Origin of the sequence: Actinoplanes sp. CA-252034 (assembly GCF_050956125.1) — a bacterium.
Taxonomy (GTDB): Bacteria; Actinomycetota; Actinomycetes; order Mycobacteriales; family Micromonosporaceae; genus Actinoplanes.
The window spans coordinates 2,755,700-2,812,537 of record NZ_CP191846.1; the positions used below are offsets into that span (position 1 = coordinate 2,755,700).

The window sequence follows — 56,838 nt, forward strand, 5'->3', positions numbered from 1 at the left end:
CGTCCGACGTGGACGCGGCGGTACGCGCCGCCCGCACCGCGTTCGACGAGGGCACGTGGCCGCGTACCCGGGCGAAGGAGAGGATCAGGGTCCTGCGCCGCATCGCCGACGCCATCCGGGAGAACGCTGAGGAGTTGCAGACGCTGGTCGCCCTCGACAACGGGGTGCCGGTGAGTTTCGGCGAGACGTATGCGATGTCCGTCGAGTGTGTCGCCGACATCTTCGACCACCATGCCGGCTGGGTGGACAAGCTGGCCGGTGAGACGCTGCCCGGCTATCAGGGCGGCGACCATCTGGTCCTCACGCTGCGCGAACCGGTCGGCGTGGTCGCCGCGATCATCCCGTGGAACGGCCCTCTGCTGCTGGCCGCCCAGAAGATCGCGCCCGCCCTGGCCGCCGGCTGCACCGTGGTCCTGAAGCCGTCCGAGTACGCGACGTTCTCCGCGCTGCGCCTGGCCCGGATCATCGAGGAGGCCGGCCTGCCGGCGGGCGTCCTCAACGTGGTCACCGGACCCGGCGAGACCACCGGCGACGCGCTGATCAACCACCCTCAGGTTGACAAGATCAGCTTCACCGGGAGCCGCGGCGTCGGCCGTAAGGTCCTGGCCGCCGCCGCGAACGGCATCAAGCGAACCAGTCTGGAGCTGGGCGGCAAGAGCCCGTCACTGGTCTTCCCGGACGCCGATGTGTACGCCGCGGCCGCCACCACCATGGGAACGGTGACGATGGGCCTCTCCGGCCAGGCCTGCGTCGCCCACACCCGGGCGCTGGTGCACCGCGACGTCTACGACGAGTTCCTGGCGATCGCCGAGGCGATGGCCGCCCTGGTCACCTACGGGGACCCGTTCCACCCGGAGACCACCGCGTCCCCGCTGATCAACGAGCGCCAGCTGAACCGGGTCCTCGGCTACATCGAGTCCGGCCGGGCCGAGGGCGCCCGCCTGGTGACCGGTGGGGGTCGCCCCGACGGCGAGCTGGCCGCCGGCAACTTCGTCCAGCCGACCCTGTTCGCCGATGTCGCCAACGACGCCACGATCGCCCGTGAGGAGATCTTCGGCCCGGTGCTGGCGGTCGTCCCGTTCACCGAGGAGTACGAGGCGCTGCGCCTGGCCAACGACACCACGTACGGCCTGGCCGCCACGGTCTGGACCTCGGACGTGAAGCGGGCCTTCCGCCTGACGAAGTCCCTGCGGGCCGGCACCGTGGGCATCAACGGCTACCAGTTGGAGCCGCACGTCGCGTTCGGCGGTTACGGCCAGTCCGGCCTGAACCGGGAGGGCGGGCGCACGTCGATCGAGGCCTACACCGAGCTGAAGACCGTCCTGATCCCCACCACCGAGGAGATGATGTAGCACGGTCCACCTCCGCCTCCACGGGTATGCCGCCGGAGTCTTGTCCTCCGGCTCCCGGGCGACTTCGCGAATCATTGGTGAACGGGTCGCGTTCCCGATATTGTCTTGTTCCTAGACGATATTCGTCTAGGAAAGGGGCTCGGGGATGAACGTGCAGCAGGCTTCCTGGCGTGCCAAGACGTTGCCGCCGGTGGAGAGGCTGGCCGGTGGGCTGGTGTCGGTTCCGGTGCCGATCCCGGACAACCCCCTGCGATACACCTTGAGCTATCTGGTTCCGGGGGACGACGGGCTCGTCGTCGTCGACCCGGGGTGGGCGAGTGACGCCGGCTGGGCGGCGCTGACCGCCGGGCTGGCCGAGGCCGGGGCGACCGCCGCTGACGTGACGGGTGTCGTGCTCACCCACGTGCACCCGGACCACCACGGGCTGACCGCCCGGCTCCGGGACGCCTCCGGGGCGTGGGTGGCGATGCACCCCGCCGAACACGCGACGATGCTGCGCGACCGGGAGACCGCGCCGAGCGCGGCGCTGGCGGCATGGATGCGTGACCTGCACGTTCCGGCCGAGGAGATCGACGGGCTGATCGGGAGGTTCGGGGCCGCGGTGGACCTGCACTTCGCGCCACTCGCCGACGCCGACGTGATGCTGAACGACGGCGACCTGGTCCCGCTGGCCGGCCGCCGGTTGCGGGCCGTCTGGACTCCCGGCCACACGCCGGGCCACCTGTGCCTGCTGGAGCCGGATGCGCAGGTGCTGCTCACCGGCGACCACGTGCTGCCACGGATCAGTCCCAACATCGGCCTGCAGCTCAGCGGCGAGGATCCGCTCGGGCTCTACCTGGAGTCGCTGGGGAAGGTCGCCGCCTACGACGAGTGCGAGGCGCTGCCCGGCCACGAGTACCGCTTCCGGGGTATCGCCGCCCGAGCCGCCGAACTGGACTCCCACCACCGCGACCGCTGCCGCGAGATCCTGACGACCGTCGAACGGCTGGGCGCGGCCACCATCTGGCAGCTGGCGTCCCGGCTGACCTGGTCCCGCCCGTGGGACGAGATCGGCCCGATGCTGGTCGGCGCGGTCGCTGAGACCGCCGCCCACGTGGAGCTGCTGATCCGCTCCGGCGACCTGACCCGCGACGGCGACCGCCTCCGCGCGACGGCGCTAGCCGGTAGTGGTCACTGAGGCCAGGACGAAGTCGACGAGCTCTTCGGCGTAGCGGTCGGCTCCGGCGGCCACCTTCGCCCGGGAGCGGGACGGTGTCGTCAGGGCGTGGTTGAGGGCGCCGCCGCTGATCGTGTTGAGCAGCAGGGTGACGCTGATGTCGCGGCGTAGCTGGCCGCGGTCGATGCCGCGGTGGACGATGGCCCTCGCCGCGGTCGCCTGGGACTGCAGGAAGCGGTCCAGATGCTCCTGGCCCGCGGGGATGCTCTCCGCCTCCAGCATCAGCCGCAGCACCGCGCCGCCGGACTCGTCGAGGAACGCGTGCAGCACCTGGCGGGCCAGCGCCACCAGATCGTCGCGGAGGCTGCCGGTGTCGATGTCGCGGACGCCGGACAGGCGCGAGGCGAACACCGCGACGAGCAGCGCCTCCTTGTTGGGCCAGCGCAGATAGATGGACGCCTTGCCGACGCCGGCGCGCCGGGCCACGGCGTCGACCGAGAACCGGGCCCAGCCCTCGGTGCCGAACACCTCGGCCGCGGCCCGGGTGATGCGGTCGTCCACCTCGGGATCGCGGGGCCGGCCCACCGTCGCACCGACTGACATGCGCCCTCCCACCCCGATCCGGCCGGCGGTCAGTCTATGCGCAGGCCGGGCCGGACGGTCAGGTCAGCAGCCGGCGATGGTCCCAGCTGGTGATCCGGACCGGTTCGACGACGTAGGCGGTGCGTTTGCGGGCGGCGTGGGTGACGTACGCGTCGAGGGCGTCGGCCGGGATGTCGGGCATCCGGGCCGCGATCGACCGGCCCACCTCGGTCACGCCCGGCAGGTCGGCGATCACCGTCACCGTGCCGTTGACCTGGACGCCGCGCAGCTCGAAGTAGTCCTCACCGTCCTCGACGAGGCACGTCAGGCGCGGGTCACGGGCCAGGTTGCGGGCCTTCTGCGAGGTCCGGTAGGTCCAGAACGCGATCCGGCCTCCGGCCACCGCGAAGAACATGGTCACCAGATGCGGCGTGCCGTCCGGGTTGATCGTCGCTATCTGGACCTTCCTGCGGTACGCCAGGAGCGCCCCCACCTCGTCATCGGTCATCGTGACCGCGTCCCGTTGCTTCACGGCGCCTGCCCGAACGTCGACTCGGCCAGTGGCAGCGTCTCCTCGCAGACGTAGCCGGGGTGCGGCGGGTCGGCGGCGAACTCGGTGCTCAGGGCGGCGTCCAGCTCGGCGGCCGTCCACTGCCCGGTGGCGGCGTGGAAGACGGCCCGCACCGTCGGCGGCCCGAGAAGCGCCACGACGTCGCCGTGCACCACGAACACCTCGCCGGTGATCCGCTCGCCGGACGGCCCGGCCAGATGCACGACCAGCGGCGCGACCCGCTCGGGGGCCATCGGGTCGGGCCCGTCCGGAGCGGCTCCCATCAACTGGCCGGTCATGGAGGTTCTTGCGCGCGGACAGATCGCGTTCGCTCGTACCCCATGCTTGAGACAACCTCGCGCCGTGGCCAGGGTGAGCGAGACGATCCCGCCCTTGGCCGCCGCGTAGTTGGGCTGGCCGGCCGAGCCGAGCAGATACGCCTCGGAGGCGGTGTTGACGATCCGGGCGTAGCCCGGCCGGCCGGTCGTCCTGGCCCGGCCCCGCCAGTACGCGGTGGCGAACCGCGTGGTGACGAAATGGCCGCGCAGGTGGACCCGGATGACGGTGTCCCACTCCTGTTCGGACATCGTGAAGACCATCCGGTCGCGCAGCACACCCGCGTTGTTGACCAGCACGTCCAGTCCACCGAACGTGTCCACGGCCGTCTTGACCAGGGCCTCGCCGGTCGCCCATTCGGCCACGTCGCCGGAGCACGCGACCGCCTGGCCGCCGTCGGCCCGGATCTGCTCCACGACGTCGTCGAGGGCCGCGCCGGGCAGGTCGTTGAGGACCATCCGGGCGCCGGCCGCGGCGAGCGCCCGCGCCTCGGCCGCGCCGAGCCCCTGCCCGGCCCCGGTGACGATCGCGACCCGCCCGTCGAGGGTCGCCATCTCAGTACCCCGGTCCGCTGAGCAGGCCGCCGTCGGCGAGGAACTCGGCGCCGGTGGTGTACGACGCCTCGTCGGAGGCGAGGAACGCGACCAGGCGGGAGATCTCCACCGGCTCGGCGAAGCGGGCGATCGGCAGGCCCTTGAGGAACCCGCCGCCGTCCACGTCCGTCATCGTCTGCGCGGCGGCCAGCGCCATCGACGTCATCACGCCGCCCGGGTGCACCGAGTTGACCCGGATGCCGAGCGGCCCGAGCTCCTGCGCGGCCGACCGGGTCAGGCCGCGGACGCCGAACTTGCTGGCGCTGTACGCCGACAGGCCGGACGCCCCGGCGAACCCCTCGATCGACGAGATGTTCACGATCGACCCGCCGCCCGCGTCGATCATCGCCGGGACGACCTGCCGGATGCCCAGCCACGTGCCGATCAGGTTGACCTCGATGACCTGCCGGAACTCGGCCGGGTCCATCTCGGCGACCGGCGCGTGCCGCAGGATGCCCGCGTTGTTGACCAGCACGTCGACCCGCCCGAACGCGTCGATCGTGGTGCCGACCGCGGCGGCCCAGTCGTCGGGGCTGGTCACGTCGTGATGCACGTACCGGCAGCGGTCGCCGCCGAGGCCGTCGGCGACGCGCTGCCCCTTCTCGTCGAGCACGTCGCCGATCACGACGCGTGCCCCCTCGGCGGCGAAGTGCCGGGCGTGGGCCTTGCCCATGCCGCGCGCGCCGCCGGTGATCAGTGCAACCTTGCCGTCCAGTCGCCCCATCCAAACCTCCCAAGCGCTTGCTTGGGAGGCTACGCCCGGATGCCGTCGAACAGAAGGCGGAGAAGTCCGTCGATGATCTGCCCGGTGTCCCACGTCGCCGACGAGCGCCACGAGGTGGGCAGCCAGAGGATGTCGCGCAGCAGCCGGTACGTGAGGCGGGTGTCCAGGTCGGCCCGGAACTGCCCGGTCTGCTTCCCCCGCTCGAGCTGCTCGATCCAGGTCTGCTCGATCTCCTTCATGGCGGTACGCAGATACGCGAACCGGGGCTGCCCGCTGAAGTAGTTCCAGTCGTTCTGCAGCATGGTGAGCGCGGCCCGGTGCCGGCTGAGGTTGGCGGTGCTCGACCGTACGATCTGCTCGATCGCCGTCCGCGGGTCGGCCGTGTCCCGGACCGCCTCGCGGTAACCGGCCAGGACGTCCTCGAGGAAGGCGCTGAGGATCTCGTCGCCGATCGACTCCTTGGAGTCGAAGTGGTGGTAGAGGCTGCCGGAGAGGATCCCGGCGGCGTCGGCGATCTCGCGCACCGTCGTCGCCCGGAAGCCCTTCTCGGCGAAGAGGTCACCGGCCAGCCGGACGAGATGCGCGCGCCGCTCGGACGGGCTCTTGGATTGCGTCACCGGCCGATTATCGCCCTTGACCGAACGCTTGCTTGGTACCAGGCTCGTCGATAGCGTAGAACGCGTTCTACTTTTCGAGGGGGTGCCGGGATGCGCGCGGCCGTGCTGCACACGATCGGGGACGACAAACTCGACTTCCGTGACGACGTGACGGTCCTCGGGCCCGGGCCGGGCGAGGTGCGCCTGCGGGTCCGGGCCGCCGGCGTCTGTCACTCCGACCTGTCCGCCCTGCGGGGCGGCCTGCCCCAGCCGGTGCCCGCGGTCCTCGGCCACGAGGCGGCCGGTGACGTCATCGAGGTCGGTGACGGCGTCGACGACCTGGCCCCCGGCGACCGGGTCGCGGTCAACTGGCTGCCCGCCTGCGGTGTCTGCACCCACTGCCGCCGCGGCGAGACCCACCTGTGCATGACGCACGTGATGGCCGGCTACGTCATCCCCCGGTTCGCCGCCGGTGACCTGGAGATCTTCGGGATGGCCGGGTGCGGTTCGTTCGCCGAGGAGATGGTGGTGCCCCGGGCCGGCGCCGTGAAGATCGACGACGACGTGCCGTACGAGGTGGCCGCCCTGGTCGGCTGCGGCGTCACCACCGGCGTCGGCGCGGTGATCAACACGGCGAGGGTGCGTCCCGGCGACACCGTCGTCGTGATCGGCTGCGGCGGCGTCGGCATCGCCGCCATCCAGGGCGCCCGCCTCGCCGGGGCCGCGCAGATCATGGCCGTCGACACGGTGCCCGCGCGGCACGAGGCGGCCCGCCGGTTCGGCGCCACCCACACCGCCACCCCCGACGAGCTGGGCGACCTGCAGGCCGAGGTGGCGCCGGAGGGCTACGACCACGCCTTCGACGTGGTCGCCGTGCCACAGACGCTGCGGACCGCGTGGACCGCCACCCGGCGCGGTGGCCAGGTCGTCGTCGTGGGCGCCGGCCGGGCCGAGGACACCGTCGGGTTCAGTCCGTTCGAGCTGCTCTTCGAGGGCAAGACGATCGTCCCGTCCCTGTACGGCTCGGCCGACCCGCACCGCGACTTCCCCCGCCTGCTGGCCCTGTGGCGCGCCGGGCGCCTCGACATCGAGGGCATGATCAGCCGCCGCCTGCGCCTCGACCAGGTCGGCGACGCGCTCGCCGCCTTGGGCAGCGGCGACGTGATCCGCCAAGTGATCGTCAACGACTGATGCGGCTCGGGATCCAGCTCGGCTACAGCGGCGAGGGCTTCGCCGACGCGGTCGACGAGGTGGTCGAGTTCGAGGAGGCCGGCGCGGACCTGGTGGTGGTCCCTGAGGCGTACAGCTTCGACGCCGTCAGCCAACTGGGCTACCTCGCCGCTCGCACCCGTGCGATGGATCTGGCGTCCGGTGTGATGCAGCTCTACACTCGCACTCCTACGCTGACCGCGATGACCGCCGCCGGACTCGACTACGTGTCCGGCGGCCGGTTCAACCTCGGCCTCGGCGCGTCCGGACCCCAGGTCATCGAGGGTTTCCACGGGGTCCGCTACGACGCCCCGGTCGCCCGCACCCGCGAGATCGTCGAGATCTGCCGCCGCGTCTGGCGCCGCGAGACCCTCACCTTCGACGGCGACCACTACACGATCCCGCTCACCGGCGACTACGCGAAACCCCTCAAACTGATCAATCATCCGGTACGGCCACGCGTCCCGATCCTGCTGGCCGCCATGGGGCCCCGCAACGTGGCGCTGGCCGCCGAGATCGCCGAGGGCTGGCAGGCACTCTGGCTCGACCCCGGATCCGCCGAGCGGGTCTTCGGCGAGTCCCTGGCCGACGGACGCTCCCGCCGCGACCCTTCACTGCCACCGCTGGACGTGAGCGTGCCGGTGCCGTTCGCCGTCGGCGACCCCCACCCGGACCTGCTCGCCCGGCACCGTGCCCAGCTCGCGCTCTACCTCGGCGGCATGGGCGCCCGCGGCCGCAACTTCTCCAACGACCTGGTCCGCCGCTACGGCTACGCCGACGAGGCCGCCCGCATCCAGGACCTCTACCTGTCCGGCCGCCGCGCCGAAGCCGTCGCCGCCGTCCCGGACGACCTGGTCACCGCCACGTCCCTGGTGGGCCGACCCGACGACCTCCGCCGCGGCCTCGACGCCCTCGCCGCGGCCGGTGTCACCACCCTGCTGGCGTCTCCACTGGCCACCACGCGCGCGGAGCGGGTCAAACAGATAGCCGAGCTCCGCAGCCTGCTGCCGTGAGCCGGTCTCGTCCCGCCGTGGGCCGGACCTCGCGCGGTCATGGGCCGGACCTCGTCTGGCCGTGAGCCGGTCTTCGCCCAGCGGGAATCCGGGCTTCGCCGACGGTGAACCCGGTCAAGACCATCGGCGTAGACCCCGGTAGGAGAGGGGGTCGATTCCGTTGCTCGACGTCGATGTACCAGGCCTGCAGAGCGCAGCCGCCGAGGTCCGTACCACGTCCGCCGGCCTTCGCGACGCCACCGCGACGGCCGAGGGCCGGATGGCGCCGCCCGGCCTTCCCGGCTCGGACGCGGCCACCGCCGCCCGCGCCGCCGCCACCATCTGGCAGGCCGAGCTTCGCCGCCTGACCACCGAGCTCGACTCCTTCGGCGCGGCCCTCGGCACGGCGGTGCAGGAGATCGTCGCGGCCGACCGGGTCTCCGGAGACGACCTACGGCAGCCGGTGCCGCGATGAGCGCGCTCACCCTGCGGCAGTTGCTCGCCACCGACGTCACCCCCTGGCATACCGCAGCCGAGACCTGGCAGAAGCTGGCCCAGGGCCTCGACGACGCCGCCGAACGGCTCATCCGCGGCACCCGCGACCTGGCGCACGTGTGGCCGTCCGGCGCCGGGGCCACGGCCGGTCACGAACGGGCCGCCCGCCTGCGCACCGAGCTGAGCAACGTCTACAACCCGGCGAGGCGCATCTTCGACGCGATGGACCAGCATGCGTACGGCATGAGCACCCTCCGCCGCCAGGCCGAGGAGATCCTCGCCGCCGCCCGGCAGTCCGGCTTCACCGTCGACACCGCCACCCTCGACATCACCGCCCCCGCCGGGCTCTACCAGGGCGGCATGCTCGATCAGACCGCCCGCGCGATCGGCGGTCTCGCCGGCGACCTGCGGTCCGTCGTCGAACAGGCCCGCGCCCTCGACGACTCCACCGCCAACACCGTCACCGTCAACGTCCCCACCGCGGGCACGGCGTTCGGCCTGTCCCGGATGGACCCGATCACCGCCGACGACCTGCGGGCGCAGGCCGGCCGTACCCCCGAGCAGGTGAATGGCTGGTGGCGGGTGCTCACGCCCGAACAGCAGGAACAGGCGATCCGCGACCACCCCGACCTGGTCGGCTGGCTCGACGGCATACCCGCCGGCGACCGCGACCTCGCCAACCGCGCGATCCTGGACCGCGAGACGGCGGCCCTGACCGGCCGTCTGGGCCAGGTGGACGCCCGGATCGCCTACCTGCAGAGCATGCTCGACCAGGGCCGCCTCTACGAGGTCTACCCCCACGAGATCGACCCGCGCAGCGCCGCCGACCGCGAACTGCTGAACCTCGGCGCCGAACGCGAACCCCTGTCCGGCAAGGTCGACGGCCTGACCGCGATCCGTGACCGCCTGGCGAACCCGCAGCCCCCGGCGTTCCTGCTGGGCCTCTCCACCGCCGACGACGGCCGGGCCATCGTCTCGGTCAACAACCCGGACACCGCGAACAACGTCCTCACCTACGTCCCCGGCACCACGGCCGACCTGGCCGGATCACGCGGCGACATCGACCGGGCCGACAAGATGGCCGCGGACGCGGGCCACACCGACCCGGCCGCCACCACCGCGTCGATCTACTGGCTCGGCTACGACGCTCCGGACCTGATTCCGAACGCAGCCTCGGACTCGTATGCCGAGAAGGGCGCGACAGAGCTCAGCGGCTTCCAGAGCGGCCTCCGAGCGACCCACGAGGGGGATGTGCCCTCGCGCAACACCGTGCTCGGGCACAGCTACGGGAGTACGGTGATGGGCCACTCGGCGATGCAATCCGGGTTCGAGGCCGACGCGGCGATCTTCGTCGGATCGCCCGGCGTGGACGTCAACCATGTGTCGGAGTTGCCGGGTCTGCCGTCGAACGAGATCTACGCAACGCGGGCCGAGCACGACATGATCAAGTGGATCCCGGACCTGGATGCCGCGCACGGCAACGATCCGGTCCGATCCGATTTCGGCGCCTGGGTCTTTCCCAGCGATCCCGGCGACGCTGTCCGCCAGGACCTCACCCACTCCGCTTACTGGGAGAACGGAAACATCGCACGGAAGAACATCGCAAGAATCGTCACCGGCGGCTTGTAGCGAGGATTCGACTTGAGATCACGACGGATCACCAGTGTTCTGGCAACGGCGACGATCATTCTCACGATCGCCGCTTGCACGGGAAGGAGCGAGGAGATGCAGCCGACCGAGACCAAAGACCAGGCCGCCGAGCGTGTCGAGGCCCTGGTCAGGGAAGCCTTCACGCAGGTGCCTACCGGTGCGACGCTGAAATTCAGCGACGGCAGCGACATCGGCTCGTGCGACGATGCCGAGAGCGGCGCTCCGCGTGGTCGTATCTTCGCCGAGAGACGCTACAACCTCATTCCGGATGCCGCCGGCTCCTGGCCCGCAGAGCAGACGATCCCCGCCCTGGTCGCCTTCTGGGAACAGCAGGGCTACCGCGTCCACGACGACCGCCGTAGCGAACGACCGCCCCGATTCGTGGTGCGAACCCCGGACGACTACTCGGTTGTCGTCGATGCCTGGGACCGCGACGGCTACTACGACTACACGCTCAGCGCCAGCTCGCCGTGCATCTGGGAGAACGGCACGCCCGATCCGAAGTAGCGACCGTCCATATAGTGGGGACCGTGTCCCGAGGTCTGACCTACACCGACGCCGTCAAGCTGCTCGGCGGCTCCGGGCCGCTGATGAAGGCCGCCGACAACCTGCTCGGCGGTGCGCTCGCCGTCGCCACGGCGGGCGGCAGCGAGGCCGCCATCAGCCTTTTCGACGCCAAGACGGAGGCGATCCGGCTCGGGCATCTGGTGGCCGAGAAGATCACCGATGTGGTACGCGACCAGACCCGCTACAACCGCGGCCAACGCCTGCACGCCGCGCACGGTGTCCTGGTCGTCCAGTCATTCTTCGTATCGCTGGACGACTGCCTGGAGACCGCCGGACTCGCGAACCCGGACTTCACCCGCGACGACCAGCTCCGTTTCGTGGCCGCCGCCCGCTCCGACGGCTCCTGGCAGTCCCGTCTGCTCGACGCCGACATCCCCGCCCCCGGGCCGGACCGCACCGGTGACCGTCTGCTGGCGGAGCTCACCGACTGGTTCGCGACCCGTGCGCGGCAGATGACCGATCACCTCACCGGCCTCGCCGCCTGGGACGCCGCAGACGACCGGGCGCGCCGCGCGGCAGGCGCCCTACTGGCCGAGCGCCTGCCGGGACTGGCCGCCGAAGGCTACGAGACGACCGTTCGTCGCCTGGTCCAGGACGTGCCCGAATTCGGGATCTGGCTGGCCCGGCTTGAGTCGCGAGCGGTGTCCCGCGGTCTGGAGGGCTTGGAGGCCGCCCTGCTCCGGGTGACCTCACACCGCGATCCGGCTCGCCATCGTCTTGCCCTGGCACGCATCCACCGCGCCGATCTGGACGAGCCGATCCTCGGTGGCGACGCCGGTGACCTGAGCATGCCGAGCCTGGCCGCCGCCTACCTGGATCCGCGGTTCCGGGTGAGACCGGGCAGCCCCGGCCTGCGCCCCGCCGACGAGGACTGGTGGAACGAGGCCGACGCCCGCACCGACTTCGACACGTTCCTCGCCACCTATCTGACCACCCCGCAGGCGGCCACCGTCCCGCTGGTGCTGCTGGGCCAGCCCGGTGGCGGCAAGTCGTCGCTGACCAGGATCCTCGCCGCACGTCTGCCCGCCGCCGACTACCTGGTCGTCCGGGTGGCGCTGCGCGAGGTCCGGGCCGAGGCGTCCATCCAGGACCAGATCGAGCAGGCGCTGCGCGGCGCCATCGGTGAGACCGTCGCCTGGGCCGAACTGGCCGAGTCGGCGGACGCCGCGATGCCGGTGATCCTGCTCGACGGCCTGGACGAGCTGTTGCAGGCGACCGGCGTGCACCAGTCCGACTATCTGGAGCGGGTGGCCGCGTTCCAGCAGCGCGAGAGTCGGCTGGACCGTCCCGCCGCGGTGATCGTGACGAGCCGCGTCGCGGTCGCCGACCGGGCCCGCATCCCGGCCGGCGGCCTGGTCGTGCGCCTGGAGCCGTTCGACGAGCCGCAGGTCGACCGCTGGCTGGACTTCTGGAACACGGCCAACGCCCGCTACTGGTCCGGAACCGGGCGGCGGCCGCTCACCCGCGAGGTGGTGCTGCGCTTCCCCGACCTGGCCGCACAGCCGCTTCTGCTGCTCATGCTGGCCCTCTACGACGCCGGCGCGAACGCCCTCCAGGACGCCGACGACATCGACACCGGCGAGCTCTACGAGCGCCTGCTGATCGATTTCGCCGAGCGCGAGGTCCGCCGAGTCCACGGCACCCACCTGCCGGAACCCGAGCGGCTGGAGCTGATCCGCGACGAGCTGGAGCGCCTGTCGGTGGTGGCGTTCGCGATGTTCCATCGGCTGCGCCTGTGGGCGACCACCGACGAGCTCGACGCCGACCTGACCGGCCTCGGCCTGCGCCCGTCCGGCGCCCCGAGGACCGAGGGCTTCCAGCGCGCCTTCAGCGCGGGCGAGGAGATGGTGGGGCGGTTCTTCTTCATCCAGCGCAGCCAGGCGGTCCAGGAGGATCAGACCAGGCAGACGTACGAGTTCCTGCACGCCACTTTCGGCGAGTACCTGGTGGCCCGTCTCGTGGCCCAGGCGGTCCGCGACGGTGTGGCCCTGTCCCGGGCCCGAACCGTCCGTCTCGGCCAGACCGAGGATGACACTCTGCTGCAGTCGCTGCTCGGCTTCACCCCGCTGTGCGCCCGCAGCACGGTCGTCCCGTTCCTCCGCAAGCTGCTGACACCCGACTCCCGCGACTGGCTCCTGGAGAAGCTACGGGTGGCCGTGACGAGGCCGTCCTACACGCCGAGCACCTACCGGCCGGTCGACAAACGCATCGACCATTGGATGGCCACCTACTCCTTCAACCTGATGCTGTTGACGCTCGCGTGCGGCGGCCACGTCCGGGCGTCAGATCTCTATCTGCATGCCCAGGACCCGGCGGGCTGGCTGCGGGACACTGGTCTGCAATGGCGGGCGGCGGTGCCCGGCGGCATGCTTCTCGACGGCTTGGCCCTGGTCCAGGTGACCCGCACATGGGCCGAGGACGAGCGCAGGGACCTCGTCCTGGAGTTCGCCGAGGACGTGACGGCTGGAGCAGTCGATCCGCTGTGGTCGAATCGATTCGCTCCGGGACCGAAGGTCTCCGGTTCCGGAGTCGTCAGCGGCTTCAGCGTGGACTTCCCACTCGTTCCGGCTCTGGCCACGTTGAATCTCTCCGGAGCGTTCAGCGACGACGTGTTACGCCACGTCGCCGAGCCGATCTTGAGCGAGTTGCTGTGGCCGTCGATGGCCACCTTCATCGAGCACGACTCCGGAGACGTCGAGTCGGTTGCGTTCAGCTTGGTGCGGCTTCTGCTGACGGATCGATCGGAAGACGCCGACCTGCAGGCTCTGATGGCAGCTCATCGACGTGCGGCGCACGCGTTGACACGCTGGATGCAGAACGAGAGGCCGTCGCCCTCGCTGCATCGCTGCCTCAACCTCTTCCAGCAGACCCTGGAGTCCGACGCGCCGCGCCTGCCTCTCGTCGAGGTCATGGACCTTCTCACGGTCCGGGGGGCGAGCGTCGTCGTGCCGTTGCGAGTCGGCGGGGTGGCGCCCTCCCCGGGGAACAGGGGTCGGGGGAGGACGCCGTGATGGGGGACGGGGCTACAGGCTGATGCGGCCGGCGCCCGCGTTCGCGGTGACGATCGACTTCACGTTGGCCGGGGCGTCGGGTGTGTACGAGTACGGGATCGACGCCACCGAACCGCCGGTCTGGCCGCTGCCCGAGTTGACCAGCAGGTTGTTGCGGGCCACCAGCGTTCCGGGACCGGACGAGGCTTCACCGAGGTGGAACGGGTCGCTGACGTTCTCGAACGAGTTGGCCTCGACGAGGACCCCGGCGCCTTCGGTGCTGGCTACGCCGTACCCCGAATTGCTGTTGTAGTAGTTGTTGTAGACGTGCACCGGGTTGCCGAACCGGACCCGCGGGTGCCGCTGCGTCGACGCGTCGAACCAGTTGTGGTGGTAGGTGACGCGCAGGTGGCCGACGTCCTGGCTCGCGTTGCTGTCGCTGTGCCCGAGCAGCATCGACTTGTCGTGGTTGAATACCCGGTTCCACGAGACGGTGATGAAATCGGAGCCGCGTTTGATGTCGACCGCGCCGTCGTATCCGTTGCTGAAACTGTTGTGGTCGACCCAGATGTTGGTGGCCGATTCCTGGACGTTGATCGCGTCGTCGTTCCAGTTCCGGAAGGAGAGATTGCGGATGATGACGTTGCGGTCGCCGTTGATGTTGAATCCGCAGCCGACGATTGCCGCGCCCGAGTTGCCGATGATCGTCTTGTTGGACCGGACCCGCAGCATGCCGGAGCAGGAGATGGTCCCGGAGACCCGGATGTTGGCCGCGGACGTCGACGCCAAGGCTGTGGTGAGGGCGGAGGCGCTGTTCACCGTGGTGGTGGCGGCGCTGCCGCCGCCGGTGGTGCCACCGTTCTGGGTGGCCCATCCGACGAGGTCGGTGATCGCCGCGGAGGCCGGAGTGGGCACGGCGAGGGTGGCGCCGATGAGGGCGAGGGGAATGGCGCCCTGCATGAGCCGATGGATTCGGCGCATTTCTGTGCTCCTTTTCAGGTAGCGAGAAATCCGCGATCGGGCGCGAACGTGGGGATCGTTCGTATCGTGGCGCCCGTCGCGAATCTTGGGGGATAGGGGAGCGCTCCCGAGCCCCAGAAAAGCACAGCCTCGGCGAGATGTGAAGACAAATCCGTTTGCAGGATTTCTGCAACAAGAAGGCGGCAAGGACGAGAACGCCCCGACTCGTCCGTATCGGGGACGAGCCGGGGCGTGCCCGGAAAACGCGGAGGACCGCCGGTCAGCGAGGCGTGAGCGTGACCGTGACCTGCCCGTGCCCGCGCTTGCGATCGGGCTTCGGCACGGCGTTGCGGATCGCCCCGGTGGCGGCCTTGAGCGTGTCCTGGATCGACTTGATCGTCCGGGTCGCCTGGGGCAGGTACTTCTCGTAGATGGTGTTCAGGCACGCGGTGGTATACACGACGACGGTCGGCCCCGCGGTACGCAGGGCGGCCAGCACGTCCTGGCTCGCGCCCGCCACGGTGTCGGTGCGCTGCAGCACGCACGAGCCGAACTGGAACAGGTCGGCGATGCTGCGGCCGGAGTCGGTCAGGCCGGCGGCGCGCAGCAGGCTCTGCACGGCGGGCGCGCCGACGTCACCGGCGGCGAGCGCGTCGCGGGCCGCGGGCCCGTGCTCGGGGTGGGCGAGCAGCAGCGCCTCGGCGGTCCGCGGGCGCAGCGCCCGGCTGTCGGGCAGCAGCAGGTCGAGCTGGCGGAGGCCGGCCTCCAGGGCGACCACCGACCAGTCGAGGCGGCCGGTGAGCTGGACTGGGCCGGGGGCGCCGGGCCGCAGCTCCAGCGTGACGGTCTGCCCGCCGCCGACCGCGACGGCACCGGTCAGGTAGGTGAGCAGGGTGTCCCGCATGCCGTCGAGCGCGTCCGGGCTGTCGGCGGTGACCTGGGTGTCGACGACCGGACGGACCCGGCCGTCCGCCGGCAGGTCGAGGAGCAGCGGGAACGGCAGCCGGTTGCGCACCCGGATCCGCTGCGAGCCGGTGCCGGTGAGCACGCACGCGTCGAACCGGCCGGCCGGCGTGGAGGCCACCTTGACCGTCGTGTCGGTGGCCTTGGGCTCGCACGACAGCTCCTCCGGCGGCCCGGCGAGGTGCTCGACGGCGTCGGTCAGGGAGGTGACCGCGGCGGCCCTCGCGTAGGCCCAGAAGGTCCGGTCGGTGCCGGCCTTGACCGGCAGCACCACACCCGCGTGCGTGGTGACGGAGTCGCCGGTCGCGTCGGTGGTGAGCCGCCAGGTGCCGATCACGAAGCTGTCGAACAGGATGGTGTCGCCGGCGACGGTGCGATCGACCGCGTCGGTGACCGAGCCGGTCAGCGGCACCCAGCCACCGAGGTCGGCGGACCAGCCGAAGAGGTTGAGCATCTCCGGGCGGACACCGGCCGGCAACTCGGCGTAGTCGACGGCGATGCGGCCCCTGGTGAGCTCGCCCTGCGCCTCCATGGTGACCATGTCGCCGACCGTGATGATGCCGGTTGGTGCCGGACGGTCGGCGGGCAGCGGCTCCACGCCGAAACGGACCCGGATGTCGCCCCGCCCGCCGTCGTCGGGCACGCTGAACCGGACGAGACCGTCCAAAGCGGACTTGGAGTCTCCTCCCGGCTCGACCAGCTTCGACTCGGGCACACCGATCGGCCCGCATGCCGCGAGCCCGGCACCGATGGTGATGCCCAGAATGCCCGCAAGCATCCCCCGTACGAGTTTCATGTGTCCTCCCCGGCGGAGGAGGATAACCGGCGAACATGAAATCCGGTCATCGGCCGCAACGTGTCAACCGTCGCAGTCCCGGGGACGGGCGGCGACGCCGTACCCGTATCGTAGCGTCGTTGTCGAGCCCGCACCGCCCCGTGCGGCCGGACCAGCCGATCGGTGTGGCCCCGGCGAGGCCCTCGACGAGCAGATGCGCAGTTCGGGTGATATGACTCATCGGTGCGATCACCCTGGCGGCATCCGGCCCGAATCGTGCCGCTCGCGTTTCTCGGCATGATCATCATCGGCACCGGCCTGATGATGCTGCCGGCCGCCCGCGCCGATCCCGGGAACGCGCCGTTCGTCACCGCGCTGTTCACCGCGGCGTCCGCGGTCTGCGTCACCGGCCTCGCCGTGGTCGACACCCCGACCTACTGGTCCACCTTCGGCCACGTGCTGCTGACCGTGCTGTCGCAGATCGGCGGCTTCGGCATCATGACCCTGGCCACCCTGCTCAGCCTGCTGGTCTCGCGCCGGCTCGGCCTCCGCGGCCGCCTGCTGGCGCAGGCCGAGAGCGCCGGCCTCACCGGCGGCAACATGGTCGGCGTCCTGGTCCGGGTGGCGGTGGTCATGGCGGTCGCGGAGAGCCTCATCGCCGTCGTGGTCACGATCCGCCTCTGGACGGGGTACGACTACACGTTCGGCCGGGCGGTGTGGGAAGCCGTGTTCCATGCCGTGCAGGCGTTCAACAACGCCGGGTTCGCCCTGCACTCCGACAGTCTGATCCGGTTCGTCACGGACCCGTGGATCTGCCTGCCCCTGGCGTTCGGTGTGCTGGCCGGGGCGATCGGCTTCCCGGTCCTGTTCGAGTTGGCGCGCGAGTGGCGTACCCCCGGAACCTGGTCGACCCACACGTTCCTGACGGTGTCCGGAAGCCTGTTGCTGTCGGTCGTCGGTTTCGTGGTCTTCCTGACCTTCGAATGGCGCAACCCGGGCACCCTCGGCGCGCTCAGCACCCCGGGAAAGGTGCTGGCCGCCTTCACGCAGGACGTGATGACCCGGTCCGGTGGCTTCAACAGCATCGACCTCGGGAAGATGAACAGCGAGACGATCGCCGTCACCAACGGGCTGATGTTCATCGGCGGCGGCAGCGCCAGCACCGCCGGCGGCATCAAACTGACCACGTTCATGCTGCTCGGCTACGTGATCTGGGCGGAGATGCGGGGCGAGCCGGACGTGGTGATCCGCAAACGCCGGATCGCCGAGGAGACCCAGCGGCAGGCCGTCACGGTGGCCCTGATGGGTGTCGCGCTGGTCGCCACCGGTACCGTGGCGCTGGACGCGCTGACCGAGGACGTCCCGTTCGACCGGGCGCTGTTCGAGGTCACCTCGGCCTTCGCGACGGTCGGCCTGAGCACCGGCATCACCCCGAGCCTGCCGCCGTCCGCGCAGGTCGTCCTGGTCGTGTTGATGTATGTCGGTCGCGTCGGCACCATCGCGGTCGGCACGGCGATCGCGCTGAACACCCGGCGCCGCCACTACCGCTACCCGGAGGAGAGACCCCTCGTTGGCTGACGAGAAACTGCCCGCAGGCTCCCACGTCGCGGTGATCGGCCTGGGCCGGTTCGGTGGGTCCGTCGCCGAGTCGCTGATCGAGCTCGGCTACGAGGTGCTCGGCATCGACTCCGACCCGCGGATCGTCCAGGACTGGTCGGACCGGCTCACCCAGGTCGCCGAGGCCGACTCCACCGACGAGGAGGCGCTGCGCCAGCTCGGGGTGCACGAGTTCGGCCGGGCCGTGGTCGGCATCGGCACCAACCTCGAGACCAGCGTCCTCACCGTGCTCACCCTCACCGAGATCGGCGTGCCGGAGATCTGGGCCAAGGCCACCAGCGTCAAGCACGGCAAGATCCTGGCGTCGGTCGGCGCCGACCACGTCGTCTTCCCCGAGACCGAGATGGGCGAGCGGGTCGGCCACCTGATCTCCGGCCGGATGCTCGACTACATCGAGTTCGACGACGGCTTCGCCATCGCCAAGGTCCGGGCGCCGCGCGGTGCCGCCGGGCGCACCCTCGCCGACCTCGGGCTGCGGACCAGGTGGGGCGTCACAGTGGTGGGCACCAAACGGCCGGGCGAGGATTTCGTGTACGCCCGACCCGAGACCGTCGTCCCGGAGAACGCCGTCCTGATCGTCGCCGGCGACACCGCCAAGGTCGAGGCCTACGCCGCCGAGAACTGACGTCACCCGACCTCGGCGAGCTTGTTCACCGACGCGTTCACGAACTCGAGGAACTCCGCCTGGTCGGACTCGTCGCCGTCGGACATCTCGAAGACCGCCAGCAGGTCGCCGTCGGCCACCGCGACGGCCGCCCCACGGCTCTGCCCGTCGCCCGTCCCGGTCGTCCAGAACCCGGCCGCGGCGTTCCCGAGAGACGGCAGGACCAACCGCGTGTTCGTCGTGGCGTCGTCGCCCTCCCCCTCGGTCGGGCAGCGGGTGATCGTGTTCTCCACCGCCCGGACGAACGCCAGGGCGTTGGAGGCGTCGGGCGCGGCGACGCCCACGGCGAAGCCGGTCCCGTCCTCCTCCGCGAAATAGGCCACCACCGCGGTGGTCTCGGACTCGTCCCCGGACGGCTGGTCGTCCTCGCACACGCTCCGGTTCCGGGGGATGGGCAGCTGCGCGTTCGACGGGTCGCCCAGCGAGTGGAAACCGGTGGGTGCCTCGGCCTCGGTCAACAGCGCGTTGCGCAGGTCGCCGAGGGTCGGTGGCCCCGCCCACGCGGGACCGGCGGGTACGGTGACGGCTGCGGTCGCGGCGACCGCCAGAATGATCTCTCGCATGCCGCCGAGCCTAGGAATCCGGGGCGCCCGGCCGATGCCCGATCGCCGGAGAACCGCCGTTCCGGGCGAGCTTGCCGGCACCTGCGGTCACGAAGTCGCCGTTCCGGCCCCGGCCCGGCCCGATCCCGTCATCCTGTCCACGGACGATGCCCGGGGATCCTGTCCGGCTCGCACCGCCGCCTCAGCACGACGGCGACACGGTGAGAGCCGTATCGAACGCCGAAGGCCGCCCGATTTGGGGTGGGTGGACGCGACGCGGCAGGATCGTGTCGTGAGTGGGGACTCAGATCGGCTGCGGGTCGGGCTGCTCGGCGCGCTGCGGGTCACCCGCGGTGGCGTCGACCTGCCGATTCCCGGGGCCAGGCTGCGCGGGCTGCTGGTCCGGCTCGCCGTGGCCGGCGGGCGGCCGGTCGCGCCGGGACGACTCGCCGAGGCACTCTGGCCAGGGGAGCAGCCCACCGACCCGGCCAACGCTCTGCAGTCGCTGATCTCGCGGCTCCGGCGGCTGCTCGGCGGCGGCGACACCGTCACGCAGGCCGAGGGCGGCTACCGGCTGTCCGTCCGGCCGGACGACGTCGACGTCCTCCGGTTCGAGCGGCTCGCCGCGGTCGGGCGCGAGCGCCTGCGGGCCGGGGATCCGGCGGGCGCGGCGGGGCCGCTCGGCGAGGCGGTCGCCCTGACCACGGGAGTGCCGCCGCCCGCGACGGCCGCCGGCATGCCCACCCCGAGTGGTGTCGTGGCGGGGACCGCTCCGGGCGGTGTCGCGGCGGGGACCGGTCCCGGCAGTGTCGTGGCGGGGACCGCTCAGGGCGGTGACGTGGCGGGGACCGCTACGGGCGGTGTGGCGGCCGGGGGTGTCGCGCCCGAGCTGAGCGAGGTCGCGCCGGCCCAGGCGGTGCGGCTCGGGCAGATCCTCGTCGAGGCGGTCGCTGATCTGGCCGAGGCGGAGACCGGCCTCGGGGCGGGCGAGCGGGCCGCGGCACGGCTGACCGGGCTGCTCGCCGAGCACCCGCTGAACGAGCGGATCGCGGCGCTGCTCATCGATGCTCTCACCGCGCTGGGGCGGCAGGCCGACGCGCTCGCCGTCTACGAGCGGGTGCGGGCGGCGCTCGGCGATCAGCTCGGCACCGACCCGGGAGCGGCGCTACGGGAACGTCACCTGCTGCTGTTGCGCGGGACACCGCCTCTTGCGCCGGTGCGGGGCGCGACGACCGTACCGGAAGGGGGATCCGACCCGCCGCCGACCAACCTGCCGGAACCGCTCACGAGTTTCGTGGGGCGGGCCGACGACCTGGCGCGGATCGACGCGCTGCTCGCCGGAGGGCGGCTGGTGACCGTGCTCGGGCCCGGCGGCGCCGGGAAGACGCGGCTCGCGGTGGAGGCCGCGCGCCGGCGTGCCGGAGGGTTCCGAGACGGCGTCTGGCTGGTGGATCTCGCGTCGGTGACCGAGCCGGCGAAGGTCGGCGCGGCCGTGGTCGCGGCGGCCGGGCTGCGTGGCTCGGCGCTGTTCGAGACGGCGAACCGGGTGTGGGCCGACGGGCGCGGTGACGTCGACGTGCTGGCCGATCGGCTGTACGGGCGGCGGATCCTGCTCGTCGTCGACAACTGCGAGCACCTGATCGACGCGGTCGCGCACCTGGTCAGTGCCCTGCTCGTGCGCTGCCCGCAGCTGCGCGTGCTGACCACCAGCCGGGAGCCGCTGGCCGTCGACGGTGAGTCGCTGGTGCCGCTGGGCCCGCTCGGCCTGCCCGCCGCGGGCGCCGACCCCGGCGATGCCGTCCGTGCTCCGGCGGTGCGACTGTTCACCGAGCGGGCCGCCGCGGTCCGGCCCGGCTTCGCCGTCGACGCCGGCACCGTCGGCGACGTGGTGCGGATCGTCCGTGGACTGGACGGCCTGCCGCTCGCGCTGGAGCTGGCCGCGGCCCGGCTGCGTACCCTCGGGCTGGCCGAGCTGGCCGACGGCCTCTCCGACCGGTTCCGTCTGCTGACCAGCGGCAGCCGCACCGCGCAGCCCCGGCATCGCACGCTGCGCGCGGTGATCGCCTGGAGCTGGAACCTGCTGGCCGACGACGAGCGGGCCCTCGCCGAGCGGGTCGCCGTGCTGCCCGGCGGCGTCACGGTCGCCTCCGCCGCCGTGCTCGCCGCCGGCTCGGCGACCGTCGCCGACCTGCTCGCCGCCCTCGTCGACCGGTCGTTGCTGCAGCTCGCGCCGGGTGGTCGCTACCGGATGCTGGAGACGATCCGGGAGTACGGCATCGAGCGTCTCGCCGAGCAGGGTGCCCTCGACGGCGTCCGGGGCCTCGCCGCCCGGCACCTGGCCGGCCTGGTCGCCGGGTATGACGCGATGCTGCGTACCGCCGCGCAGATGGAGGCGCTGCGGATGATGCGCGCGGAGTACGACAACACACTCGCCGCCCTGCGCCACTTCTGCGACGCGGGGGACGCCCCGGCGGCGGTGTCGCTGGCCCTCGACCTGTGCTGGTACTGGCAGATGTTCGGCCGGCACGCGGACGCCGCCTTCTGGCTGTCGGCGGCCCTGGCCGTGCCCGGCGACGTCGACCCCGTGGCCGCCGACTGCGCCGAAGCCGTCCTCGTCCTCAACCGCACCGGCACCGAGCCGGGCCTGTTGACCGAGACCGCCGCTCAGCGCCGTGACCGGGTCCGGGCGCTCGCCGACCGGCTCGCCGCCCATCCGGAGCTGCCCGGTCCGGCCGGGGCGATCGCCGCTTTCATCCTCTACTTCGCCGGCGACAACGACCTCGCCGAGGAGCGCGTCAACCGCCTCGTCGACGGGCCGGACCGCTGGTTGTCGGCGATGGCGCACATGATGCGCGCCCAGATCGCCGAGAACAACGGCGACGTCGCCCGGATGGGGCGCGCCGCGGCCATCGCGCTGGACGGCTTCCGGGCCATCGGCGACCGGTGGGGGCAGGCCACGGTGCTGCCGCTGCGGGCGTTGATCCGGCAGTACGACGGCGACCTCGACGGGGCCTTCGCCGATCTGCGGGCGGCCCGCGCCTTCGCCGCCGAGTTCGGCTCCCTCGACATCGCCGACGAGATCTTCATCGACCTGCGCTGGGCCGACCTGCACATGCGGCGCGGCGAACCGGACGAGGCCCGGGCCGCTCTCGCGCAGGCCCGGGCGCGGGCCGACCGCTCCGACTCCACCGAGATGCGGCTGCTCGTCGACGCGCTGGAGGCCGGGATGATGCTCTGGCTCGGCGATCTCGACCGGGCGACCGAGCTGATCGACCGGGCCGCCGCCGGGATCGGTCTCGGCGGTGACAGCAGCGACGACGTGCGGCTGCTGCTCGGTGGCGACCACGGGTGCGCCATCGTCGGTGCCGTCCGGGCCTCCCTCGCGGTCCGGCAGGACGACCCGGAAACGGCGGAGAAAGCGCTGGCCGTGGCCTACCCGGCGGCCGTGCAGACCCAGGACATGCCGATCCTCGCGCTGGTCGCGGTCGCCGCCGGCGGGCTGGCCGTGCAGCGCGGGCTGCCCCGTGAGGCGGCGGCGCTGCTCGGTGCGGCGGCCCGGCTGCGGGGCGCCCACGACCACACCGCCCTCGACGTGGTCATGGTGGCCACGCGGGCGCGGGCGGCATTGGGCGAGGAGGGGTACGGGGAGGCGTACGCCGCCGGCTGGAACCTGGAGACGGCGGCCGCGCAGAGTCTCATTGACCCGGCGCGGCTCGCCATCGAGTCCGGCCCGTCCGTCGTCTCAGGCCCGCCGGGCGTAGGCGCGTAGCGCGAGCGGGACGAAGATCACCAGTAGTCCGGCCATGTAGAGCAGCGTCGTCGACACGGGACCGGCCACCGGCCCACCGACCAGCAGCCCGCGGATCGCCTTGACCAACGGCGTGATCGGGTTGACCGCGACGAACGCCTGGAGCCAGCCCGGCAGCGTGTCGGTCGGCACGAACACCGGCGACCCGAACGTCAGCGGCAGCACCAGCAGGAACATCACGCCCTGCACGGCGCCCGAGGTGCGGACCATCATCCCCACCCACACCGAGATCCAGCAGAAGCACAGGCCGAACCCGATCGACAGCGCCACCGCGGCGACCGCCGGCCAGAACCCGGTCTCCACCCGGAAGCCCATGATCGTGCCGAAGAGCAGCATCACCACGCACACGCTCAGGTAGCGGACCACGTCGGCCAGCACCGCGCCGACCAGTGGCGCCGCCCGGGAGATCGGCAGTGACCGGAACCGGTCGAACACGCCCTTCTCGATGTCCGCGTTCAGGTTCTGCCCGAGCGCCACGCCGCCCATCGCCAGTGACTGCGCGAGCATGCCGGGCAGCAGGAACTGCAGGTACGTGTGCCGGTTCCCGTCCGCGATCGCGCCGCCGAACAGATAGGTGAACAGCAGCAGGAAGATCACCGGCTGGATGGTGACGTCGATCAGCGCCTCCGGCGTGCGCATCGTCTTGATCAGGCTGCGCTTGGCCAGGGCCGCGCTGTGCCGGATGGTCCGCGTGAACCCCGAACCGGCCGGGCGGGTCAGGGGTGGTGTCATCGTCGTCATACCAGCTCCTCCGCCTTGGTGCGCCCGGTCAGCGCGTGGAACACCTCGTCCAGGCTCGGCAGGTGCAGCGCCAGCTCGGTCACCTCGACCCCTTCGCCGCGCAGCGCCGGAATCAGCTTGTCCAGCGCCTCGTCGCTCGTCACCGGCGCCGACGCCGCGCCCGGCCGCGACCCGGCGGCCTCGTCCAGGCTCGCCGACGTGCCCGGCGCGGCGACCAGGTCCAGCAGCCGCACCACGTCCGGCAACCGCCCCGGATCGGATGGCCGGACCCGCAGCGTCTGCCCACCGACCTTGCGCTTCAGCCCGTCCGGGGTGTCGTGCGCGATCACCCTGCCGTGGTCGACGACCACGATCTCGTCGGCGAGCGCGTCGGCCTCCTCCAGGTACTGCGTGGTCAGCAGCACGCTCGCGCCGCTCGCGACCTGGGTGCGGACCACGCCCCACATGTCCTCGCGCTTCGCCGGGTCCAGCCCGGTCGTCGGCTCGTCCAGGAAGATCACCTCAGGCCGGCCGACCAGGCTCGCCGCGAGGTCGAGACGGCGGCGCATGCCACCCGAGTACGTCTTCGCCGGCCGCCGAGCGGCCTCCGCCAGATCGAACCACGCCAGCAGCTCGTCGGCCCGGCGCCGCGCGTCCCTCCCGCTCAGATCCAGGAGACGACCGATGAGCACCAGATTCTGTACGCCCGTCAGGTCCTCGTCCACGGAGGCGTACTGGCCGGTGAGCCCCACCTTGCGGCGTACCTCGTGCGGGTTCTTCAACACGTCGACCCCGGCCACGAACGCGGTCCCCTCGTCGGGGCGCAGCAGCGTCGCCAGCACCCGTACCGCCGTCGTCTTCCCGGCGCCGTTCGGCCCCAACACGCCCAGCACGGTGCCCCGCCGCATCCGCAGGTCCACCCCGTCGAGAGCCTGCGTGCTCCCGAACCGTTTACGCAGCCCTTCGGCGCGCACCACCAGATCTTCCGTTCCCATGCCGACGAGCCTGACGGCCGTGCCTGGCACGGCGCGCACACCGGCCTGGCACGGCCCGCACATCCCGCTGTCTCAGCGGGGACAGGTCGCCTGGTACGGCGCCTCCGGGACGTAGGCCGCCCACTCGTCCGGTGTGAAGCCGCCACCAGCGACGGCGCAGGCGGCCTGGGACGGCGCCGCCCGTAGAGCGTTCAGGGCCGAGTAGTCCCAGAGCACGGCCCGTGTCCCGCTCTTGTCCATGCCGGCGGTGACCAGCGTGTGCCCGTCCGGATGGAAGAGGAGCGCCCGCGACCTGAGCTCGGCCCGCTTCAGACCGCTGACACGCTGGGGGGTGGACGGCTCGGCCACGTCCCAGAGCGTCAGCACGGAATCCCTCGTGCCGGTAGCGAGGGTGCGGCCGTCCGGGGCGAAGGACACCGCGTCGACGATCGTGGTGTTGCCGGTCAGGATCGCCTCCCGGCGGCGGACCGGGCCGGCGACGTTCCACAGCGCCGCCGTCTTGTCCGAGCTGCCGGTCGCCAGGGTCCGCCCGTCCGGGCTGAACGCCATGGAGCTCACGAAGGCGGAGTGTCCCTTGAGCCGCCCAGCCCGAACCGGGTTCGACCGGTCGGCCAGGCTCCACAGACTGACCGTCTCGTCCTCGGCGACGGCGACGGCGCCACCGTCGGGGCTGAAGGCGATGGGCCCGACCAGAGCGTCGCCCACCAGATCGGGGAGCTGCTCCGGGTTCCGGGGGTCGGTGAGATCCCACAGCCGCACGTTGAATCCCTCGCCGACGGCCAGGGTCCGGCCATCCGGACCGAACGCCAGCGTTGAGCTGTAGGGCCCGACGGGCACCTTGCCGAGGGGCGCCGGCGCGCTCGGATCACTGAGATCGGTCAACGTCACGAAGTCGTCCGACCCCCAGCCGAGGGCGGCGAGGACACCGCCGGGGCTGACCGCCGCCGCATTGAGGAGGTTGGGGACGGCACGTACGGTGGTGAGCTCGACCGGGCGGGCGGGGTTCGACAGGTCCCAGATGCTCGCCGTCCCGTCGGAGTGCGCCGTGGTCAGGCGCCGGCCGTCCGAGCTGAGAGCGGCCATCACCCCGCTCCGGGTCTCGCCGGCGGCCCGGCCGAGGGCCTTCGGTGCGCCGTGTGCCTCGACGGTCCACAGGCTCAGCGTGCCGTCGACCGCGAGGGTGGACAGAAGCCGGCCGTCCGGGCTGAACGCCATCGCCAGCGCGGCGCCGTCGTTGCTCTCCACATCGGCGAGGTTGACCGGCGTGTCCCCGGCCATGTCCCACAGGCGCGCCGTCCCGTCCCGGTCGCTGGTGGCCATGGTCAGGCCGTCGCTGCTGAACGTCACGTCGGCGGCCCGGACCGCCTCCGTGTACAGCTTCTTCGGCTTGGCCGGGTCGCCCATGTCCCAGGTTGACAGGTTTCCGGCGGGGTCATGGGTGGCCAGGAGCGGCCGCACCGGGTTGAAGACGGCCCTCCGGACCTTGCCGTCCAGCGTGGCCAGCTCGGTCGGGTGCAGGCGATCAGTGATGTCCCAGACCGTCCCGGTGGTGCGGGAGAAGCCGGCGGCCACGATGGTACGGCTGTCCGGGCTGAACGTGATCGGTGTCAGGCTGTCGCCCATGACCTGGCCGAGCCGGGCGGGGCTCTCCCTGTCGGACAGGTCCCAGAGGGTCCACAGCCCGTCGAAGTCGCCGGCGGCGAGCGTCCGCCCGTCCGGGCTGAGGACGGCCTGGACGGCGTCCGTCGTGGGGACCGTGCTGATCGTGACCGGCTTGGCCGGGTCGGAGACGTCGATCAGGACCGGCTGGAGGTCCCAGCCGCCGACGATGGTGAGGGTCTTGCCGTCGCGGCCGAAGGACAGGAAGGAGAAGACCGGGAAGTCGTCGAACGTGACGAGGCGGACGGGCACGGCCGGGTCGGCCACGCTCCACAGTGACAAGGTGTAGTCCGCGCCGATGACGGCGATGATGTCGTTCGCCCCGTAGGCCATGGCCAGCACCTCGTCGGTCGCGCCGACCTTGCGGGTGGAGGTGACGAGGCCGGCGAGCTCGGCCCGGGTCTCGGCGCCGGGCTGGATTTTCTCCGCGGCGATCCCGAGCCGGAGCGCCATCGCCGGGTCGTTGCCGACACTGGCAGTGGCCCGGTTGATCAGCCGCCGGACGAGTGTGATCCGCTTCTGCTCCGCGGCCTTCTCCTCCTGGCGGCGGGCTTCCTCGGCGGCCTCCTTCGCCTTTCGTTCGTTCTCCCGGGCGACGGCCTCCTGGCGGCGGGCCTCCGCCGCGGACTCCTCGGCGATCCACTGCTGGCGCCGCGCGATGGTCCGCTGCTTCTCGGCCTCGGCGGTGGCCTGCGCGGCGAGGAGTTGCTGCTGCTCCGCGAGCATCCGCTGGCGCTCGGTCGCCCGCGCCGACTGCCCGGCCAGTTCACGCTGCTCCTGGGCCACCGTCCGCTGCTCCTCGGCCAGAGCCCGCGACCGGCTCGCCAGCTCCTGCTGCTTACGCGCGTTCTCCTGCTGCCGGCGTGCCTCGGCCGCCGCCTGTTCGGCCGCCTCTCGCTGTTCCCGCGCGAGCTTCTCCTGCGACTTCGTCTCCACGGCGGCGGCGTGTGCCCGGGCCTCCTGCGCGCGGGCGTTCTCCTGCTGGCGCCGTGCCTCCTCCGCGAACCGCCCGGCATTGCCGCGTTCCTGCGAGGCGAGCTCCTGTTGCCGCTGGGCCTCGGCACTGGCGGAGGTGGCCCGGTCGGCGTTGTGTCCCGCGACCACGGCGGTCAGCGACGCCACAGCGGTCAGCAACGCCAGCGCCGCCACGGCCCCCCGGCGCAGCCGCCTGGCCCGGCGGTGCTGCCGGACGTCCTCGCCCTCCAACTCGTCCTTGCTGAGGCCGTGCATCGGGGCGGCCAACTGTGCGATGGCGTCGCGGAACCGGGCATCGTTCAGGCTGAGGCCGGGGTCGTCGCGGGTCCAGCGCAGGTCGAGGAAGAGCGGCTCCTCGGCGAACACCCCGCGCAACGCGTCCGGCACGGCCGTCGAGTCCGCGGACAGGTCGCCGCGCTCCGGGTCCCACCGCCACTCCCCGTCGGTCAGCACGGGCAGGATTCGGCCAGCCGGTTTCGTCGCGATCCAGTGCTCGATCTCGCGGTTGACCCACGGCGACTGTGCCGCCTCCGGTGAGGCGAGCAGCACGAACCAGTCCGAGCCGTCCAGCGCCTCCTGGATCGAGGACCACAACGCCGGGGTCACCGACAGGCCGGTCTGATCCCGGAATATCCACAGCGCGCGACGGCGGTTCCACGGCTTCGCCAGCCGGTGCAACCCGCGCTGGACGGCCGGTGCCAACCGCCCGTCTGCGGCGTGACTGTACGAGATGAAGCCATTGAAAGTCATGCAGTGCCCCCGCGTTCGATCGTCGGCGCCGACCGATTCTCCACGCAGGTGCCGTCATGGGGAAATCGGCGCCCGGAATCGAGCGCCACCAGTAGCCACCCGGCCCGCCTCCCCGCCCGACGCCTGACTGGATCGACCGCCTTGGATGGATTGCTTCGCATGCGACGAGTCACCCCGTCGCGTCGGGCGACGGGGTGACGGGGTGACGGCTCGGATGTTCCAGGAGGATCCGGTCACTCCGGTGCTCGGCCGGGGCGACCGGGGTGGTCAGGCGGCGGCCGGTGTGGTGGCCGGAACGCCGTGGTCGTCGTCGAGCATGGTCTGCTCGTCGAAGGGGTCGTTGCCGGACAGGACCAGGCCGGCCCGCTCGCGGTCGAACTCCTTGGTCCAGACGCCGATCAGGACGGTGGCCACCGCGTTTCCGGCGAAGTTGGTCAGGGCCCGCGCCTCGGACATGAAGCGGTCGATGCCGACGATCAGGCCGACGCCGTCGACCAGGTCGGGGCGGTGGCTCTGCAGGCCGCCGGCGAGGGTGGCCAGGCCGGCGCCGGTGACGCCGGCGGCGCCCTTCGAGGCGATGATCATGAACAGGAGCAGGGAGATCTGCTCGCTCACCGACAGTGGGTCACCCATCGCCTGGGCGACGAAGAGCGACGCCATGGTCAGGTAGATGGCGGTGCCGTCGAGGTTGAAGGAGTAGCCGGTCGGGACGGTGATGCCGACGACCGGGCGGCTGACGCCGACGTGCTCCATCTTGGCGATCAGGCGGGGCAGCGCCGACTCCGACGACGACGTGGACAGGATCAGCAGGAACTCGCGGCCCAGGTACTTCAGCAGGCTGAAGATGTTGATCCGGGCGACCGTCCAGAGCAGGGTGCCGAGGACCACGAAGACGAACAGCGCACAGGTGACGTAGAAGCCGAGCATGATCTGGGCCAGGCTGATCAGGGCGTCCACACCGGTGGCGCCGACGACCGCGGCGATCGCGCCGAACGCGCCGATCGGGGCGAGCCACATGAGCATGGCCAGGATGCGGAAGACGAGGCGCTGGAACAGGCCGATGGCGCGCAGCACCGGCTCGGACCGCTCGCCGAGGCTCTGCAGGGCGAAACCGGCGAGAAGGGCCACGAGCAGTGTCTGCAGCACGTTGCCGGAGGCGAACGGGGAGAGCAGGCTGTCCGGGATGATGCCGAGCAGGAAGTCGGCGGTGCTCTTGGCCGGTTCGGTGCCGATCGCCTTCTGCCCGGCCGCGGCGGTCGAGGCGTCCAGGTGCATGCCCGAACCGGGGTGGATGATGTTGCCGACGACCAGGCCGATGGCGAGCGCGACCGTCGACATCGTCAGGAAGTAGCCGAGCGCCAGGCCGCCGACCTTGCCCACCTTGGCCGCCTGCCGGATCGAGCCGACGCCGAGGACGATGGTGCAGAAGATGACCGGCGCGATCATCATCTTGATCAGATCGACGAAGCCGGTGCCTATCGGTTTCAGCTCGACCGCGGTGTCCGGCCAGAGCAGGCCGACGCCGATGCCGAGCAGGACGGCCGCGATGACCGCCAGGTACAGGTAGTGTGTGCGGTCGCGTTTGACCGGCGGGGTAGCGGTTGTCATGACAGGAATGTGGCCTGGGTCTCAGACGCTTTCACCGTTACGTTCATTCTGTTCATCCGAACGAAACGAATCGAGGCGCGGTTTGGCACGACGGTGGAGCATCGCCAGGCAGCTTTTCGCCCTCCAGGTGCTGGTGGTGACGCTGCTGGTGGCCATCGGGACGACCGGTGCGGTGCTTCTCGCCAGCCGGGACGCGCAGGCCACCGCGGAGGCCGAGGTCATCGCCGTGGCCGAGACCATGGCGAACTCGCCGGCGGTGGTCGGTGCGTTGCGGGCCGCCGACCCGGCCGCGGCGCTGCGCCCGTTCACCGAGGCCACCCGCAAAGCCACCGACACCGACTTCATCGTGGTGATGGCCCCGGACCGGACCCGCTACAGCCATCCGACGGAGAGCCTGATCGGTCAGCCGTTCGCCGGTTCCGTCGACGAGGCGCTGCGGGGCGGCCGGGTGGTCGAGGAGTACCGGGGGAGTCTCGGCGACTCGGTCCGCACCGTCGTGCCGGTCCGTGATCCGGGCAGCGGCGCCATCATCGGGTTGGTCTCGGTCGGCATCAAGACCGACGAGATCAACCGCGAGCTGGTCGCCCAGCTGCCGGTCGTCGGCCTCGCCACCGCGATCGCCCTGCTCCTGGCCGCTTCCGGGTCGTGGCTGCTCAGCCGACGCCTGCGCCGGCAGACGCACGGGCTCGGACCGGCCGAGATGACCCGGATGTACGAGTACTACGATGCCGTCCTGCACGCCGTCCGCGAAGGTCTCGTGGTCGTGGACGGGGACGGCCGGGTGACGTTGATCAACGACGAGGGCCGCCGCCTGCTGGGGGTGGAGGCCGACGGGCCCACCGACGTCCCGGACGAGGTGGCCGGCCTGATCGCCGAGCGCCGCCCCACCGTCGACGAGCCGGTGCTGATCGGCGACCGGGTGCTGGTGGCCAGCCGCCGGGAGACCAGGTTCGACGGGCGGGTTCTCGGCACCGTGCTGACCCTGCGCGACCACACCGAGCTGCGCGCGCTGACCGGGGAGCTGGATTCGGTGCGCGGCCTGACCGAGGCTCTGCGGGCGCAGGCGCACGAGGCGGCGAACCGGCTGCACACCGTCCTCACCATGGTCGAGCTCGGTCGTACCGACGAGGCGATCCAGCTGGCGACGGCCGAGCTGGCGGTCGCCCAGCAGCTCACCGACCAGGTCGTCGGCGCGGTCGAGGAGCCGGCCCTGGCAGCGTTGCTGCTCGGCAAGTCGGCGCAGGCCGTGGAACGCGGTGTCGAGCTGACCATCGACTCCGAGTCGCGGCTCACCGGCTCGCTGCTGCGTGGCCGTGACCTGATCACCGTGGTCGGCAACCTGATCGACAACGCCCTGGAGGCGGTCGCCGAGACCCCGCTGCCACGCCGGGTGGGTGTGCTGGTCCGGGAGGAGGGCGGCGAGGTGCTGGTCCGGGTCCGCGACAACGGTCCGGGCCTGACCCCGGCGCAGGCGGCGAGCGCCTTCCGGCGCGGCTGGTCGACCAAGGGGGACGGTCATGGCATCGGCTTGTCGCTGGTCCGGCAGGTCGCGGAGAGGTACGGCGGAGACTACGACATCCACACCGCCCCCGACGGTGGAGCGGTGATCAGCGTCCGGTTGCCGGTGCCGGCATGAGCGCCCGGCCGCCCATCCAGGTCCTGGTGGTCGACGACGAGCCGCTGATCGCGGAGGCGCACCGTGCGTACACCGAGAAGGTCGCGGGTTTTGTGGTCGTCGGTGTGGCGCACACCGCGAGAGAGGCGATGACCCGGCTCCGCGCCCACCCGGTCGATCTGGTGCTGCTGGATCTGAACCTGCCGGACAAGCACGGCCTGGAGGTCGCGCGGGCGCTGCGGGCGGCCGGCAGCGGCACCGACGTGCTGGCCGTGACCTCCAACCGGGACATCGCCATGATCCGTCAGGCGGTCGCTCTCGGTGTGACCCACTACCTGCTGAAGCCGTTCACGTTCGCGGCGTTCCGCGACAAGCTGGACCGGTACGCCCAGTACCGCCGCCAGCTCGCCGAGTCGGCCGAGGTGGCCGCCCAGCACGAGGTGGACCGGGTGTTCGCGACCCTGCGTGGCGCCCCGCCGGACTCCCTCCCCAAGGGACTGGACCCGAGGACGTTCGACCTGATCCTCACCGCGCTGCGGGCCGTCGCCCCGGCCGGTCTGTCGGCGGCCGAGGTCGGCACGCGCACCGGCACGTCCCGGGTGACCGCCCGCCGCTACCTGGAGCATCTCGCCGACGCCGGCCGGGTGGTGCGCAGCCCGCGGTACGGCGGACCGGGCCGTCCCGAGGTCGAGTACCGTCCGGCCTCCGCGGGTACCCACGGTCCATGACGGACCAGACCCTGATCATCCTGGGCGCGAGCGGCGACCTGACCGCCCGGCTGCTGTTGCCGGGCCTCGGCGCACTGCTCACCGCCGGGCACGTGCCCGGCCTGACACTGATCGGCGCGGCCACCGACGACTGGGACGACGCGCGGTGGCGGCAGCGCGTCCACGACTCGTTCGGCGCGCACGGCGCGAAGGCCGCAGCCGAGTCGTCCGGCCAGGAGACGCCCGCGACCGACACCGCCCCGGCGGCCTCGGCGGTCGCCGACCGGGCCCGCTGGGTGCGCACCGACGTGACGAACACCGACGACCTCCGCCGGCTGCTGGACGAGGCGAAGGCGCACGGCCCGGCGGTGATCTTCTTCGCGCTGCCGCCGGCGGTCGCGGCGAGGGCCTGCGAGGCGCTGCTCGACGTGGAGCTGCCGCCCGGCACCCGGCTGGTGCTGGAGAAGCCGTTCGGCACCGGCAGCGCCGCCGCCGCCGAGCTGAACGCGCTGCTCAGCCGCCTCGTCCCGGAGGAGCAGGTGCACCGGGTCGACCACTTCCTCGGCAAGTCGACGGTGCTCAACATCCTCGGCCTGCGGTTCGCCAACCGGATCTTCGAGCCGGTCCTCGACTCCACCCATGTCGAGTCGGTCGAGATCGTCTTCGACGAGAACCTCGCCCTGGAGGGCCGCGCCGGCTACTACGACAAGGCCGGCGCGCTGGCCGACATGATCCAGAGCCACCTGCTGCAGATCCTCGCGCTGCTCACCATGGAGGCGCCGTTCACGCTGGCCGCCGCCGAGTTCCGGGACCGCAAGGCCGACGTGCTGCGCGCCACCCGGCTGTGGGGCGACCCGGCCACCAGCAGCCTGCGTGCCCGTTACACCGCCGGTGACCTGGACGGACGTAAGCTGCCGGACTACATCGACGAACCGGGCGTCGAGGCGTCCCGTGGCACCGAGACCCTCGCCGAGATCCTCCTGGCCGTCGACACGTGGCGCTGGGCGGGCGTGCCGTTCCGGCTGCGCTCCGGCAAGGCGATCGGCGCGAGCCGCAAGGAAGCGGTGATCACCTTCAAGCGGCCGCCGCGCGTCCCGGACGGCCTGCGCGGCCACGACCAGCCCGACCGCCTGCGGATCGGGTTCGGCCCGGACCACGTGGCCATCGACCTCAACATCAACGGCCCGGGTGACCCGTTCGAGCTCGACGCGGTCACGCTGGCGGCCGATTTCGGTCAGGGCGATCTCCCACCGTACGGCGAGGTGCTGCGCGGTGTCTTCCAGGACGACCCGACCCTGTCGGTACGGGCGGACACCGCCGAGCAGTGCTGGCGCATCGTCGAGCCGATCCAGGAGGCGTGGCGCTCGGGCGAGGTGCCGCTACTGGAGTACCCGGCCGGGACGGAGGGCCCCAGCCTGCCCCTGTAACCGACCACGGTCCACGGCGGCCCGGGGAGCGGATCCGGGGTGGGTCTCGCGTTCGCGATCCTGGTGGACGTCACCCGCGGTTCTCACCGCCGGATCGCCGTGACCGCGATCGTCGTGTACGGCATGGTGAAGCGCTCGCCCGTCACCTCGCCCAGGCCGTCGATCACGGCGGCCAGCTCGGCCGGCGGCAGCAGGTGGTGGCCGCCGGCGGTCGGCACCAGGTCGAGCCACTCGTCGCGGGTGTACTCGTGCTCCCACTCGTACCGCCACACCTCCGGCGCGCCGAACTCCGGTCCGATGCCGGCGATCGTCTTCTCGGCGACGGTGGCGTACGGGTCGGCCGCCTGCCAGATGGCGAACGGCAGGCTCGGCGCGGCTCGCCGGTAGACCTCACCGAAGGCCGCGGCCAGCTCGGGCGGCGGCTGGTAGGCGTTCCAGAACAGGGCCAGCCGGCCGCCGGGGCGCAGCGCGCGGGCCGCGGCCGCCGAGCCCGCGGCCGGGTCGACCCAGTGCCAGGTCTGCCCGGCGACGATCGTGTCGAACGTGCGCCCGCCCGGCTGCCAGTCCTCGAAGCGGGACTCCTCCACGGTGAAGCCGTGCGCGCGGGCGGCCTCGGCCATCCGCGGGTCGGGCTCGACGCCGAGCACGTGACAGCCGGCGTCGCGCAGCTGGCGGGCCACGATGCCGGTGCCGATGCCGACGTCGAGCACCTCGTGGCCGTCGGCGGCGAGACGGGTGATCAGGTCGGCCGGGTAGCGCGGCCGGGCGCGGTCGTACCGCTCGGCGTCACGGCCGAACGATTCGGCGATCCGTCGGGGGTCAGGGTTAGTGGGCATGCGCCCACTATAAGTGGGCGCATGCCCACTCGGCTAGATTCCTTCTGTGCCGACCGGTGTGGCCCTGCGAGACGTGCGGGAGCAGCTCTTCGACGCCGCCGACCGGATCCTGCTGGCCTCCGGTCCCGAGGCGCTCACCAGCCGTGCCGTCACCGACGGCGCCGGCTGCGCCAAGGGCGTCCTGCACCGGCACTTCACCGACTTCGACGACTTCCTCGCGGAGTACGTGCTGGACCGCTCCACCCGGATGGACGCGCGGACGGCCGCCCTGCGCGCCGGCGAGGGCACCGTCACCGACAACGTCGCCGAGGCGCTGACCTCGCTGTTCGGCTCGGTCGCGGTCGCCATCGTGGCGCTCGTGACCTTCCGTGACGGGCTGCGTGCCCGGCTGCGGGAGACCTGGCCGGCCGGTGTCCCGGTGCTCACCGGGGCCGCCGAGCTGCTCGCCGACTACCTGGAGGACGAACGGTCCCGCGGGCGGATAGCGGCCGGCGCCGACACCGCCACGCTCGGGGCCATCCTGATCGGAACCGGGCACCTGCTCTTCGCCGACCGCACCGGCCCGCGACCCGCGCCGGAGGATGTGCGGCGGGCCGTCGCGGCGATCATCCCCGTCGTCGCCACCTGATCACGAGACCGGCGTAGGAGACCGCGACCACCACGGCGATCAGCAGCCGCACCTCGTCGAGGTAGCGCTCCGGATACATCACCCCGGTCAGGTACGTGTCGATGAACCCCCGGGCCAGACCGGACTGGCCCGCCCGCCCCCGCGCCCAGTCCTCGACATGCGTCAGCGGGCAGTTCAGAGCGAACACCACGATGCACAGGCCCCAGGCGGCGGCGGCCAGGTGCAGCCAGACCACTCGCGGCCAGCGCCAGGCCAGAAATCCACCGAGCACCACGAACGCGATGAACAGGAAGTGCACCACCATCGTGGCCTCGGCCAGCACCCGGTAGATCATGCTCTTCATTTTCCCCGATTAATTCGTTGGACGGGTGCCGCGGGGCCGCCTATGTTTGTCATCAACACCGACCCAGCCGGGACGCGAAACACAGAGAGGGGGAGACGATGTCCGCCACGATGCAGGCCATGCCGAGTCTCCCCGTCCGAGGTCTCGGCCGACTTCTGGGCCGGTGGCGCAGCTAGCGAGCAGCTAGCCCTCCCGCGCCGCCCTTCCTCACCGGAACCGGGCGGCTTTTTCGTTGTGTCCCTCTGCGGGCCGTGCCTTTCTTTGACAATTCCACAGCGAACGACAATGTCTCCGTAGCTCAGCGGAAAGAGCACCGGATTACGGATCCGGGTGTCGGGAGTTCGAATCTCTCCGGGGACGCGTATTGACATGTGGCTGTAGCTCAGTTCGGTAGAGCGCCGTCTCGCCATGGCGGAGGTCCCGGGTTCGAGACCCGGTAGCCACTCATCGCCCTCGTGGCCCAACAGGCAGAGGCACCAGGCCGAGGACCTGGACGGTGCGCGTTCGACTCGCGCCGAGGGCACGTGACAGATCAGGCCCGGGTAGCCCAACGGAAGAGGCGCCGCATTCAGAGTGCGGAGGATGGGGGTTCGAATCCCTCTCCGGGTACGCAGGAGGCAGTGCAAGGGCTCGTAGCTCATCAGGTAGAGCGTCCGTCTTGCAAGCGGAAGGTGGCCGGTTCGAGTCCGGCCGGGTCCACGCAGTTCGAGTGGGACGGTGGAGAGCTGGCCGAGTGGCCCAAGGCACCGGATTGCTAATCCGGAGCAGGGGTGGTGAGCCCCTGCCGGGAGTTCGAATCTCCCGCTCTCCGCTCCTGTCGCCGTAGCTCAGTGGCCAGAGCGCCGCCCTCATAAGGCGGAGGCCGGTGGTTCGAGACCACCCGGCGACACTGTTTCAACGGGTCGTGGCGCAGCTTGGTCAGCGCGCTCGCCTTGGGAGCGAGAGGACGCGGGTTCGAATCCCGCCGACCCGACTGCACGACGAGCGCCGTTAGCTCAATGGGTAGAGCAGCCGCCTCTTAAGCGGCGGGTTCGGGGTTCGAGTCCCCGGCGGCGCACTCGCAGGGTGGAGGAGCGAATCCAGCTCGGAACACCACAGCCCCCGCTCCGTGGGGGACGGCCGTGCCACCGCACAGCCGTCCTCCCCACGGGGCGGGGGCCTCTCGTCGTTGCTCGCCGGCCGGCCGAGTGCACCGCGCGGAGGCCTGCGCGCGGAGTCCTCACCTGGGCGAATGCGCAGATGAATGGCTTGCGTGAACCGCTCCGAGGGGGAAACCTGCGAGGTAGGGATGCGCGTGAGGAGGCCTGCCATGGGCAAGGTCGTCGCTGCCCTGTCCATGTCGCTGGACGGGTTCGTCGCCGATGAGTACGACGGTGTGGCCGAGCTGTTCGGGTGGTATCAGAACGGCGACGTCGAGGTGCCGGGCGCTGATCCGAGCTGGAGGTTCCACGTGACCGAGGCGAGCGCCGGGTTCCTGCGGCCGGCGCTGGACGAGACGGGCGCGCTGATCTGCGGGCGCCGGCTCTTCGAGAACACCGACGGCTGGGGCGGGCGGCATCCGGCCGGATGCCCGGTGTTCGTGGTGAGCCACTCGGTGCCGGGCGGGTGGCCGCGCGACGACTCGGAGACGTCGTTCTGGACCGATGCGATCGCGGCGCTGGAGGCCGCCCAGAAGACGGCGGGGGAGCGGGCCGTGTCGGTGTCGACGCCGACGCTCACCCAGCAGTACCTGGACGCCGGACTGCTCGACGAGATCACCGTGTCACTGGTGCCGGTGCTGCTCGGCGCCGGCACCAGCTTCTTCGGTGATCAGGTGGTGACGCCGGTCCGCCTCAGCGATCCGCGGGTGATCGAGGGCCGGGGCGTCACCCACCTCACCTACCGCGTTCTGCGTTAGGCAGCTTCCTCAGGAAACGGCTCAGGTGCGGGTCGAACAGCGCCGGATCGGACTTGACGATCTCGTCACGGCTCCACCACCGGACGCTGTGGAACTCGTCGGCGTCCGGCCGCAACGGCTGGTCGCGGCCGATCACGACCGTGTACCACAGGCTCACGTCGACATGTCCCGCGTCGATGCCGACGGTCTCGGTGACGGTCAGGAAGAGCGGGGCAGGGGAGACCGGAGCGGTGACCCCGAGCTCCTCCTCGATCTCGCGGGCCGCCGTCTCGTACGGGTCCTCGTCCACCTCCACGTGCCCGCCCGGAGGCAGCCACCGGCCCGCGTTGACGTGCTCGACCAGCAGCAGGCTCCCGTCCGCCGGATCCACCGGGACCACGTAGGACACCAGATGCCGGGACGGCTCGGCCGGCTTGACCCGGCGGAACACGTCGTCGGTGCTCCGCAGCCAGCCGAGGGCGTGCCCCCGGTGCTCACCCTCGAGATTGTCGGCCGGTTCGAGCCTGGTCACCACGTCGTGCACTGCCGCCACCGTTGAACGCATCCGAAAATGATGGCACCCCTTTGTGCCAACCAGGTGACAATGCGTCGCATGACCACACGCATCACCACCCTCACCGACCCCACCGGCGGCAACCCCGTCTGGATCGCCGAGGGCGACGACGGCCGCCCGCTCGGCAGCGCCCGGGTGTACCTCCCGTCCGGGGGCGGGTCCGCCGACCTGCGGATCACCGTGCATCCCGCGGAACGCCGGGCCGGTGTCGGCACCCGGCTGCTGCGGGCCGCCGTCGAGTCGGCCACCGGGCGTGGACTGCCGGCGCTGCTCGGGCCGGCGGTCGAGGAGGGCTCCGCGGGGGAGTCGTTCTGTGTGGCGGCCGGAATGCGGCGGGTGCTGGCTCTCACGTACACCCGGCTCGATCTCGGCTCCTTCTCCGGCGAAGCCGGATCGGTCGACGGCTATCGGATCGTGCACTGGGAGGGCGCGGTGACCGACGAGCTGGCCGGGACGTTCGCGCGGTCGCGGCGGGCCATGGACGACATGCCGATGGACGACGCCGCCTGGGAGCCGGACGTGTGGGACGTGAAACGGCTGCACACGGTCGCCGCGGCGGTGGCCGGGCGCGGTGAGATCCTGCTGACCACGGCCGTGATCGCGCCGGACGGGGAGATCGCCGGGTTCACCGAGGTCGTGGTGGCCGGGGACGGCACCGGGGACGGGCAGCACTACGGGACCGGGGTGCTGCCCGAGCATCGCGGGCGAGGACTGGCCCGGTGGCTGAAGGTCGCGCAGATCGAGGAGGTCCGGGCGCGGTTCCCGAAGCTGAGCGGGCTGCTCGCCGACACCGCCGACAGCAACGTCGTGATGCGCCGGGTCAACGACGCGCTCGGCTACCGGCCCACCCACCGCAGCCTGCTCTACCAGATCGACCTGCGGAGCTGACCGTGATCAGCCTCATCACGGTGGAAGGCGTCCTGGCCGACGCCCTCGCCGAGTTCGCCGCCGGCCGCGACGTGGAGTTCCGGCATGTCCGGCTGGAGCGGGGCAGGCAGCGTTCGCAGCCCATGCTGGTGGCGCCCGGCGGAGCGGCTGTCATCCGCCGGTGGACCGAGGAGATCGAACGGTCCGGCCGGCGCTGGCTGCGGCCGATGCGGACCCGCACTCTGGCGCCGGCAGACGAGGCACGGACGGACGAGCGGAGCTTCGAGCACCACATCGAGCTGCGGTCGGAGCCGTCCCGGGTGGCCGGGATGCTCGCGCTCGCCGACCTGCTCGAGGTCAGCGGGGCCGGACTGTGCCGTGACCCGCGCCCGATCATCGTTCAGCGCTGCGCGGACGCCGATCCCGACGCCGCCCTGGCGAGCCTCGCCACCCTGTCGGCGGCCCTGCGTGGACTGGGTCTGGAATTCGTGTCGATACGGCGGTGGGTGATCCGGCACGACAGCAATCCCGGATGGGACACCGGCTGGCTGACGCCGGGCCGAGCGCTGGAGAACCCGCGGCGGGTCGTCGGTGGGATCGTCCGGCAGGGCATGCCGGCCACCTTCCGGCCGGTTCCGGGTGGCCGTGAGGTCGAGCAGCTGCTCGCCTTCGACCCCGCGCTCAAGCAGTTCGACAACGCCTACCGGCCGGGTGAGCCGATCTTCGCCGACCCGATGCTCGGCCGGCGCTGGCGCGCGGCCCGGGAGACGGCGATGAACGACCTGCTCTCCGTGCTCGGCGGCAGCCGGTGGGCGCAGCATCTGGTGCTGCGCGGCAGCGCCGTCATGCGGGCCTGGTTCGGCGACGACGCCCGGCGGCCCGGTGACCTCGACTTCGTCGTCACGCCGGTGGACGTCACCAGCGACAGCGCGGAGGCACGGGAACTGCTCGACGGGATCAAGGCGGCGGCGTCCCGGGCCGGCCTGCGGCCCGACGAGGCGGGCGAATCGGCGATCTGGACGTACGAACGTGCCGACGGCCGCCGTCTCGTCATCCCGTACTCCGCGCCGGGCGTGCCCGACGGCAGCGTCCAGATCGACGTGGTGTTCGGCGAGCGCCTGCCGATCGAGCCGGAGCCCGTCGCCCTGCCCGGGGTGAGGGTCCCCGTGCCGGCGGCGACGGCCGAGCTCTCACTGGCGTGGAAGCTGCTGTGGCTGACCACCGACCGCTACCCGCAGGGCAAGGACCTGTACGACGCCACGCTGCTGGCCGAGCACACCACCGTCGACGTCGAGCTGGTCCGCGAGCTGTTGCTGCCGGAGCTCGGCGACGAGGCGCACACGTTCTCCGCCGCCACCCCGCTGACCTGGCACGACGTGGACTGGGACAACTTTGCCGGCGAGTACCCGGGAGTGCCCGGTGACGCCGTGCACTGGCAGCGGCGGCTGGCCCTGGCCCTCGACCGGCAGTGAGACGGGCCCGGGGGAGGACCCCGGGCCCGCCCGTCACTCACGCCGCCGGGCGGTAGCCGGCCGGACGGCTGGTGAACGTGCCCCGGCCGTGGGTGCGGCTGCGCAGCCGGGTCGCGTACCCGAACAGCTCGGCCAGCGGAACCGTGGCGGTCACCGTGCGCACCGAGGAGTCGGTCACCTGGGCGCGTCGGGCGGCGAGGTCGCCGAGGACCGCGCCGATCGTGTCCGACGGCGCGCTGACCGTCACCTCGGCGACCGGTTCGAGCAGCGTGAGCGTGCAGGCGAGCAGCGCCTGACGCAGCCCGAACCGGCCCGCCGCCCGGAACGCCATCTCCGACGAGTCCTTGACGTGCGTCTGACCGTCGGTGAGCGTCACTCGCAGCCCCACCACCGGGTGCTCACCGTCGGCGAGCGCCTCCCGGCAGCCCGCCTCGACCGCCCGGGCGAACTCGGCCGGCACCCGGCCCCCCGTCACCGTCGAGGCGAACTCGAAGCCGGTCCCGTCGATCGGCGTGACGTCCAGGACGACGTGCGCGAACTGGCCGGAGCCACCGTCCTGTTTGACGTGCCGGTGGACGAACCCGGTGACGCCGCCGGTCACCGCCAGCCGGTAGGCGACCTGCGGGCGGCCGGTGGTCAGTGCCAGGCCGGTCGCCTGCCGCAGCTTCTCCACGGCCACCTCCAGATGCAGCTCACCCAGGCCGGACAGCACCGTCTGACCGGTTTCGGCGTCCGTGCGTACCGTCAGCGAGGGGTCTTCCCCGGCCAGCGCCGCGAGAGCGCCCGGCAGACGTTGCGCGTCGGCTCGCGTGCGGGCCTCCACCGCGACCGAGACCAGCGGCTCGGTCACCCGCGGCGCCTCCAGCACGACCGGGTTGGCCCTGGTCGAGAGGGTGGCGCCGGTGCGGACGGCCTTCAGCCCGGTGACGGCGACGATGTCGCCGGCGACCGCCCGGTCGATGTCGGTGTGCCGGTCGGCCTGGACCCGGAGGATGCGCGAAACTCTTTCGGTACGGCCGTCGCGCGCGTCCCACATGACATCCCCCTTCGTGATCGTTCCGTCGTAGACGCGCAGGTAGCTGAGCCGGTCCCGTTTCTTGAAGACCAGCGCCACCGGATCCTTCGTGCTGTCGCCGGCCGGTGCGGGCAGGTAGTCCACGACGGCGTCGAGCAGTTGTTCCACACCGATGTCCCGGTAGGCGGAGCCACACAGAACGGGTACCGCCTGTCCGCTTCTGACCAGGTCTCGTATCGCCCTCTTCAGTGTCGGGTCGGACATGTCGTCCAGTTCGTCCAGCGCGTCGGGATGCAGCTCGGCGACCGCCTCCTCCAGCGCCCTCCGTGCCCCGGCGACCGACGGCGGCGGCTGATCGACGAGGTCGATCACCCCGGTGAGGTCGCCCTCCCGGCCGGCGGGCACCTGCACCACCAGCGGAATCACCTCGAGCCGGTCACGGATCGAGGCCACCGCGGCGTCCAGATCGGCACCGGCCCGGTCGAGCTTGTTGACGAACGCGATCCGGGGCACGCGGTAGCGGTCGGCGGTGCGCCACACCGTCTCCGACTGCGGCTCCACACCGGCCACCCCGTCGAAGACGGCGACCGCGCCGTCCAGGACACGCAGCGACCGCTCCACCTCGTCGGAGAAGTCGACGTGGCCGGGCGTGTCGATCAGGTTGATCCGGTGACCGGCCCAGTCGCAGCTCACGGCCGCGGCGAAGATGGTGATGCCCCGGTCGCGCTCCTGTGGATCGAAATCGGTCACGGTGTTGCCGTCGTCGACCCGTCCGGTTCGGTGGGTCGTACCGGTGGCGAACAGGATCCGCTCGGTGAGGGTGGTCTTGCCGGCGTCGACGTGCGCAAGGATGCCGATATTACGGACATGCATGATCGTGGATTCTTTCGAGTCTGATCGGAAGGCGGACTGCGCCTGTTACAGGCGGCGACCGGCCCCGGTGGCGCAGCCGGAGCCGGCCGCACCAGACACGAGGATCAGCTCGAAACGCGACACGGGGATGACGACGGCGGTGCGGTAGCGCATGGCCGTGTCTCCTCTCCGGTCGCGGTGATGGCGCAACGGTACGAGAGCGGGCCACGCGGCGTCGAGCGATTAAGGTGGCGGTCATGCTGATCGATCCGGGCCTCGCCCGGGACCTCGCCAGCCGATGACGATCGCCGTCGTCCTACTGATCATGGCGGCGGTCCGCGTCGGGAACCGCCTCGGCCCGGCCCGGGCCCAGCCCTTCATCGGGCCACTCGCCGCGGCGTTGCTGGTCACGGTCTCCGGGGTCACCCTTCCCCTCCAGGGCTGGGGGTACGCACTGGGCGCGGCCCTCGCCATGACGGCCGGGTACGGGATCGTGCTCCTCGTCCCCGCCGGGCGCCGTGCCCTCGCCGCCCGCTCCTACGATCACCCGGTCCGCCGGGCCCTGATCGGGGTGCCGCTCTCGACCGTGGTCTTCGAGGAGGTGGCGTTCCGCGGAGTGCTGTGGGGACTGCTCGCCGGCGACCTCGGAGTGGGCTGGGCGACCGCGATCACGGCGGTGCTCTTCGGGCTCTGGCATCTTCCGGACAGAGGGGAAGTGGCGTTCACCACCCTGGCGGGGGTTCTTCTCAGCTTTCTCCGCGCCGCCTCGGGTGGCCTCATCGCGCCGTTCGTCCTCCACTGGACCGCCAATGGCCTGGGAATACTCGCTTCGGCATGGGTGCGCCGATCCGGCCCGACGGATTCCGGCGGCCCTGATAAATCCTGAGAACCGTGTCGTACCCCGTCACTAAGCTCCGGAATGCCGTCCTACCTGTGGAGATGTTGTGAGCAGTCAGACCTCGGCGCCGGCGAAACTGGACGGCGCCGTACTCAAGATCGCCGGGGTTGTAGTCCTCGGCGCCATCATGTCGATCCTCGACGTCACCGTGGTCAGCGTGGCGATCCCGACGTTCCAGGAGCAGTTCGGCGCGACGTACGCCGAGGTCGCCTGGACCATGACCGGCTACACCCTCGCTCTCGCCACGGTCATCCCGCTGACTGGCTGGGCCGCCGACCGATTCGGCACCAAGCGCCTCTACATGACCGCGCTGCTGCTGTTCACCCTCGGCTCGGTGCTCTGCGCCACCGCCGACAACATCGGGCAGCTCGTGGCCTACCGGGTGCTCCAGGGCCTCGGCGGCGGCATGCTGATGCCGCTCGGCATGACGATCATGACCAGGGCGGCCGGCCCCGAGCGCATCGGCCGGCTCATGGCGGTCCTCGGCATCCCGATGCTGCTCGGCCCGATCAGCGGCCCCATCCTCGGCGGCTGGCTCATCGACTCGTACAGCTGGCACTGGATCTTCCTGATCAACCTGCCGATCGGCATCGGCGCGCTGATCTACGCCCAGATCGTGCTGCCCAAGGACACCCCGGAGCCGTCCGAGTCGTTCGACTTCATCGGCATGCTGATGCTGTCGCCCGGTCTCGCGCTCTTCCTCTACGGCGTCTCCACGCTGCCCGAGGAGCAGACGATCAGCGCCACCAAGGTGTGGGTCCCGATGCTCGTCGGCGCCCTGCTGGTGATCGGGTTCGTCTTCTACTCGTTCAAGCCGAGGCACCCGCTGCTCGACCTGCGCCTGCTGCGCAACCGCAACCTGACCGTCGCGTCGGTCACCCTGGCCGTCTTCACGGTCGCGTTCATGGGCGCCGGCCTGCTGTTCCCCAGTTACTTCCTGCAGATCCACGGTGAGTCGACGCTGCACGCCGGTCTGCTGATGGCCCCGCAGGGCATCGGCGCCATGGTCACCATGCCGATCGCCGGCATGCTCGCCGACAAGATCCCGGTCGGCCGGACCGTCCCGTTCGCGCTGCTCCTGATCGCGGCCGGCTTCTTCGCGTTCACTCAGGTCGACGCCGACACGTCGTATGTGCTGTTGTGCGGCTCGCTGTTCGTCATGGGCCTCGGCATGGGCGGCACCATGATGCCGATCATGACGTCCGCGCTGCGCACGCTCACCAGTCACGAGGTGGCCCGCGGCTCGACCCTGCTCAACATCCTGCAGCAGATCGCCGGCTCGGTCGGTGGCGCCGTGATGTCGGTGATCCTCACCTCCGAGCTCAACGACTCGCCGGCCGTCCCCGGCATCCCCGTCCCGCCGGGCTCCGACCCGGTCACCGAGGCCGGCCTCGCCATCGCCGGCCAGATGAAGCCCGAGGCCGTGGCCGGCTTCCCCGACCAGGCCCTGCTGGAGCGGGGTCTGGACTTCGCGGCCGACGCGTTCGCAACCACCTTCACGGTGGCTTTCGTGCTCACCCTGGTCACCCTGATCCCGGCGCTGTTCCTGCCCCGCAAGAAGGAGGAGTCCCACCTCCTCGACCAGGAGAAGGGCGCCACCCCGGTCGTCCTGCACTGATCGTCGGTCGTCCCGCACTGATCGTCGTCGCCGCCCGGTCGCCCCGTTTCGTGGCGGCCGGGCGGCCTTCCACCGCGGCGGTACCGTGACCGGCATGAGTCTTCTCGGCTCCGGGCGTGAGGCGGACGTCTATGCGATCGACGAGGGTCGGGTGCTGCGGCGCTACCGCCGGGGCGACGACGCGACGGCCGAGGCCCGGCTGATGACCTACCTGGCCGGGCACGGATATCCGGTGCCGCACGTCCACTCGGCGAGCGGCGCCGACATGATCCTGGAGAGGCTCGACTGGCCGACCATGACGGACGCGTTCACCGCCGGAGACCTCGGTGTCGACGACGGTGCCGCGATCCTCGTTCGTCTCCACGACAGCCTGCACCGGTTGCCCTCTCGATCCGGCCGGGGCAGCATCCTGCACCGCGACCTTCACCCCGAGAACGTCATGCTGACCGCGCGCGGCCCGGTCGTGATCGACTGGCACAACGCCGCCGAGGGCCGGCCCGCCGTCGACGTGTGCCTCACCGCGATCATCATGGCGCAGGTCGCCGCCGACTCCGGCCACCCGCACACCGCCGCGGCCACCGCGTTCCTCACCGCCTTCCTGACACGTGCCGGCGGCGACCCGCTCGACGGCCTCGGCGAGGCGCTGGAGATCCGCCGGGCCGATCCCGCGCTCACCGCCACCGAAGCCGGCGGCCTCGCCGCCACCGTGACCCCGCTCATCCACGACGCGCTCTCCTGATCCGCCGACCCGTCCGCCGCCGTCCGCCGTCCGCCGCCGTCCGCCGTCCGCCGTCCGTCCGTCCGCCGCCGTCCGTCCGGCCGCCCGCTGGTTCGTCTGCCCGCCCGCCGATCCGCCCGCTCGCTGATCCGCCCACGGCGCTGGTCGTGACCTGCCGCGTGTCGCCGTTGCCGGGCTTTCGGTCCGGTCGCGAGCCGTCGCTCAGGTGCCTGTCCGCCGGTCGATGACCGGGGGTGAGCGACGGCTCGCGAGCTCGTCACCGCCAGGACCGCCCCCCGTTTCCCGCAGCGGTGCCGCGGGTGAGCCGCCCTGGCGGCGGGTTCGTGCCGGCTCAGGACGGTGGTGCCGTGGGTGGGCCGTCCTGGCCGCGGGTTCGTGCCGTCTCAGCCGAGGCGGACCACGCGCGCCCAGGACGGGGGCAGGTTCAGGTCGAAGTCGGGATCGTCCTCGTCGACGCGGCGCGACCGTGGGAACAGGCCGATCACCGTGCGGCAGGCCGGCTTCCGGGACGGCCACGGGGTCTGGCCGTCGGTCAGCACCACGATCACGTCCGGGGCCGGGCCGTTGGTCAGGGCCTTGGCGAAGCCCTCGCGCAGGTCGGTGCCGCCGCCACCGATCAGGGGGATGCCCTCGGATTCGCAGATCTCGCCGGTCACGTGTGCGGCGGCGTCGCAGGAGACGACGTGCACCAGGTCTCGGCGCCCGCCCACGGCCCGGGTGATCGCGGCCACCTCGAGGAGGGCGGTGCCGAGTTCGCTGTCACTGACCGAACCCGACGTGTCGATGACCACGGTGACCCGGGGCGGGCGGCGGCGCAGGCTCGGCAGGATCACGCCGGGCAGGCTCGACGACCGGCGGGACGGGCGGTGGTAGACGTAGTCCTCGCCGACGCCCGGCGCCGAGACGGCCGAGCGGACCGCGTTGCCCAGCAGCCGACGCCACGGCTGCGGCGGGTGCACCACCTTCGTCGCCCAGCGCTGCCAGCCGCCGGGGGTGTCACCGCGGCCGAGCATCCCCTGCGCCACCCGGTAGCGGACCAGCGCCCGTTCCTGCTCGTCGAGGCCCGCCGCGCCGTCCGGGCCGAGCTCCCACGGCCGGTCCGAACCGTCGGCGCCGCCACCGCAATCCAGCCACGAGAGCTCCCGGCAGTACAGGCCCATCGCGATCATCGGCAGGTACTCCTCCATGAGCTTGCCGGGCTCCAGCCCCAACAGCTCAGGGCCGATCGCGCCGTGGGGGCGGGGCAGGCCGTCCCCGTACACGTCGTCGTTGATCTCGAAATCGGCGGCGATGTTCATCCGCAGGCGGTCGCCCGGGCCGGTCAGGTCCTTCTCGGTGGCCAGCCGCTCCCCGCGTCCGTGATGGTCGCGCAGCAGGTGGGAGACCTCGTGCACCCAGACGCCGGCCAGCTCGTCGACGGGTGTGGCGGCCACGAAGGCGGGGGAGACGTAGCAGCGCCAGTACCGGTCGACGGCCATCGTCGGCACCGTCCACGACAGGATCGGCTTCAGCGCGTACAACGCGGTCGCCAGGTACGGCCGTGCCTCGGCGGCGAACAGCCTGGCGGCGTACAACTTCTCGGTCTCCTCCCGGGTGAAGACGGCCCGCACCGGTCTGCCACCGGGTGGGTGGTGAGGTGTCGCATGCGGGCCACGACCGCGGGGGGTACGGACCGGTGGGCCGGCTGGAACATCGTGGACACCGGCGACGGGGGCGTTCATCGGGCGGCCGCCACCCGCCGCCGCAGGGTCACCACCGGGGCCAGGCGCTCCATCTCCATCGGCACCGGCCATTCGTCGCGGCGCAGCGCGGCCAGTGTGGACGCCGGCACCACCACCAGATCCGGCGCGCCGGTCTCCAGAGCCCGGACCAGCACGGCCCACGCCGCGTCCCAGCGGGACCGTTCCGGCCGCTTGCGGACCGCCTCCACCACGCCGTCGAGGGTCGCCTGCCGCAGGTCACCGCGCTGCGGGAGGACGGCGGCGGCCGGGTCGGCGAGCAGCGTCTCCGGGTCGGGCAGGTCGAGCCGGTCGATGAAGGCCAGCAGTTCCAGGCCGGGACCGTCGCCGACCGTGCCGCGGACCAGCATCGACAGCACCTCACGGGACACACCGGCCGCCGTGGCGAACGCGACCAGCCGCAACGCCATGTCCCAGCTGCGCGGCGACGGCCACGGACCACCCCGGCGGGCTTCGCTGTCCGGCAGCCGGTGCACCAGCGTCGGCCGCGCGTCCAGGAACCCGCACACCGCTCGCCGGGCTCGCGTCACCGCGTCGGGCAGCAGGTCCGGGTCGAGTCGGGGCAGCACCGCCCGTGGCCACGTGCCGCCCAGGCCACGCACCACGACCTCGTGCTCGTACGCCCATTGCAGGTGGACGAACCGGTTGGCCAGCGGCGGGCTCAGCTCCCACCCGTCGGCGGCCGAGGAGCGCGGGTTGGCGGCCGCCACGATCCGCACGCCCGGTGGCAGCCGCAGCGCCCCGACCCGCCGTTCCAGGACGACCCGCAGCAGGGCCGCCTGTACGGCGGGCGGGGCGGTCGACAGCTCGTCCAGGAACAGCAGGCCCTTGCCGGCGCGGACCAGCCGAACCGCCCAGTCCGGCGGGGCCATCGGCACACCCTGCGTCGCCGGGTCGTCGCCGACGACCGGCAGCCCGGCGAAGTCGGAGGGCTCGTGCACGCTGGCGATCACCGTGGTCAGGGGCAGTCCGAGGCCGTCGGCGAGCTGATGGAGGGTGGCCGTCTTGCCGATGCCGGGCTCGCCCCACAGCAGCACCGGCAGGTCGGCGGCCACGGCCAGGGTGAGGGCCTCGAGCTGGTTGTCCGGTCGGGACTCGGTGCCGGTCGCGGTGAGCAGCGCGATCAGGTCGTCGGCGACAGGGAGATTCGGGTCAGAAAGCATCATATCGATCACCTTTGGGGAGAGGGGTGGCCAGTCGCGGCCACCAGGGGTAGCTCGGTGCGGGTCAGCGGAGGGCGGCCACCAGCGGTGGCCCGGAGCCGGTCAAGGGAGGGCGGCCACCAGGGGTGGCCCGGTGCGGGGTCAGCGGAGGACGGCTGCCCTCTTCGGGAGCCGGTGGTGCCGGCCGCGACGGCCGGCGTGGCCCTCGCGTGGCCCGACCGGCGCGGTCACCCCGGCCGGGACCCGCGCGGCCAGCCCGGCCCGGTAGAGACCGTGCTCGATCAGGCCCTCGTGGGCATCGGTGAACGCCTCGCGCAGCGCGCCGTCCGGCTCGATCTCCGGCCCCAGGATCCCGGCGACGAGCGCGGCCGCACCGGCGTGGTCGCCGTGGTCCAGCCGGGCACGCACCTCGTCGAGGCACTCCGGCTGCCGGGCGGCGGCGGTGACGGCCCGCAGGCAGGGCAGCGGCGGCCCGCCGAGGATCGCGAGCAACTCCTCCCGGCGCAACTCGTCGTCACCGTGGTCGAGGGGTGTGAGCCGGCCGTCCACCAGCTCCAGTCGATGCGTCTCCCCGCAGCACTCCACCAGCCGGGGCCGGCCCGCCACCGGATCACCGCCGTCCCCCGCCGATGCCGGCTTCCGGGCGCTGCCGGCCGGTGCCAGCGCCTCGGCGACCAGCGGGTGCAACAGCTCGACGGTGATCATCCCGGCCTGGAGGAGTTCCAGGTCGGGCGGCATCCACGTGGCGGCATGGGGGAGGACCGGCTCGCCGTTTCCGCCGCGGACGACCGTGCCGCCGCGCGCCGACAGCAGGAGCCGCCGCCCGTTCCCGAGCCGAACGGCGACCGGCCCGTCGTGCCCGTCGGCCGCCCGCAGGATCGCCGCCTCGGCCGTCCATCGGCGCACCGCGAACCCGCGCCCACCCGGCACGTCACCCATCCAGCCCGCTTCGTCGTTCCGCGCGCGATCGGTGCCCAGCGGGCCGCAGCCGTCGGGTGGTTCAAGGCCCGCTTCGTCGTCTGGCGCCGGATCGGTGCCGGGCAGGCCGCAGCGGTCGCGCAGTTCGAGGGCGCGATCGGCGGCCCAGAGGTGGGGATGGAGGTCGAGCCGAAAGCGGCGGTCCGGCCGTGGCCGGGGGTGCGGCCCGACATCCGGTTCGGCGGGGTCCCACAACGCGAGGCTGATCCGCTGCCCGGCATCGGCCCAGCTGGGCGCGGTCCGTGCCACGAGGTGCACGTCGTGGTCGTCCCGGGCGTACCGGGCCAGCGACATGGTCAGCCCCGGCCGCAGCAGACCGCCGGAGACGGCCCGCGGCAGATGCCAGCGCAGCAGGTCGGGAGCGAGCCGCCGCAGATCGGCACGAACCAGCGCCGCGAGATCACGCCCCTGTCCGGACGCCACGGCACGAAGGTCGAGATCCACATCGACGTGCGCCGCGGCACACGCCCCGGCCCAGTCGCCGGCAGCCCGGCGAGCGGTAGCGGTTTCGATCATCAAGGTCGGCACGGCGAACTCCCGCACGCGCCGCCAACTGAGAAGACGGGCCCTCCCGTCCGCGATCAAGGAGCGCATCAGCACTCACCTGGCGCGAACGAGACCCCCGATCCACAAACGAAGGTGTCCATTGCCGGGCAGCGTACATGCTCACCCCAACCCCGCCAACCCCAAACCTAATGCCGCTTTTGTACGCCTTCGACCCTCCTCAACCGCACCATTCCCGTCCCGTCCGTCCCCCGCGACGCCGCCGCAGCGTCCCGGCCGACCCGCGGCCGCCGGGCTGGATGCGACCCGCACCGGCTGTGGCCGACCCGCGCCGGTTGTAGCCGAGCCGCCCCGGTTGTGGCCGAGCCGCCCCGGTTGTGGCCGAGCCGCCCCGGCTGTGGCCGACCCGCCCCGGTTGTGGCCGACCCGCCCCGATGGCGGTGCCGTGGCGGTGTCCGGGTGACGTCTGGCGGGTGGCTGCCGCATTCAGCCCGGCGGCCGCGGTGCGGTCCGGCGTCCCGCGGACGTCGCGGGGCTCGGCGGGACGGTGTGGGTTGCGGTGGTGGACGCCGTGGCCCGTACCAAATGAGAAGAGTGCGCGAAATGCCCGGAATGGGCACCGGAGCCGTGACCTGATGACGCTGTCACCCGGTGGGAGGAATGGGTAATCCTTTTCGGACGCGTGAGATCCGCTCGGTTTCCCGGTCGATCATGAATGGCGTGGATAACGGTTCGGCCGCGGAGAGGGAATCGTGTCCACTATCAGGTGATCGGAATGGCGAAAATCGATCATTTCGCGGTACGTTTGGTCCAGAAATGGCAGGAAAGCTCCTAAGTTTCTCTTCGATGAATGCTCCATGTCCTGGTCATTTCGGCCCCCAGATTCGTTGATCCGGCATACCTGACTCGTTCGATCGGCTATGGGCAGGTGCGCAGAGTGCCCCGGCCCGTTACGTTAAGTATGTGGCCAATGGTGATCTCCATTGGCACGAAATGCCTGTGAACTGGGAGGACGACCGTTTTCCCGGATCAATGGAAGATCTGTCGCCCCGCGGTCCGCCGAATGGACACGGGGCGCTAGAAAGGTACGTGCATCCTGCGTTCCTGACAGGTCGACAACCGGCCGGCGCCGGGCGTCCATCGACGAGGGTGGTGTGATGATCCGGGTGGTTGTGGTCAGAGACGAGGGATATTTCGGTGTCCCGGTGCGTGCGTTCCTCGAGACCGAACCGGACATGCATTACGTCGACACCCTGCCGCTCGGCGGTGACCTGGCCCAGCGCGCCGCCCAGTTGTGGCCGGCGGTCGTGGTGATCGACACGCAGTACATGGTGAGCCAGGTCCTGCCGGTCGCCGATCAGCTGCACACCGCGATCCCGTCGTGCTCGATGCTGCTGCTCTGCGACCCCTCGAAACGGGGCATGCTGCCGCCCCGGCGATGGAACGGCGGGCTGAACTTCCTGATCAAGGACGCGTCGCCGGCGATGCTGGCGGACACGGTGCGGCGCCTGGCCCGTGGTGAGCGGGTGGTGTCGCCGATGCTGCAGGCCGCCTCGCTCAACACCGACCGCGGCCTGAGCACCCGTGAGCTGGAGGTGCTGGGCCTGGCCGCGGAGGGCGAGTCGGTGAAGGAGATCGCCGGCCGCCTCTATCTATCGGGCGGCACCGTTCGCAATTACCTTTCCGCGGTCATTTCCAAGACCGGTGCGCGTAACCGGCTGGACGCCATCCGCATCGCTCGCAAGCAGGGTTGGCTGCGCTGAGCCGAGCGTGGGCCGGGTAGCGTGGGAACAGATGCTGATCCACCGGCTTGACATTCCCGCGCTGCCCGTTCTTTTGCCCCTGGGCATCCTTTTGATGGTCGTTTCCGTGGTGGTGCTCCACCGGCGCGGTGAGCTCGTTCTCGTGCGCGTGGCGGTGTTCTGGCTGGCCGGGTGGTATGCGGTGGCCGTGCTCGGCGCCACGATGCTGCCGATGAGCCTGGCGTGGGGGCCGGGCGCGGCGCCTCCGGACCTGTCCCGGATCCTGTGGGTGCCGATCATCGACATGCGCAAGCGTGACTTCGTCCTGAACACGCTGATGACGGTGCCGTTGGCGACGGTGCTCTATCTGGTGTTCGGGGTGCGCGAGTGGGGCCGCGTGGTGCGGATCGGCTTCGTGCTCAGCCTGGCCGTCGAGCTGACCCAGCTGATCCTGCTGCTCACGTTGAACGGCCGGCGCTGGGCGGATCTGCACGACGTCGTGTCGAACACGTTCGGGGCCGCGTTCGGCTACGTGGTGCTCTGGCGTCTCATGCGTTTCGCACGTTTCCGCCGGGTCGTGGAAAGCTGCTCCTCCGCCCGAAGCGACCGAGCCGGCCGGGGGCCCCGATCCGGCCGGAAGCCCCGGATCGGCCGGCGGCCCCGATCCGGCCGGAGGTCGCGAACCGGCCCCGATGCCACGGCGGCGGCCCGATGAAGCGGCGCACCGGCCGGGCGGCGACCTGCTCGTAGAGTCGCCGGACCGCGTCGGCCAGGTGGGTGGCGTCGTACCGCTCTCCCGCTGACCGGGCCGGCAGCCGGTCGCCGCGCCGCTCGGCCAGGCACAGCAGCTCGGCGCGCAGGGCCCGGGGCAGCGACTCGCGGTCCTGGGAGAGCCGGTGGGTGCCGTCGACCGGAGTCCGTGCGGCGGCTCGCTCCTCCAGCGGCACGCACGAGCCGTAGACGGCCGGCAGGCCGGCGGCCACCGCCTCCAGTGTGGCCAGCCCGAACGTGGACTGGTCGGGGGAGGCGAAGACGTCGAGGGCGCAGAGCGTCTCGCGCGGGTGGCCGACCGCGCCGGCGAACCGGACCCGCCCGGCGACGCCCACGATCTCGGCGAGGCGTTCCAGGTCGGCGCGGGCGGGCCCGTCCCCGGCCAGCAGCAGCACCGCGTCCGGCACCTCGGCGATCGCCCGGATCAGCAGGTCCACCCGCCGGTCGGGGGCGAGCCGGCCGACGCTGCCGATGACCGGCTGCCCGGCGTCGATGCCGAGGCGGGCGCGGGCGGCGGCTCGCAGGATCGGGTCGAACCGGAACTCGGCCGGGTCGATGGCCTTGGGGATGGTGACGATCCGCCGGTCCGGCACGCCCCACGAGCGCAGCCGCCCGGCGGCCGCCGGTGACGGGGCGATGGTGACCTGGCCGAGTCGCTCACCGAGGCGGTAGAGGGCGGACGACGGGTCGTCGAGGTGGTGCTCGGTCGCGACGATGTGCGGCACGCCGGCCAGCCGTGCGGCGATCCGGCCCTGCACACACGCCCGGTGCAGGTGGGTGTGCACCAGGTCGTACCGGCCGTCGCGCATGAGCCGCCGCAGCCTCCGGACGGCTCCCGGATCGTGGTCGCGCCCGCTCGGTATCCGGTGCACCGGCACGTCGAGCCGAGCTGCCGCGCCGAGCGTGACGACCTCGCTGTCGTAGGGCGTCCGGCGCACCAGCAACCGCAATTGGCTTTCGGCCCCACCCGGTTCCAGCGTGCTGATGACGTGCAGCACCCTCATCCTTTGTCCCCCGGTCGCATTCTCGACAGAACGCTTGCACACCCGCCCTGAAGACGCTGCCGGAAACTGCGCTGCAACGGAAGTCGCAGATGTCACGCCTAAGGCGAGAGCTTCTCATCGTAGATATGACATCCTCCGCCGAATGGCCATGCCGGAGCGCCCGTACGTATCGGTGAAAAATGCTGATCAGTGAAAGTGAGATTTCCTCGCGTAGCCTATGACAATTGCTACTGTAATCCGCCCCCTGAAGGCTGCAACGCTAATTTCACTAAAAGGGAGCCACGGCGGCATTTCATGTCCGGAAATGCATTTGCGCCGGCTCGCTTTTCCTTGTTCGGGCGACGAAGGATCCGCGGCCGGCATCGTACGAGGGGGATTCCATGCAGGTACGGCGACGAGCGTCCGGCGGCAGCAGCGCCGACGCGACTCCCGGCGACTGGCGCGGTCCGGGCCCACACCCGGTTCCGTGGTACCGCCGAGCCCTGCCCGGCCGTGCGGCACGCGCGGCCGTCGACGCGGTGGCCCTGGGCGCCGCGCTGCTGATCGCGACGTTGCTGCGCCACGACGGCCACATCGGTGAGGTCGACCTCTCCGGTCTGGTGGTGCTGTCCGCGGTCGCCGCGGTCGTGCACACCGCGGCCGGCATCCATTTCGGGCTCTACACCGGACGCTGGGCGTACGGCTGTTTCGACGAGATCGCCGCCCTGGTCCGCACCGCCGTGGTGACCACTCCGGCGCTGCTCGTCCTGGACACCCTGTTGGGCCGTCTCGTGCCCCGCTCGGCGATCATCGCGGCCGGCCTGTTCACGCTGGTCCTGGCCGCGGGCGTGCGCTACATCGTCCGCTCGCTGCAGGACAGCCGCCTGCGCCCGTCGCCGGAGCGCGGCGGCCGGGTCGTGGTGATGGGCGCCGGCGAGGGCGCCACCCAGGTGATCCGGGCGATGCTGCGCAGCCCGCGCAGCCGGTACGTCCCGGTGGCCCTGCTCGACGACGACCCGGCCAAGCGCAGTCTCCGGGTGATGGGCGTGCCGGTCTGCGGCACCCGCGACGACATGGCCGACGTGGTCCGCCGGTTCAAGGCCGATGCCGTGGTCATCGCGATCCCCAGCGCGAGCGCCGACCTGATCCGGGCGCTGACCGAGCTGGCGCAGCCGCTCAACGTGGACCTCAAGGTCGTCCCGCCGGTGGTGGAGCTGTTCGGGCGTACCGTCCGGGTCGAGGACATCCGCCCGGTCAGTCACGAGGACCTGCTCGGCCGCCGCGAGGTCGGCATCGACCTGGCCGCCGTCGCCGGCTACCTGGAGGGCCGCCGGGTGCTCGTCACCGGGGCGGGCGGCTCGATCGGCTCGGAGCTGTGCCGCCAGCTGGCCCGCTTCCACCCGGCGAAGCTGGTGATGCTGGACCGTGACGAGTCGGGGCTGCACGCCGTACAACTCTCGATCGACGGCCGTGGGCAGTTGGACGACCGCAACCTGGTCGTCGCCGACATCCGTGACCAGCAGCGCCTCGACGAGGTGTTCGCCGAGCACAAGCCGCAGGTCGTCTTCCACGCCGCGGCCCTCAAGCACCTGCCGCTGCTGGAGATGCACCCGTCCGAGGCGCTCAAGACGAACATCATCGGCACGTACCAGATCCTGCAGACCGCGATGCGCCACAACGTGGACCGCCTCGTCAACATCTCCACCGACAAGGCCGCGGATCCGTGCAGTGTCCTCGGCTACTCGAAGCGGATCACCGAGCGGCTCACCGCGGCCGCCGACGCCGCCGCGACCGGCACCTACTGCAGCGTCCGGTTCGGCAACGTGCTCGGCTCGCGCGGCTCGGTGCTCACCGCGTTCGCCGCCCAGGTCGAGGCGGGCGGACCGATCACCGTCACCCACCCGGACGTTACCCGCTACTTCATGACCGTCCAGGAGGCGGTGCGCCTGGTCATCCAGGCCGGCGCGCTGGAGAGCAAGGGCGAGGTGCTGATCCTCGACATGGGCGAGCCGGTACGCATCGCCGACGTCGCCAAGCGCATCGCCGACGCCGCCGACCAGCACATCCAGATCGTCTACACCGGACTGCGGCCGGCCGAGAAGCTCGCCGAGGTGCTGCTCGGGCCGAACGAGACCGACCACCGCCCCAACCACCCGCTGATCTCGCAGGCGCCGGTGCCCCCGCTGGACGGTGCGGTGCTGTCGCTGCTCGACCCGTCGTCGCCGCGCGAGGACCTGATCGCCGTCCTGCACTGGCTGGCCGACAGTCCCGCCCTGCCCAAGTCGCCGCACCCGGTCTTCGCCGGCAAGCAGCGCCGCGCCGAGTCGGCCGCGGCCGTCCCGTTCGGCACGCGTCCATGAGCCGCAGGCGCAAGACCCGGCACGCCAAACCATCCACGAAGGAGAACACGCTTATGCGGGTCGTCATCGCCGGTCAGGGCTACGTGGGGCTGCCGCTCGCGGTCCGCGCCGCCGAGGTCGGGCACACCGTCGTCGGCTTCGACGTCGACGACGATCGGATCAAGCGGCTCGCCGCCGGCGAGTCCTACGTCGACGACGTCTCCTCGGCCGACCTGCAGCGGGTGCTGGCGACCGGCTCGTTCCACCCGTCGTCGGACCCGCGCGCCTGCGCCGGCTTCGACATCGCCGTGATCGCGGTGCCGACCCCGCTGCGCGACGGCAGCCCGGACCTCACCTACATCGAGGACTCGGCCCGTACCCTGGCCCGCTACCTGCGGCCGGGCGCCACCGTAGCCCTGGAGTCGACCACCTACCCCGGCACCACGTCCGAGCTGGTGGCGCCCCTGCTGGAGGAGGGCTCCGGCCTGATCGCGGGCGTCGACTTCCACCTCGGTTACAGCCCCGAGCGCATCGACCCGGGCAACCGGGAGTGGAATCTGGTCACCACGCCGAAGGTGGTGTCCGGCATCGACCCGGCGTCGCTGGCCATGGTGCAGGCCTTCTACGCGTCGGTGGTGGAGACGACCGTGCCGGTCTCCGACCCGAAGGTCGCCGAGCTGGCCAAGCTGCTCGAGAACACCTTCCGGCACGTCAACATCGCCCTGGTCAACGAGCTGGCGGTGTACGCCCACGACCTCGGCATCGACGTCTGGGAGGCGATCGGCGCCGCCAGCTCGAAACCGTTCGGCTACATGCGGTTCGTGCCCGGCCCCGGCGTCGGCGGCCACTGCCTGCCGATCGACCCGTCCTACCTGTCGTGGCGGGTGCAGCGGACCCTCGGCCAGAGCTTCCGCTTCGTCGAGCTGGCCAACGACATCAACAACCACATGCCCGACTACGTGGTACGCCGCCTGGTCGCCGCCCTCAACCAGCGGCGCAAGGCGGTCAACGGGTCGCGGGTCCTGCTGCTCGGCCTGGCCTACAAGAAGAACAGCGGCGACGCCCGGGAGTCGCCCGCCCGCCGGGTCGCCTCCCTGCTGCTGGACATGGGCGCCGAGGTCAGCGCCGCCGACCCGCATGTGATCGAGGACGCCCACGTCGACAGCCGGGTCCGGATGGTGCCGCTCACCGCCGAGCAGGTCGCCGCCTCCGACGCCGTGGTGCTGCTCGCCGACCACGACGACTTCGACCTGGACCTGGTGCTGGAACACGCGCCGTACGTGCTCGACACCCGCCACCGCCTGACCGGCCCGGCCGTCGAGTC

Annotated in this window: 44 protein-coding genes, 9 tRNA genes and 1 pseudogene (2 of these 54 only partly in view); 34 read left to right on the forward strand and 20 right to left on the reverse strand. The window is 71.7% G+C overall.

Going from position 1 to position 56,838, the window contains the following annotated elements; translation table 11 throughout:
• Positions 1-1,352, forward strand: the 3' portion of a protein-coding gene (locus ACQPZW_RS12335) for an aldehyde dehydrogenase family protein (RefSeq protein WP_433794985.1). The gene continues 157 nt to the left of window position 1, outside the view; only the last 1,352 of its 1,509 coding nucleotides appear in the window; the start codon falls outside the window, past its left edge; its stop codon occupies positions 1,350-1,352.
• Positions 1,353-1,497: 145 nt separating this feature from the next.
• Complete coding sequence (locus ACQPZW_RS12340; protein ID WP_433794987.1) at positions 1,498-2,529, forward strand: MBL fold metallo-hydrolase; 1,032 nt, start codon at positions 1,498-1,500, stop codon at positions 2,527-2,529.
• Here ACQPZW_RS12340 and ACQPZW_RS12345 read toward each other — a convergent pair.
• From ACQPZW_RS12345 to ACQPZW_RS12365, 5 genes are read right to left on the reverse strand one after another with little or no spacing between them, the layout of a single operon-like run.
• A complete protein-coding gene (locus tag ACQPZW_RS12345; RefSeq protein WP_433794988.1) occupies positions 2,509-3,111 on the reverse strand; it encodes a TetR/AcrR family transcriptional regulator in 603 nt (200 codons plus the stop codon). The genes ACQPZW_RS12340 and ACQPZW_RS12345 overlap by 21 nt on opposite strands.
• Positions 3,112-3,169: 58 nt before the next feature.
• Positions 3,170-3,622: a pyridoxamine 5'-phosphate oxidase family protein gene (locus ACQPZW_RS12350; RefSeq protein WP_433794989.1), complete on the reverse strand. Its 453-nt coding sequence runs from the start codon at positions 3,620-3,622 to the stop codon at positions 3,170-3,172.
• Positions 3,619-4,530: an SDR family NAD(P)-dependent oxidoreductase gene (locus tag ACQPZW_RS12355; RefSeq protein WP_433794990.1), complete on the reverse strand. Its 912-nt coding sequence runs from the start codon at positions 4,528-4,530 to the stop codon at positions 3,619-3,621. The genes ACQPZW_RS12350 and ACQPZW_RS12355 overlap by 4 nt, the downstream gene beginning before the upstream one ends.
• Position 4,531: 1 nt before the next feature.
• Positions 4,532-5,293, reverse strand: a complete 762-nt coding sequence (locus ACQPZW_RS12360) for a glucose 1-dehydrogenase (protein WP_433794991.1) — start codon at positions 5,291-5,293, stop codon at positions 4,532-4,534.
• A gap of 29 nt (positions 5,294-5,322) precedes the next feature.
• Positions 5,323-5,910, reverse strand: a complete 588-nt coding sequence (locus ACQPZW_RS12365) for a TetR/AcrR family transcriptional regulator (RefSeq protein WP_433794992.1) — start codon at positions 5,908-5,910, stop codon at positions 5,323-5,325.
• Positions 5,911-6,000: 90 nt separating this feature from the next.
• Here ACQPZW_RS12365 and ACQPZW_RS12370 point away from each other — a divergent pair, with 90 nt between their 5' ends.
• From ACQPZW_RS12370 to ACQPZW_RS12395, 6 genes are all read left to right on the forward strand, one after another.
• Positions 6,001-7,080 (forward strand): alcohol dehydrogenase catalytic domain-containing protein, encoded by a 1,080-nt coding sequence (locus tag ACQPZW_RS12370; protein WP_433794993.1) that lies wholly within the window; start codon positions 6,001-6,003, stop codon positions 7,078-7,080.
• Positions 7,080-8,111: an LLM class F420-dependent oxidoreductase gene (locus tag ACQPZW_RS12375; protein ID WP_433794994.1), complete on the forward strand. Its 1,032-nt coding sequence runs from the start codon at positions 7,080-7,082 to the stop codon at positions 8,109-8,111. The genes ACQPZW_RS12370 and ACQPZW_RS12375 overlap by 1 nt, the downstream gene beginning before the upstream one ends.
• Positions 8,112-8,271: 160 nt before the next feature.
• Entirely contained in the window at positions 8,272-8,565 is a 294-nt protein-coding gene (locus ACQPZW_RS12380) for a hypothetical protein (protein ID WP_433794995.1), read from the forward strand.
• Entirely contained in the window at positions 8,562-10,214 is a 1,653-nt protein-coding gene (locus ACQPZW_RS12385) for an alpha/beta hydrolase (protein WP_433794997.1), read from the forward strand. Before ACQPZW_RS12380 ends, ACQPZW_RS12385 begins: the two co-directional genes overlap by 4 nt.
• A 96-nt stretch (positions 10,215-10,310) precedes the next feature.
• Positions 10,311-10,742: a hypothetical protein gene (locus ACQPZW_RS12390; RefSeq protein WP_433794998.1), complete on the forward strand. Its 432-nt coding sequence runs from the start codon at positions 10,311-10,313 to the stop codon at positions 10,740-10,742.
• A gap of 23 nt (positions 10,743-10,765) precedes the next feature.
• Positions 10,766-13,813 carry an NACHT domain-containing protein gene (locus tag ACQPZW_RS12395; protein WP_433794999.1) on the forward strand — a complete coding sequence of 1,016 codons (3,048 nt, stop codon included), beginning with the start codon at positions 10,766-10,768 and terminating at the stop codon, positions 13,811-13,813.
• 12 nt (positions 13,814-13,825) lie between these two features.
• Here the strand turns inward: ACQPZW_RS12395 and ACQPZW_RS12400 are convergent, their stop codons facing one another.
• Positions 13,826-14,773 carry a pectate lyase family protein gene (locus ACQPZW_RS12400; RefSeq protein ID WP_433795000.1) on the reverse strand — a complete coding sequence of 316 codons (948 nt, stop codon included), beginning with the start codon at positions 14,771-14,773 and terminating at the stop codon, positions 13,826-13,828.
• 259 nt (positions 14,774-15,032) lie between these two features.
• Entirely contained in the window at positions 15,033-16,511 is a 1,479-nt protein-coding gene (locus ACQPZW_RS12405; protein ID WP_433795001.1) for a hypothetical protein, read from the reverse strand.
• A 276-nt stretch (positions 16,512-16,787) separates the two neighbouring features.
• On the opposite strand from ACQPZW_RS12405, the gene ACQPZW_RS12410 reads away from it, so the two are divergent.
• Entirely contained in the window at positions 16,788-18,068 is a 1,281-nt protein-coding gene (locus tag ACQPZW_RS12410; RefSeq protein ID WP_433797521.1) for a TrkH family potassium uptake protein, read from the forward strand.
• Positions 18,061-18,732, forward strand: coding sequence for a potassium channel family protein (locus tag ACQPZW_RS12415; RefSeq protein WP_433795002.1), 672 nt, complete (start codon positions 18,061-18,063; stop codon positions 18,730-18,732). The genes ACQPZW_RS12410 and ACQPZW_RS12415 overlap by 8 nt, the downstream gene beginning before the upstream one ends.
• A 2-nt stretch (positions 18,733-18,734) precedes the next feature.
• On the opposite strand, the gene ACQPZW_RS12420 is transcribed toward ACQPZW_RS12415, so the two are convergent.
• Complete coding sequence (locus tag ACQPZW_RS12420) at positions 18,735-19,334, reverse strand: hypothetical protein (protein ID WP_433795003.1); 600 nt, start codon at positions 19,332-19,334, stop codon at positions 18,735-18,737.
• A 271-nt stretch (positions 19,335-19,605) separates the two neighbouring features.
• Here ACQPZW_RS12420 and ACQPZW_RS12425 point away from each other — a divergent pair, with 271 nt between their 5' ends.
• Positions 19,606-23,082: an AfsR/SARP family transcriptional regulator gene (locus ACQPZW_RS12425; RefSeq protein WP_433795004.1), complete on the forward strand. Its 3,477-nt coding sequence runs from the start codon at positions 19,606-19,608 to the stop codon at positions 23,080-23,082.
• Here the strand turns inward: ACQPZW_RS12425 and ACQPZW_RS12430 are convergent.
• The 4 genes from ACQPZW_RS12430 to ACQPZW_RS12445 all read right to left on the reverse strand — a co-directional run bounded on the left by ACQPZW_RS12430 (position 23,056) and on the right by ACQPZW_RS12445 (position 29,828).
• On the reverse strand, positions 23,056-23,862 hold the full coding sequence (locus tag ACQPZW_RS12430) for an ABC transporter permease (RefSeq protein ID WP_433795005.1): 807 nt from the start codon (positions 23,860-23,862) through the stop codon (positions 23,056-23,058). The genes ACQPZW_RS12425 and ACQPZW_RS12430 overlap by 27 nt on opposite strands.
• Entirely contained in the window at positions 23,859-24,836 is a 978-nt protein-coding gene (locus tag ACQPZW_RS12435; protein WP_433795006.1) for an ATP-binding cassette domain-containing protein, read from the reverse strand. The genes ACQPZW_RS12430 and ACQPZW_RS12435 overlap by 4 nt, the downstream gene beginning before the upstream one ends.
• Before the next feature lie 72 nt (positions 24,837-24,908).
• Entirely contained in the window at positions 24,909-28,220 is a 3,312-nt protein-coding gene (locus tag ACQPZW_RS12440) for a TIR domain-containing protein (protein WP_433795007.1), read from the reverse strand.
• A gap of 267 nt (positions 28,221-28,487) precedes the next feature.
• Positions 28,488-29,828: a cation:dicarboxylate symporter family transporter gene (locus ACQPZW_RS12445; RefSeq protein ID WP_433795008.1), complete on the reverse strand. Its 1,341-nt coding sequence runs from the start codon at positions 29,826-29,828 to the stop codon at positions 28,488-28,490.
• Between the two features lie 82 nt (positions 29,829-29,910).
• Here ACQPZW_RS12445 and ACQPZW_RS12450 point away from each other — a divergent pair, with 82 nt between their 5' ends.
• From ACQPZW_RS12450 to ACQPZW_RS12460, 3 genes are read left to right on the forward strand one after another with little or no spacing between them, the layout of a single operon-like run.
• Positions 29,911-31,464 (forward strand): ATP-binding protein, encoded by a 1,554-nt coding sequence (locus ACQPZW_RS12450; protein ID WP_433795009.1) that lies wholly within the window; start codon positions 29,911-29,913, stop codon positions 31,462-31,464.
• A complete protein-coding gene (locus tag ACQPZW_RS12455) occupies positions 31,461-32,171 on the forward strand; it encodes a response regulator (RefSeq protein WP_433795010.1) in 711 nt (236 codons plus the stop codon). Before ACQPZW_RS12450 ends, ACQPZW_RS12455 begins: the two co-directional genes overlap by 4 nt.
• On the forward strand, positions 32,168-33,577 hold the full coding sequence (locus tag ACQPZW_RS12460) for a glucose-6-phosphate dehydrogenase (protein ID WP_433795011.1): 1,410 nt from the start codon (positions 32,168-32,170) through the stop codon (positions 33,575-33,577). The genes ACQPZW_RS12455 and ACQPZW_RS12460 overlap by 4 nt, the downstream gene beginning before the upstream one ends.
• An 83-nt stretch (positions 33,578-33,660) precedes the next feature.
• Here ACQPZW_RS12460 and ACQPZW_RS12465 read toward each other — a convergent pair whose 3' ends face one another.
• A complete protein-coding gene (locus ACQPZW_RS12465; protein WP_433795012.1) occupies positions 33,661-34,413 on the reverse strand; it encodes a class I SAM-dependent methyltransferase in 753 nt (250 codons plus the stop codon).
• A 46-nt stretch (positions 34,414-34,459) separates the two neighbouring features.
• Here ACQPZW_RS12465 and ACQPZW_RS12470 point away from each other — a divergent pair, with 46 nt between their 5' ends.
• Positions 34,460-35,041: a TetR/AcrR family transcriptional regulator gene (locus ACQPZW_RS12470; protein WP_433795013.1), complete on the forward strand. Its 582-nt coding sequence runs from the start codon at positions 34,460-34,462 to the stop codon at positions 35,039-35,041.
• On the opposite strand, the gene ACQPZW_RS12475 is transcribed toward ACQPZW_RS12470, so the two are convergent.
• On the reverse strand, positions 35,019-35,375 hold the full coding sequence (locus ACQPZW_RS12475; RefSeq protein WP_433795014.1) for a DUF2784 domain-containing protein: 357 nt from the start codon (positions 35,373-35,375) through the stop codon (positions 35,019-35,021). The two genes, ACQPZW_RS12470 and ACQPZW_RS12475, sit on opposite strands and share 23 nt — an antisense overlap.
• A 296-nt stretch (positions 35,376-35,671) precedes the next feature.
• On the opposite strand from ACQPZW_RS12475, the gene ACQPZW_RS12480 reads away from it, so the two are divergent.
• The 10 genes from ACQPZW_RS12480 to ACQPZW_RS12525 all read left to right on the forward strand — a co-directional run bounded on the left by ACQPZW_RS12480 (position 35,672) and on the right by ACQPZW_RS12525 (position 37,281).
• Positions 35,672-35,744: transfer RNA gene (locus ACQPZW_RS12480), tRNA-Arg, on the forward strand.
• 11 nt (positions 35,745-35,755) lie between these two features.
• Positions 35,756-35,829 (forward strand) — tRNA-Gly (locus tag ACQPZW_RS12485).
• Positions 35,830-35,833: 4 nt separating this feature from the next.
• Positions 35,834-35,907: transfer RNA gene (locus tag ACQPZW_RS12490), tRNA-Leu, on the forward strand.
• Positions 35,908-35,920: 13 nt separating this feature from the next.
• Positions 35,921-35,993: transfer RNA gene (locus ACQPZW_RS12495), tRNA-Leu, on the forward strand.
• Positions 35,994-36,010: 17 nt separating this feature from the next.
• Positions 36,011-36,083, forward strand: a tRNA-Ala gene (locus tag ACQPZW_RS12500).
• Between the two features lie 20 nt (positions 36,084-36,103).
• A tRNA-Ser gene (locus ACQPZW_RS12505) sits at positions 36,104-36,195 on the forward strand.
• Between the two features lie 5 nt (positions 36,196-36,200).
• Positions 36,201-36,273 (forward strand) — tRNA-Met (locus ACQPZW_RS12510).
• A gap of 9 nt (positions 36,274-36,282) precedes the next feature.
• Positions 36,283-36,357, forward strand: a tRNA-Pro gene (locus ACQPZW_RS12515).
• An 11-nt stretch (positions 36,358-36,368) separates the two neighbouring features.
• Positions 36,369-36,441 (forward strand) — tRNA-Lys (locus ACQPZW_RS12520).
• Between the two features lie 252 nt (positions 36,442-36,693).
• Positions 36,694-37,281 carry a dihydrofolate reductase family protein gene (locus ACQPZW_RS12525; RefSeq protein WP_433795015.1) on the forward strand — a complete coding sequence of 196 codons (588 nt, stop codon included), beginning with the start codon at positions 36,694-36,696 and terminating at the stop codon, positions 37,279-37,281.
• Here ACQPZW_RS12525 and ACQPZW_RS12530 read toward each other — a convergent pair.
• Positions 37,259-37,825 carry an NUDIX hydrolase gene (locus tag ACQPZW_RS12530; protein WP_433795016.1) on the reverse strand — a complete coding sequence of 189 codons (567 nt, stop codon included), beginning with the start codon at positions 37,823-37,825 and terminating at the stop codon, positions 37,259-37,261. The two genes, ACQPZW_RS12525 and ACQPZW_RS12530, sit on opposite strands and share 23 nt — an antisense overlap.
• Before the next feature lie 48 nt (positions 37,826-37,873).
• On the opposite strand from ACQPZW_RS12530, the gene ACQPZW_RS12535 reads away from it, so the two are divergent.
• The gene (locus ACQPZW_RS12535) at positions 37,874-38,722 is read left to right on the forward strand and encodes an N-acetyltransferase family protein (protein ID WP_433795017.1); all 849 of its coding nucleotides are present in this window, start codon (positions 37,874-37,876) and stop codon (positions 38,720-38,722) included.
• Positions 38,723-38,724: 2 nt separating this feature from the next.
• Positions 38,725-40,173: a nucleotidyl transferase AbiEii/AbiGii toxin family protein gene (locus ACQPZW_RS12540; RefSeq protein WP_433795018.1), complete on the forward strand. Its 1,449-nt coding sequence runs from the start codon at positions 38,725-38,727 to the stop codon at positions 40,171-40,173.
• 37 nt (positions 40,174-40,210) lie between these two features.
• Here ACQPZW_RS12540 and ACQPZW_RS12545 read toward each other — a convergent pair whose 3' ends face one another.
• The gene (locus tag ACQPZW_RS12545; RefSeq protein WP_433795019.1) at positions 40,211-42,061 is read right to left on the reverse strand and encodes an elongation factor G; all 1,851 of its coding nucleotides are present in this window, start codon (positions 42,059-42,061) and stop codon (positions 40,211-40,213) included.
• Positions 42,062-42,338: 277 nt separating this feature from the next.
• Here ACQPZW_RS12545 and ACQPZW_RS12550 point away from each other — a divergent pair, with 277 nt between their 5' ends.
• From ACQPZW_RS12550 to ACQPZW_RS12560, 3 genes are all read left to right on the forward strand, one after another.
• A complete protein-coding gene (locus ACQPZW_RS12550; protein ID WP_433795020.1) occupies positions 42,339-42,926 on the forward strand; it encodes a lysostaphin resistance A-like protein in 588 nt (195 codons plus the stop codon).
• A gap of 58 nt (positions 42,927-42,984) precedes the next feature.
• The gene (locus tag ACQPZW_RS12555; RefSeq protein ID WP_433795021.1) at positions 42,985-44,556 is read left to right on the forward strand and encodes a DHA2 family efflux MFS transporter permease subunit; all 1,572 of its coding nucleotides are present in this window, start codon (positions 42,985-42,987) and stop codon (positions 44,554-44,556) included.
• A 94-nt stretch (positions 44,557-44,650) separates the two neighbouring features.
• Positions 44,651-45,295 carry a phosphotransferase gene (locus tag ACQPZW_RS12560; protein WP_433795022.1) on the forward strand — a complete coding sequence of 215 codons (645 nt, stop codon included), beginning with the start codon at positions 44,651-44,653 and terminating at the stop codon, positions 45,293-45,295.
• A gap of 383 nt (positions 45,296-45,678) precedes the next feature.
• On the opposite strand, the gene ACQPZW_RS12565 is transcribed toward ACQPZW_RS12560, so the two are convergent.
• From ACQPZW_RS12565 to ACQPZW_RS12575, 3 genes are all read right to left on the reverse strand, one after another.
• Positions 45,679-46,905, reverse strand: a complete 1,227-nt coding sequence (locus tag ACQPZW_RS12565; RefSeq protein ID WP_433795023.1) for a vWA domain-containing protein — start codon at positions 46,903-46,905, stop codon at positions 45,679-45,681.
• 107 nt (positions 46,906-47,012) lie between these two features.
• Positions 47,013-48,200, reverse strand: a complete 1,188-nt coding sequence (locus ACQPZW_RS12570; protein WP_433795024.1) for an AAA family ATPase — start codon at positions 48,198-48,200, stop codon at positions 47,013-47,015.
• A gap of 138 nt (positions 48,201-48,338) precedes the next feature.
• Positions 48,339-49,769, reverse strand: a complete 1,431-nt coding sequence (locus ACQPZW_RS12575; RefSeq protein WP_433795025.1) for a hypothetical protein — start codon at positions 49,767-49,769, stop codon at positions 48,339-48,341.
• Positions 49,770-50,836: 1,067 nt separating this feature from the next.
• Here ACQPZW_RS12575 and ACQPZW_RS12580 point away from each other — a divergent pair.
• Both ACQPZW_RS12580 and ACQPZW_RS12585 read left to right on the forward strand, forming a co-directional pair.
• Complete coding sequence (locus ACQPZW_RS12580) at positions 50,837-51,442, forward strand: response regulator transcription factor (protein ID WP_433795026.1); 606 nt, start codon at positions 50,837-50,839, stop codon at positions 51,440-51,442.
• Positions 51,443-51,758: 316 nt separating this feature from the next.
• Positions 51,759-51,905, forward strand: a pseudogene (locus ACQPZW_RS12585) (VanZ family protein); the annotation flags it as partial.
• A 64-nt stretch (positions 51,906-51,969) separates the two neighbouring features.
• Here ACQPZW_RS12585 and ACQPZW_RS12590 read toward each other — a convergent pair.
• Positions 51,970-53,196: a glycosyltransferase gene (locus ACQPZW_RS12590; RefSeq protein ID WP_433795027.1), complete on the reverse strand. Its 1,227-nt coding sequence runs from the start codon at positions 53,194-53,196 to the stop codon at positions 51,970-51,972.
• Between the two features lie 380 nt (positions 53,197-53,576).
• Between ACQPZW_RS12590 and ACQPZW_RS12595 the strand changes: the two genes are divergently transcribed.
• The gene (locus ACQPZW_RS12595) at positions 53,577-55,535 is read left to right on the forward strand and encodes a polysaccharide biosynthesis protein (protein ID WP_433795028.1); all 1,959 of its coding nucleotides are present in this window, start codon (positions 53,577-53,579) and stop codon (positions 55,533-55,535) included.
• 53 nt (positions 55,536-55,588) lie between these two features.
• A protein-coding gene (locus tag ACQPZW_RS12600; protein WP_433795029.1) for a nucleotide sugar dehydrogenase crosses the window boundary here: on the forward strand, positions 55,589-56,838 show its 5' portion. The gene runs 7 nt beyond the window's last position; the window shows 1,250 of its 1,257 coding nt (coding positions 1-1,250); its start codon is at positions 55,589-55,591; the stop codon falls past the right edge of the window.

Coding starts and splice junctions, on each gene's coding strand:
- ACQPZW_RS12375 (WP_433794994.1), top strand. CDS start 7,080: ATGCGGCTCGGGATCCAGCTCGGCTACAGCGGCGAGGGCTTCGCCGAC.
- ACQPZW_RS12545 (WP_433795019.1), bottom strand. CDS start 42,061: ATGCATGTCCGTAATATCGGCATCCTTGCGCACGTCGACGCCGGCAAG.
- ACQPZW_RS12445 (WP_433795008.1), bottom strand. CDS start 29,828: ATGACAACCGCTACCCCGCCGGTCAAACGCGACCGCACACACTACCTG.
- ACQPZW_RS12400 (WP_433795000.1), bottom strand. CDS start 14,773: ATGCGCCGAATCCATCGGCTCATGCAGGGCGCCATTCCCCTCGCCCTC.
- ACQPZW_RS12345 (WP_433794988.1), bottom strand. CDS start 3,111: ATGTCAGTCGGTGCGACGGTGGGCCGGCCCCGCGATCCCGAGGTGGAC.
- ACQPZW_RS12390 (WP_433794998.1), top strand. CDS start 10,311: ATGCAGCCGACCGAGACCAAAGACCAGGCCGCCGAGCGTGTCGAGGCC.
- ACQPZW_RS12550 (WP_433795020.1), top strand. CDS start 42,339: ATGACGATCGCCGTCGTCCTACTGATCATGGCGGCGGTCCGCGTCGGG.
- ACQPZW_RS12430 (WP_433795005.1), bottom strand. CDS start 23,862: ATGACGACGATGACACCACCCCTGACCCGCCCGGCCGGTTCGGGGTTC.
- ACQPZW_RS12460 (WP_433795011.1), top strand. CDS start 32,168: ATGACGGACCAGACCCTGATCATCCTGGGCGCGAGCGGCGACCTGACC.
- ACQPZW_RS12535 (WP_433795017.1), top strand. CDS start 37,874: ATGACCACACGCATCACCACCCTCACCGACCCCACCGGCGGCAACCCC.
- ACQPZW_RS12560 (WP_433795022.1), top strand. CDS start 44,651: ATGAGTCTTCTCGGCTCCGGGCGTGAGGCGGACGTCTATGCGATCGAC.
- ACQPZW_RS12420 (WP_433795003.1), bottom strand. CDS start 19,334: ATGCGAGAGATCATTCTGGCGGTCGCCGCGACCGCAGCCGTCACCGTA.
- ACQPZW_RS12435 (WP_433795006.1), bottom strand. CDS start 24,836: ATGGGAACGGAAGATCTGGTGGTGCGCGCCGAAGGGCTGCGTAAACGG.
- ACQPZW_RS12570 (WP_433795024.1), bottom strand. CDS start 48,200: ATGATGCTTTCTGACCCGAATCTCCCTGTCGCCGACGACCTGATCGCG.
- ACQPZW_RS12405 (WP_433795001.1), bottom strand. CDS start 16,511: ATGAAACTCGTACGGGGGATGCTTGCGGGCATTCTGGGCATCACCATC.
- ACQPZW_RS12440 (WP_433795007.1), bottom strand. CDS start 28,220: ATGACTTTCAATGGCTTCATCTCGTACAGTCACGCCGCAGACGGGCGG.
- ACQPZW_RS12355 (WP_433794990.1), bottom strand. CDS start 4,530: ATGGCGACCCTCGACGGGCGGGTCGCGATCGTCACCGGGGCCGGGCAG.
- ACQPZW_RS12465 (WP_433795012.1), bottom strand. CDS start 34,413: ATGCCCACTAACCCTGACCCCCGACGGATCGCCGAATCGTTCGGCCGT.
- ACQPZW_RS12340 (WP_433794987.1), top strand. CDS start 1,498: ATGAACGTGCAGCAGGCTTCCTGGCGTGCCAAGACGTTGCCGCCGGTG.
- ACQPZW_RS12590 (WP_433795027.1), bottom strand. CDS start 53,196: ATGAGGGTGCTGCACGTCATCAGCACGCTGGAACCGGGTGGGGCCGAA.
- ACQPZW_RS12475 (WP_433795014.1), bottom strand. CDS start 35,375: ATGATCTACCGGGTGCTGGCCGAGGCCACGATGGTGGTGCACTTCCTG.
- ACQPZW_RS12385 (WP_433794997.1), top strand. CDS start 8,562: ATGAGCGCGCTCACCCTGCGGCAGTTGCTCGCCACCGACGTCACCCCC.
- ACQPZW_RS12575 (WP_433795025.1), bottom strand. CDS start 49,769: ATGCGCTCCTTGATCGCGGACGGGAGGGCCCGTCTTCTCAGTTGGCGG.
- ACQPZW_RS12360 (WP_433794991.1), bottom strand. CDS start 5,293: ATGGGGCGACTGGACGGCAAGGTTGCACTGATCACCGGCGGCGCGCGC.
- ACQPZW_RS12525 (WP_433795015.1), top strand. CDS start 36,694: ATGGGCAAGGTCGTCGCTGCCCTGTCCATGTCGCTGGACGGGTTCGTC.
- ACQPZW_RS12530 (WP_433795016.1), bottom strand. CDS start 37,825: ATGCGTTCAACGGTGGCGGCAGTGCACGACGTGGTGACCAGGCTCGAA.
- ACQPZW_RS12410 (WP_433797521.1), top strand. CDS start 16,788: ATGATCATCATCGGCACCGGCCTGATGATGCTGCCGGCCGCCCGCGCC.
- ACQPZW_RS12455 (WP_433795010.1), top strand. CDS start 31,461: ATGAGCGCCCGGCCGCCCATCCAGGTCCTGGTGGTCGACGACGAGCCG.
- ACQPZW_RS12580 (WP_433795026.1), top strand. CDS start 50,837: ATGATCCGGGTGGTTGTGGTCAGAGACGAGGGATATTTCGGTGTCCCG.
- ACQPZW_RS12370 (WP_433794993.1), top strand. CDS start 6,001: ATGCGCGCGGCCGTGCTGCACACGATCGGGGACGACAAACTCGACTTC.
- ACQPZW_RS12595 (WP_433795028.1), top strand. CDS start 53,577: ATGCAGGTACGGCGACGAGCGTCCGGCGGCAGCAGCGCCGACGCGACT.